Consider the following 57,671-nt stretch of genomic DNA (forward strand, 5'->3'; position numbering starts at 1 on the left):
CTGCCGTAGAAGGAGGGGCATACACAAGGCCATGTAGAGCGGAAAGAGAAGACGTTCTACTTCGTATACCCAAACACCTCTATTTTCGTACCAGATACAGAGAAATGTCCATCATCCTGGCTCATTCATCTGAGATATGTAACTAAAAAATCCTTGAAAAATAAGGAAAAAAGACTTGACTAAATAGGGAGGGATAGATGGAAGTTATCAGCAACCAGCTCTATTGCATGGACTGTATGGAGCTGTTCCCCCAACTTCCTGATGGCTGTGTTTCTCTGATTTTGACCGACCCGCCCTATGGCATCCGTTACCAGAATAATTTCACGAAATGTCAGCACCCGCCGATAGACGGTGACAGCGGCATTGACTATGAACGGTTCGCCAGGGAAAGTTACCGGATTTTACAGGATAATGCTCATGCTTATTTCTTTACCCGCTTTGACTGCTATCCATATCATTATGACTGCTTGATGCAGGCAGGCTTTTCCATAAAGAATTGCCTGGTGGTGGAAAAAGGCACGATTGGCGGGATTGGCGATCTGCAGGGCAGCTATGCCAACAATGCGGAGTGGATCGTGTTCTGTCAGAAAGGAAGGCGGATATTCAACCATACCACGCTGCTACAGAACAAGAAAAAGGAGGGAACCCGGTTTAATGCTGGCCGGGAACTTAGCAAGAAATACAAAACCCGGTTCAATTCCTGCTGGTTTGGGAAGGAATACCCCAAGGCAACTTACAATTCCGTTTGGCAGAAAAAACACCAGATTTACCATCCGACCATTAAAAATGCGGAATTTCTGTCCTGGCTGATCCAGATTTCCAGCCAGCCCGGAGAACTGATATTTGATGGCTTTATGGGAACCGGAAGTACCGCAGTAGCAGCGATTATGTGTAACAGAAACTACTTTGGCGCGGAGATCAACCGCGGATATTTTGAAATAGCCCGGAGACGGATTGATGCAGCCACTCATAGGAAAGGAGGAAATGCCTATGAAAGTGAAAAACCCCCGGCTCCAATTTACTGATGCCGAGCTGGAGGATTCCCGGTTAAAGGAGCATATCCGCCATGCAGAGAAAGCGGCAGATAAAGCGGAGGCGGCACGGGAGAAAATCCCGAAGAAAAAGAAACAGGTACAGCGGCGCACCATCGACCCGGCAACCGGGAAAAAGACGGTGCGCCTGCATTTTGAAGAAGTAGAAAAGAAAGCCCCTGCGTCCCGTTTGCGTCATGGAGCTGCGGCGGTTCCGGGGCTGGCGGTCTCCGGCCAGGTACATAAAAAGATCGGGGAGGCCGAGGGGGACAATGTAGGCGTGGAAAGCGCCCACAAGGTAGAAGAAGCTGCGGAGACAGGCGGACGCATAGCAGAAAGCGCATACCATTCCCACAAGCTGAAACCCTACCGGGCCGCTGCCAGGGCCGAGAAGCGGCTGGAAAAGGCGAATATTAAGGCACTGTACCATAAGAGCCTGGCAGAGAATCCCCAGCTTGCAAGCAATCCCCTCTCCCGGTGGCAGCAAAAACAGGCCATTAAAAAACAGTATGCCGCTGCCAGGGCAGGGAAAAGTGCCGGGCAGACCGCAAAAGCAGCCGAAAACACGGCAAAAGCGGCGAAAAAAGCTGCACAGGAAACCAGGCAGGCCGCAGAATTTGCCTGGCGTCACCGCAAGGGATTTCTGGTGGTCATTGCACTGTTTCTGGTGGTGTGTGTCTTTATGAACGGCCTTTCCTCCTTCTCCATGCTGTTCCAGGGCGGGATGTCCAGTGTGACCGGTTCCACCTATCCCAACCAGGACGCGGATATGCTGGGCGCGGAGGCCGACTATGCCGCATTAGAAGCAGACCTTCAGTACGAGCTTGACCATTACGAAACTCTGCACAGCGGCTATGACGAATATCACTATGAGCTGGACGAGATCGGGCATGACCCTTATGTGCTGATCTCATTCCTTACTGCCTATCATCAGGGTGAATGGACACGTTCCGAAGTACAGGGAACCCTCTCCTTATTCTTTGACCGGCAATATACGCTCACCGAGACGGTGGAGGTGGAAACCCGCTACCGGACGGAAACAAGGACGGGAACCCGTACCCATACCGACCCGGAAACCGGCGAAACCACCACGGAGGAATACGAGTACGAAGTGGAAGTAGCTTATGACTATTACATCTGCTATGTAACACTCACCAACTTTGACCTGTCCCATCTGCCGGTCTATCTCATGAATGAGGATCAGGTCAGTATGTATGCGGTGTATATGGCAACGCTGGGCAACCGGCCAGACCTGTTCCCACAGGGAGAATACCCCAATGCATCGGGCAGGGAGGATTATCTGGACTATGGTGTGCCGCCGGAGGCTTTGGAGGATGAACAGTTTGCCGCCATGCTCCGGGAGGCCGAAAAATACCTGGGTTATCCCTATGTGTGGGGAGGCTCCAATCCCAGCACTTCTTTTGACTGCTCCGGGTTCGTAAGCTGGGTGATCAATCATTCCGGCTGGAACGTGGGACGGCAGACCGCCAACGGGCTGCTTGGCTTATGTACGCCGGTGTCCAGCTCCAATGCAAAACCCGGCGACCTGATCTTTTTTCAGGGAACCTATAACACCAGCGGTGCCTCCCATGTAGGCATCTATGTAGGCAACGGGATGATGATCCACTGCGGTTCTCCGATCTCTTACGCCTCAATCAATACACCGTATTGGCAGCAGCATTTCTACACATTTGCAAGGCTGCCATGAAAGGCGATCTATGGACATAAAAAGAAATCAGATTTATGAAATGGACTGTATGAAAGTATTGCAATCTCTTCCGGCCGGGAGTGTGGATTTGATTATTGCAGATCCGCCTTATTACCACATGAAAGGCTCTTTTGATTTTGCCTTTGATTCTATCCCGCAATATCTGGAATGGTGTTTCGCATGGGTAGCTGAATGTTACAGAATTTTAAAACCTACCGGAGCTTTTTATTGCTGGGGGAGCTGCCAGATGATTGACAAACTTTCTGTCCATATATTCGATGAGTTTGGCTGGATAAAACGCAATCTGATTGTCTGGAATTTTGCAACCGGGCGGCCAGGGAAAGCATTTTACCGGCACGAAACGGAGTTTATGTGGTTTTACAGTAACCCGCTGCATGAAATCCATCATGACAGAATCCGTATTCCCTATCATAGTGGATGGGAAAAGGATAAGAGGAAGAACCCGAAGGGGAAAACCTGTGGAAATGTGTGGGAATTTCCCCGGATCATGCCCAATTACAAAGAATCAACCGGTCATCCTACCCAGAAGCCGGAAAAGCTGGCCGAGCGCATTTTGTTTGCCAGCAGCAATCCTGGGGATTTGGTAGTCATCCCATTTGCGGGATCAGGCAGTGAAATCATTTCATGTATGAAAAACAAACGAGATTTTATTGCGGCAGAAATCAACCCTGATTATGTGAGGGAAATAATCCTGCCGCGATTGGAAAGAGAAAGAAGTGGCCAAGTGTAATGAAGGAGGATGAAGATGGCACAAACACAAGAAATATCAGAAAATCAATTCTCAACTGAGACAATCGGAAGCCTTATGGCGGAATGTGAAAAACTGACACAGCAGATTGACAGTGAAAAGGACAGGCTGGAACGCTTTATGCTGGAAACCGGCGGCGCAAGTGACGCCTCTGACCGCATACAGGAGAATATAGACAGCCTGAACGATTCACTTGCGGCGGCAGAGAACCGCCTGCAGGCACTGTTTGATGCACAGGAGAAGGAGGCTTTTTCGCCGGAGAGACAGGCCGCGGCCAAATCTGAGACTGCCACAGAGCGGGTATCTGTGAAAAAGAATCTCGCGGAAATGAAGGCAAAGGCAGCAACGAGGAACCTTCCTGAAAAGGAGAAAGGGAGGAAGTCCCCAGGCATGAACATGGAAAAATAACAGGAGGGATTTACCACAATGAACGCAAAAATCAAAAAGCTCCGGGCTGATCTGGATAAGAACAAGGCAAAAATATCCGAGCTTGTAAGCCGCAACAAAGAGATTGAGCGGCAGATCACGGAGCTTGAAAACAATGACATTCTGGAACTGGTGCATAGCCACAACTTAAATATCACCCAGCTTGCCGCACTGATCCAGACCATGAAAGCGAACCCCGCCGCTGCCCTGCGGGGAGAAATGGAGGAACCTGAACATGAAGAAAACTAAATTTCATATCTTAACGGTATTTCTGGCGGTGATGCTTAGCTTCACCGCTTTTTCCATGACCGCCTATGCCGGCGGCGGGCCAGAGGAAGAAGAAACGCTCCCGGAAGAAACGGAACCGACCATAGAGCCGGGAGAACCATTATCCGAAGATACGGACATCGTGACCCGCGATCTGCTCTATGACAAAGCCACCAATAAGCAATTCCTGACCATTGAGGACAGGGCGGGCAATGTCTTTTATCTGGTAATCGACTATGATGCGCCGGTGAACGAGGATGAGGAACAGTATAAAACTTATTTCCTGAATCCGGTAGATACGGACGATCTGGCGGCACTGGCGGAGGAAAGTGAGGAAAAGCCGGTAGCCTGTGTCTGCACGGAACGCTGCGCCGCAGGTGCGGTCAACATGAATTGCCCCGTCTGCTCCGCCAACATGACCGAGTGCGCCGGGCGTGAAGTGCAGCCGGAACCGACCGAGGAACCGGAGGAAGAAAAAGAACCGGAGCCGGAACCCAAAAAGTCCGGCAATGCCAAAGGCATCCTGGCAGTTCTGCTCTTACTTGCCCTGGCCGGAGGCGGCGGGGCCTATGCCTATCTCAAATTTGTAAAGAACAAGAAAGCAGCCAAACCCTCTGCCGACCTGGACGATTATGAGTTTGAGGACGAGGATGACGAGGACGAAGCGCCAGACGATAGCGGGGAATCTGATACCGGCTATGAGGATGACGCGGAAAGCGAGGATGAATGACCTATTTCACTGACAATCCCCTGGAACGGCTGATGCAGCAGAAGCCGGTGGGCGGGCGCGATACCCGCCCTAAAACCCTGCCGAAAAACCACCGCTGCTATGGGTGTCCCAGCTATGGCAGGGGCTGTAACGGCATCTGCCGCCGCGACCTGATCATCCGCAAAAAATTGAAAGGAGAAACCGAATGAACCAAATACTTGTGATTGCAGAGAAACCTTCTGTTGCAAAATCTATCGCCACAGTCTTAGGGGCCGGAAACCGGAAAGACGGTTATCTGGAGGGAGGCGGCTATCTCGTTTCCTGGTGCGTGGGGCATCTGGTGGAGCTGGCCGATGCCTCCGCCTATGGAGAACAGTATGCGAAATGGGCAGTCTCCGATCTTCCCATCCTGCCGGAGAAATGGAAATATACCGTATCCCCCGGCACAAAGAAACAGTTTGAAATTTTAAAACAGCTTATGAGCCGGAACGATGTGGAGAAACTGGTCTGTGCCTGTGACGCGGGCCGGGAAGGGGAACTGATCTTCCGGCTGGTCTATACACAGGCCCGGTGCAAAAAGAAAATGGAACGGCTCTGGATTTCCTCTATGGAAGATTCCGCTATCCGGGAAGGTTTCGCACATCTGCGGCCCTCTGCGGACTACGATAATCTCTATCAGGCCGCCTTGTGCCGGGCAAGGGCCGACTGGCTGGTAGGGATCAATGCGACCCGGCTGTTTTCCTGCCTCTATAACCGCACCCTGAACATTGGGCGGGTAATGACCCCGACACTGGCCCTGATCGTAAAGCGCGAGACAGAGATCGCCGCATTTCAGCCGGTTCTGTTTTATACGGTAGCGCTGGCCCTTCCCGGTTTTCATGCCTCTGGGGAACGGCTGGAGGACGAAACCCAGGCAAAAAATGTTATGGAGGCTTGCGCCGCTGCGGAGGCGTCCACCGTGAAAACAGTGGAACGCAAAGAAAAGACAGAAAAGCCTCCTGCACTCTATGACCTGACTACCCTTCAGCGGGAGGCCAACCGGCTGCTGGGATTTACCGCCCAGCAGACCCTTGATTATTTACAGTCCTTATATGAAAAAAAGCTCACCACCTACCCCCGGACAGACAGCCGCTACCTGACTTCCGATATGGCAGACAGCCTTCCGGTTCTGGTGAATGTGGCTGCCACGGCAATGCCCTTTGCCTCCGGCGTACCCATAAGCTGTAATTCCGGCCAGGTTATCAATGACAGCAAGGTAAGCGACCATCATGCGATTATCCCCACCCAGGGAATCAAAGACGCTGATCTGTCCTCCCTGCCTGCCGGGGAGCGTTCCCTTTTGCATCTTATCGCCGCAAGGCTATTATGCGCGGTGGGTCAGCCCTATACTTTCGCAGAAACTGCCGTCCTCATGGAATGTGCCGGGTATCCTTTCAAGGCCAAAGGCCGGGCAGTACTGCACCCCGGCTGGAAGGAGCTGGACGGACGCTACCGGGACACACTGAAAAACAAGCCGGACACTGACCGAGAAAAAGAAGCCAAGGCCCTGCCGCTTTTGGAGGAAAGCCAGGAGCTGGAAGTAATTTCAGCCTCTGTCAAAGAAGGGAAAACAAGCCCTCCGGGACATTTTACGGAGGACACACTGCTTTCTTCCATGGAGACAGCCGGAGCCGGTGAGATGCCGGAGGACGCAGAGCGGAAGGGCCTGGGGACACCGGCTACCCGCGCCGGGATTCTGGAAAAGCTCATTAAGGTGGGCTTTGTCGAACGGAAAAAGGTAAAAAAGGCTGTCCATCTGATGCCGACCCAGGAGGGAATGGCCCTGATCTCCATTCTGCCGGAGCCGATCCAGTCCCCTTCCATGACTGCGGAATGGGAGCATCAATTAAAGGAGATCGAAAAAGGCACCACCACGCCAGAGGCATTTCTGGAACAGATTACTGCCATATTAAAGGAGCTGGCCAGGAATCATGAAGTAGTAAAAGATGCGGCCAGCCTGTTTCCCAGCAGCCGGGAAAGCATAGGCAGATGCCCCCGTTGCGGCGGCTCTGTGGTGGAGATTAAAAAAGGCTTTGTGTGTGATAACAAAAGCTGCGGTTTTGCCCTCTGGAAAGAAAGCCGCTTTTTTACTGCCAAGAAAAAGAAACTGACCCCGGAGCTGGTCTCTGCACTCTTGAAGGACGGACGTGCGAAACTGCCCGGCTGCTATTCAGAAAAGACCGGAAAGACCTATGATGCAGTGGTAGTTCTTGACGATGATGGAGGCCAGTTTGTGAATTTTAAGCTGGAATTTGAAGGAGGGAAACAAAAGTGAGTGAAGCGGAAAAAATGCCATATTTCATTGACAGTGTGATATTTGCCGACACCGGCATGGATTTCCCCAAAATATCGGAAATGAGGCGGCCTTATGGACTATGATGCAAAGCAATCCCCGGCAGATCTGACTGATTCCGTCCGGCAAAAGGAAGAAGCGGTTCAGGCACTGTACAATCTGTTGGATAAAAATATGGCCGACTTCGATGCAGCTCTGGCAGGTGTGGATAAAGCTGAGATCGCTGATATGAAAGAAGTTACCGATATGCGGGAAATATACGACTTCATAAGATACCATTCTGGTGAATTTGAACAGCGTGAAGCAGAACTTTTGCTCCGCATGGAAAATCCCCTGAAATTCATCGTGGACAACTGGCCTTGTTATAATCTTGAAACGCTGGCTATGAACCATCTGGCGAATAAAGAGATTGAGAAATCAGGTAAGGAGGCGCTGCCGCAGACCGGCCATGACACGAAAGATGCTACCACTGATAAAAAGCCCTCTGTTTTGAAACAGATCAAAATCAACCTGGAACAACTCAAAGCCAACAGGCAGAAAACCTGCCAGCAATCTATCAAGGCAGAACGGCCCAAGGGCAGCGAGGCCCGCTGACGCTTTTCGGGAAAGGAAGCAGATCACCATGCAGAATAAAGTACGCGGCACGTTGAGACTGTCCAGGTATGAACAGGAGACAATTATAGGCTATAACCAGGCCGAACAAACTGCCAGCGTCTACACCCATGACCCAAAGCTGTTAAAGAAGCTGGCCCGGCTGAAAGAAAAATATCCGGAGCAGGTACGGCAGGAACGGGAGAATACCTACACCGTGCCAAAAGCCTGTGTCCTGATCCGGGAGCCGTACAGCGAACAGCGCCGCGCTGCTGCCAGGGAACGGGCAAAGACGGCGGGTATCAGGCCCCCGGACAGGGGCGCAAGCTCCAAAAAATAAAATGAGCCGCGCCCCGGTACAGGAATCTTCTTTCTGTGCCGGGGCGTTTTTTCTTTGGAACCCCATACCCCATTTTTGAATCAGGAAAGGAGTTGTAAGTATGGCAGACAAGAAGCAAAGCAACAAGGAACGGCTGCAGGAAATCACTGCCGGCATTGAGCAGGGGATCAAGGAACTGTTTGAAAGCGAAAAATACATGAATTATCTCCGTACCATGTCGCGGTTCCACAACTATTCCACCAACAATATCATGCTGATCCATATGCAGATGCCCCATGCCAGCCATGTGGCTGGATTTAATAAATGGAAAGACCAGTTTGGCCGCCATGTAAAAAAGGGGGAACGGAGCATCAAGATCATAGCCCCGACCCCGTTCAAGAAAAAGATAGAAGAAATCAAGCGAGACCCCGACACGAAAGCTCCGGTGCTGGATAAGGACGGAAAAGCTATCCTGGAGGAAAAAGAGATACAGATTCCCATGTTCAAGGTGGTATCTGTTTTTGACGTATCGCAGACCGAGGGAAAACCGCTCCCCCAGCTTGCCAGCGACTTAAAAGGAAATGTACAGAATTATGAGATTTTCATGGAGGCCCTTAGACGTTCCTCCCCGGTTCCCATGACCATGGCTCCCATCCGGGACAATGCAGACGGTTTTTTTAGTGCCGACACACAGAGCATTACCATCCGGTCAGGCATGAGCGAGGTGCAGACCGTATCTGCCGCTGTCCATGAGATCACCCATGCCAAGCTCCACAATTATGAGAAGGAACGCCTTGCCGCCGCCAAAGAGGATGAAACGAAGGAACCGCCAAAACCGAAAGACCGGCGCACGGAGGAAGTCGAGGCAGAGAGCGTATCGTACTCGGTCTGCCAGTATTACGGCATTGAAACCGGGGATAACAGTTTCGGATATATCGCCTCCTGGAGCAAAGGAAAGGAGCTGCCGGAGTTAAAGGCCAGCCTGGACACCATCAATAAGACTGCCAGCAGCCTGATCCGCGACATTGATACGCATTTTGCGGAAATCTGTAAGGAACGCGGCATTGACCTGTCTGTACAGCCGGAGCATATGGCACAGGACGTAACGGAGCCGGAAAAAGCAACAGAAAAAACCGTATCTGCGCCGGTTCCGGAAAAGCAGACGCAGGAAGAAAAGACGGAGAAAATTCCGGATGCCGCAGAGCCGTCCCAGCCGGAGCCACTGCGCTATTATGTGGCGGAGTGCATGGAGTTTCCCGATCTTGGTGAACACCATGAGAATCTCTCTCTGGCCGACGCAATCCGGCTCTATCACGCTATTCCTGCCGAGCGCATGAACGGAATCAGGGGAATCGGTTTTGAGCTGCCGGAGGATGGAAGTCTCTACGGCGGAACCTCCTTTCCTATTCTGGAAGGGAACACGATTGATGTGGACATCATCAACATGATTGATGACTTCCGCGATAATCCTCTGGTACAGAAAGCCATGGATGACCTGATCGCCGCCATGCCGGAGGTGGAAGTGCTTCGGCAGGAGCCGGTAAAACAGCCGGAACCGGAAATTCCCCAGGCAGAGCCGGTAGAAACACCCTACCGCTACTATATCACCCAGGACGCTTTGGATAACGGTACATATCCGCAGATGGAAGGGGTACATATCCAGGAAGAACCCCGGATCACCGAATATGAAAACGGAGCTGTCCGGGCCTACGGCTTTATCGAATACCCCCAGCCGCTCACCCGCGGGCAGATCGCGGAAAGCGGCCTGCTCCCTTCGGAATCCGTTTTTATGCCGGAAGAAAAGCTCTGTGTCCTGGACGATTCTGTTTATCTCCATATCCAGTCCAGCGAAAACGGCTGGGACTATACGCTCTATGACGTGGAGACATTAAAGGAACTGGACGGAGGACAGCTTGACGCGCCGGACATCATGCTCTCCACGGCTGTTCTCCGTATCAGTGAAATGCACGGCCTCGGTTCTGATTCGATTAAGCTTGCGCCCCTTGCTATGATTGATACATTGCAGGAGGCGGCATTGAACGCTACGCAGGAGGCGGTTCAGGAACGGCAGGAGCATTTTGACCATGAAAATCCTGTAGTTGGGAATACCGTGTTAGATCAATACCCGATGCCGGATTCCGGCTTTACCGTGGAAGAACTGGAAAAGGACTACGGCTATCTGGACGGGGATATGCTGCCCCTCTCCAAAGATCGGGCGGCGGAGCTTCTGGAGCGGGATTTTACCATCTATGCCATTGTGGACGGAGGCAGCGCGGAAATGGTTTTTGACCGGGAAGATTTGGACGAGCGGCCTCTTGACGCTGTGTTCACGATTCCCCGCGAGGAATGGGAACAGAGCAAAGAGTTTGACCACCAGATACAAGACCGGCTGAACCATCAGGAGGAACGGGAGGCGGCTTTCCTGGAACATGGTGGGGACTGTTTTGCAATTTTTCAAATCAAGGATGATGACCCGCAGAGGCTGCGTTTTATGAATCTGGACTGGCTGCAATCGAAAGGGCTGGCCCCTGACCATGCGAATTATGACCTGATCTATACTGGCAATCTTTCCAGAGACAACAGCGGCAGCACAACTCGGCAACTGGAATCTTTGTATGATCTGTTTAATAATTTTCATCCGGCAGACTATCACAGCCCGTCTTTAAGTGTCAGCGACATCGTTGCCGTAAAGCAGAACGGCGTGTTATCCTGCCACTACTGTGACAGTTTCGGTTTTCAGGAGGTGTCCGGATTTCTGGCGCGGGACAATCCGTTAAAAAATGCGGAAATGCAGGTTGAGGACGATTATGGGATGATTGACGGGATCATCAACAACGGCCCCAAAGAGCCTACGGTTGCCGAGCTGGAACAGCAGGCCCGCTCCGGCCAGCCGATTTCCCTGATGGCCCTGGCCGAAGCCTCCCACCGGGAAGAACGGGAAAAGAAAAAATCTGTTGTGAAAAAACTAAAAAGCCAGCCCAAACAGGAGCATAAAAAGACAGCGCCTAAAAAGAGCGCGGAAAGGGAGATCTGATATGGGAAACTTTACATTTGACGAAATGAACCTGATGTGTATTTACAATACCGGGACAAGAGAGGGGCTTATAAACGCACTGAAAGAAATGCGCGGCTATCTGGAACCGGATGAGGCAGAGCTTCTTGCCCTTACGGATTCCACACTGGAAAAACTTTCATTCATGGGCGATATGGAGTTTGAAGCCCTGGAGCTGTACCCGGATTTTGATGATAAGGAGGACGAAGATGGCGAGTAAATTACAAGACTATACGGCGATGGCCGAGTATGAGGCGTCCAGACTGACCAGCAGCTTTCAGCAGTGGACAGCGTTTCTCACTACCGCCTCCCGCCTGTATAAATATCCCTTCCCTGAGCAGCTCATGATCTTTGCCCAGCGGCCCGATGCCACAGCCTGTGCCGATTATGACCTCTGGAACAAGACCATGCGGCGGTATGTGCGGCGCGGCTCCAAGGGGATCGCCCTTATTGATGACAGCGGGGACAGGCCAAGGCTGCGTTATGTATTTGATGTTTCCGATACCGGCGGACGTGAAAACGCCCGCCGCCTCCAGCTCTGGCAGTACCAGCCGGAACATGAAGCGCCGGTCACGGCGGCACTGGAGCAAGCCTACGGGATTTCCGGTGCCTTGGGCCTTGCCGACCAGTTTGAAAAAGTAGCTGCCCATCTTGCAAACGAATACTGGCAGGAACACCGGCGCGACCTGATGGACATCGTTGACGGCAGTTTTTTGGAGGAGTATGATGACCTTAACATTGAAGTGGCTTTTAAGAGCGCGGCAACGGTCAGCATCACCTTTTCCTTAATGTCACGCTGCGGCATGGAGCCGGAAAACTACTTTGAGCATGAGGATTTTTTAAGTATCTTTGATTTCAATACCCCCGCCGTGGTCAATGCGCTTGGCACGGCGGTCAGCCAGTCGAGCGGACAGGTACTTAGGCAGATTGGCGTAACCATCAAGCACTACGAATATGAAAGGAGCATGGCAAATGAGCGAGCTGACTTACACACAGAACGGGGATTATCTGTTTCCGAACCTGGTATTGGAGGAAACGAAAACGGTGCAGCCTCTGGGCAAATACGGCAGGATGCACAAAACTTACCTGAAGGAACACCGCCCGATCCTTTACAACAATCTCCTGCTGTCCGGGAAACTGACGGAGCATCTGGCAGAGATCGACACGGTAGCGAACCGGAGGCTGGAACAGCTTATGCCGGAGCTGATGAAAACGGCGGGCGTGACAGAAAGCCTGAAAGCAGCCGACCCGATGAAGTGGGTGGGGCTGGCCAACAACTGCAAGGCACAGGCCGAGGAAATGATTCTGACGGAACTTATATACAACTGACTTTACCGCTGTTCCCTTCCGAACAGGAACAGATCAGCGCGATTGACGAAGCAGAGAGTGTAAAAACGCCCTCTGCTTTTTCTATGCCTGAAAACAACGGAAAAACACCACCAGAGACAGAAAAACCGGCACAGGAAGCAACAGAGCAAGCACCCGGCCCGGAACCAGAGGAACCGGAACCTGTTTCGGAAACTACAGAGCAGACACCGGCCCCAGCAGCTCCAATCCCGGAAAACTTACCTCCTTCCGACCCGCAGGCGGCCATTGACGCCGCCCTCCAGGAATGGAACGGCAGTCTTGCCAGCAAACAAGCGGTGGCCTACTATATGAGAACCCATGCCCGCGATAAGGACACCGCTGCATGGCTGAGACAGGAATACGGCGATGATCTTCCGACTTTTCCGGTTCCCGGAGCCGGTACGGATATGCCATGGCCCAAGGTACAGCGCAGGATTGCACAACTCATTAAGGAAGAACGCTTTATCACCCCGGAAGAAAAAGCACAGCCCGGACAGGATTGGGAAAACCGTTACTTTGTCACCGAAACCCAGGATTCCTATCTGGAACCGGGCAAAGGCTCTTTTGCCATCTGGGATAACTTAACCCAGGAATATGTCTTTGGGGACAACAACTGGATCAGGACGTTTTATGATGAAGCCTCCGCTGCGGAATTTATGCGGGAGCTGGAACGCCAGGAAACGGCCCCGCCCGATCTGTCCGGCCAGACCATAACCCGCGAAGGAGATACCATTACTGTCGGGAATGACGAAGCCACCCATGAGATCGACATTACCGTGACAGACGAGGAATGGGAACAGATCAAAGAAACAATACCGGAAGGCCAAAAAACTCCGGCCCGCGATCCCCTTGCCCCGGCTTATCAGGCAGGCGATACGGTCTATCTGGATGACACGCCTTTTACGATCACAGAGGTTGGGCTTTTCGATATTCATTTAAGCGACCCTTCCCAGCGTTTCCCTGTCTCCAGAGCAGAAGGAAAAGAACAGTTTGAGCGGCTGCTGCAGCGGGATTCCCGGAACGGCGCAATCACCGAATTTCTGCCTGCCAACCTGAAAGAAACCAATGATGATCTGCGGGAGGTGCTGACTTCCGGCTTGTTTACCAGCATGGACAAAGACTATATTTCCGGCTGGCTGCGTTCCGGGGAAGGCAATACCCGGATTGCAAAGAGGCTTTCCGAAGTCTTTGCGGGGCGTGCCGAGACCATGGAGCTTGTGACCGGCGAAACAGCGGACTACTTTACTTCCACCACCGGCATAGAAATAGAGATACACGATAAGTTTTCTTCCCGCCGTTCTGCCTCCTGGGAGCAGACCGCATCGGTTCTTAGGGCTTTGTATCAGCAGGAGCTTGACGGATTTTTCCATGAGCCGGTGCAGAGGGAGGAAACCCGCCTGGAAGGGGAGCCGTCCTATCAGGTGGGGGATAAAGTGATCCTTCCCTATCCTTTTCGGATAATTTTCGGCACGATAGGCTATATTGGCGAAACGGATGTGCGGATTGACACCGGCCCATATGCATGGAGCCATGAGACGGTCAACCGGGAACAATTTGAGGAATTTCTGCGCCGGGATGAACGCAATGCCCACTTGTTCCAGACAGATATTCGGGAACCATCCTGGACAGACATACCGGAACAGCTTCAGCCAGAGATCACGGCGGAACCTGTGACGGTCTATCCGGGGGATAAAAACAACCTTCCCTATGATGTTGTAGTGGAACGGCTTCACATCGAAGAACCGGAGCATACACCACCAGAGCCTGCAATGCCGGTTCCGACTTCTGAAAATTTCCATATCACGGATGATGCCCTGGGGGAAGGAAACCTAAGAACGAAATTCCGCATGAATATGGAGGCAATCCATACATTACAGACGATTGAAGCGGAAAGCCGCAGTGCTACCGCCGCCGAGCAGGAAATCTTATCCCGCTATGTGGGCTGGGGAAGTATGCCGGATGCCTTTGACGAAAAGAAAACCGCCTGGGCAAAAGAATATAATGAGCTGAAAAGCACACTGTCTCCGGAAGAATACGCATTAGCCCGGTCATCTACTTTAAATGCCCATTATACAACCCCGACTGTGATTAAGGCCATCTATGAAGCCGTGGAAAGCATGGGCTTTACTACCGGGAATATTCTGGAACCTTCCTGCGGCATCGGCAACTTCTTCGGGCTTGTGCCGGAAAGTATGGCAGCCTCCCGCCTTTATGGTGTAGAACTGGATTCTATCAGCGGGCGGATTGCCAGGCAGCTTTATCCAAAAGCAAACATTGAAGTAGGCGGCTTTGAAAAGACAAAATTTCCGGACGGCTTTTTTGATCTGGCCGTGGGAAATGTACCCTTTGGAAATTATAAGCTGTCTGACCGACAGTATGAGCGTGAAAACTTCCTGATCCACGATTATTTCTTTGCAAAAACCATTGATAAAGTCCGCACTGGCGGCGTGATTGCCTTTATCACGTCTAACGGCATCAGCGGCGGCACACTGGATAAGAAAGATTCGCGGGCGCGGCGTTATATGGCACAGAGATGTGACCTTTTAGGGGCTGTCCGATTGCCAAACACAACCTTCCGCGCTAATGCCGGAACAGATATTGCAGTAGATATTGTTTTTCTTCAAAAAAGGGAAGTTCCCAGGATGCCCGGCGAGCCTCTGCCTGAATGGGTGGAAACCGACACGCTGCTGGAAAATGAATTTGTAGGCAGCGATGGCCGGGCGCGTCACGACCATGTTACCCTGAACCGCTATTATCAGGAACACCCGGAAATGGTGCTGGGGAACATGGATATTGTGACCGGCCCTTTCGGGCCTCAATTAGTATGCAATCCCATAGAAGGAGCCGTTTTGTCGGAACAGCTCCATGAAGCGCTTTCCCATATCAGGGGCCAATACCAGGAGACTGAACTGCAGGAGCTTCGTGAAGGGGAAGAAATTGACACTTCCATCCCAGCCGACCCCAGCGTAAAGAATTTCTCCTATGCCATTGTGGACGGGGAGATTTATTTCCGGGAAAACAGCCGCATGGTAAAGCCTGACTTGAACGCTACCGCCACGGAACGTGTAAAGGGCCTGGTGGAGCTGCGGGACTGTGTGCAAAGGCTGATTTCTTACCAGATGGACAATTACACGGACGATGCCATCCTCCGCCAGCAGGCAGAATTAAACCGGCTTTATGACGCTTTTTCAGAGAAATACGGCCTGATCAACAGCAGGGGAAACGCATTGGCTTTTGCCGATGACAGCTCTTACTATCTGCTCTGCTCCCTGGAAGTGCTGGACGAGGAAGGACATTTTGAACGCAAGGCGGATATGTTCACCAAGCGCACCATCAAGCAGCATACCGCCGTTACCAGTGTGGACACCGCCAGCGAAGCATTATCTGTTTCGATTTCAGAGAAAGCCCGTGTAGATATGGAATATATGTCTGCACTTACCGGAAAGGACGAGCAGACGCTGGCCTCCGAGCTGCAGGGCGTGGTATTCCTGGATTTTTCCCTTGGGCCGGGCGGATTCCATACTTACCGTACTGCCGATGATTTCCTTTCCGGAAATGTGCGGGAGAAGCTCCATAAATACCAGCGGATCATGGAAGGGCTTGCCCCGGACGATCCTCTTTATACCGCCGCTAAAACAAATGCGGAGGCACTGCAGGCGGCCCAGCCCAAAGACCTGGATGCTTCGGAGATTGACGTGCGGCTGGGTGCGACCTGGGTAGATAAGGAATATGTTCAGGAATTTATGTATGAGCTTTTGGACACACCCTATAACTTAAAAGGTATCATTGAGGTCAATTATTCCTCTTTTACTGCCGAGTGGAACATCACCGGAAAAAATGCGGTCTCTTATAACAACATTGCTGCCTACACCACTTACGGGACGGAGCGGGCCAATGCCTACCGTATCTTAGAGGACAGCTTAAACCTCCGGGACGTGCGGATTTATGATACCGAGCATGACCCGGACGGAAAAGAACGCCGCGTCCTCAACCAGAAAGAAACCACCCTGGCCCAGCAGAAACAGCAGGCCATCAAGGAGGCATTCCGGGACTGGATATGGCGCGACCCATACCGCAGGCAGACGCTGGTGCAGAAATACAATGAGCTGTTCAATGCCAACCGGCTCCGGGAATATGATGGGAGCCATATCACTTTCGGCGGCATCAACCCGGAGATCAGTCTGCGGCCCCACCAGCTAAACGCTATCGCCCATGTGCTGTACGGCGGCAATACGCTCTTAGCCCATGAAGTGGGTGCGGGCAAGACCTTTGAAATGGTGGCGGCCGCCATGGAAAGCAAGCGGCTGGGGCTGTGCCAGAAATCCCTCTTTGTGGTGCCGAACCACTTAACGGAACAATGGGCCTCTGAATTTCTGCGGCTCTACCCAAGTGCCAATATCCTTGTGGCAACGAAAAAGGATTTTGAAACCCGCAACCGAAAAAAGTTCTGCTCCCGTATCTCCACCGGCGATTATGATGCAGTGATTATCGGCCACAGCCAGTTTGAGCGCATCCCGGTATCGGCAGAACGGCAGGAACGGCTTTTGCAGGAACAGATCTGGGAGATCGAGGACGGGCTTGCAGAGCTGAAAAACAGCCGTGCAGAGAATTTTACTATCAAGCAGCTTGAAAAGACCAAGAAATCTTTAGAGGCCAGACTGGATAAGCTGCACAAGAATGAAAGGAAGGATGATGTCGTTACCTTTGAACAGTTGGGCGTTGACCGTCTTTTTGTGGACGAGGCGCACGGCTATAAGAACCTTTTTTTATACACAAAAATGCGGAATGTGGCAGGCATTTCCACTACGGAGGCACAGAAATCTTCGGATATGCTCTTAAAGTGCCGCTATCTGGATGAGCTGACTGGAGGAAAGGGCGTGGTATTTGCCACCGGGACGCCGGTGAGCAATTCCATGACCGAGCTTTACACCATGATGCGCTATCTCCAGCATGATATGCTGCAGAGGAACAATCTGACCCACTTTGACAACTGGGCCAGCATTTTCGGGGAAACGACCACCGCTATCGAGCTGGCCCCGGAGGGAACCGGCTACCGTGCAAGGACGCGCTTTGCCAAATTTTTCAATCTGCCGGAGCTTATGACCATCTGGAAGGAGGCCGCTGACATTAAGACCGCCGACCAGTTAAATCTCCCTACACCGGAGGTAGAATACCACAACGAAGTGGCCCACCCTACGGAACACCAGCAGGCCATGGTGCAGGAGCTTTCCGAACGGGCCGCAGAAGTCCATTCCGGTAAAGTGGAACCCTGGAAGGACAATATGCTCAAGATCACCAGTGACGGGCGCAAGCTGGGGCTTGACCAGCGTATCTTAAACCCGCTTCTGCCGGATGACCCAAGCAGCAAAGTCAACCAGTGCGTGGAGAACATCACGCAGATCTGGCAGGACGGGAAGGCGGATAAACTGACCCAGCTTGTGTTTTGCGATATTTCCACACCGAAGGGAACAACAGGCCGGAAAGCGGCAAAGTCTCCCGGAACGCTGGACAGCCCGGAGCTTCACGCATTGGAAGCTTTGACCGAACCGGCAGACGAGGAACGGCCTTTTTCTATTTACTACGATATCCGCGACAAACTGATCGCCAGGGGAATACCGGAAACGGAGATCGCTTTTATTCATGACGCAAATACGGAAGCCCGCAAGAAGGAACTGTTTGCCAAAGTGCGAAGCGGCCAGGTGCGTGTGCTTATGGGCAGCACGTTTAAGATGGGCGCAGGGATGAACGTCCAGGATCGGCTCATCGCTTTACATGATCTGGACTGCCCCTGGCGGCCCGGAGATGTAGGACGGATTTTGCGGACATTCAAAATAAAAAAGAATGTGGAGGTAACAGACAATGGCAAAGACGATTTTTGGGGAACTGGGCGGCAAATACGAACGGCAAGGAGATTATTTAATACCGTGCTTAACTGTACCCGCCGAAGAAGAACAGCCGATAGGCACATGGGGACAGCGGCATCTGGACTATTTGAAGCAGTACCGCAAAGTTACATACACTAATCTTCTCACAAGCGGCAGGCTCAACACTTACCTTGCCGACATCGACAGGCAGGCGCAGGAACGCTTTGAAAGGCTCATAGAGGGCATGAAACAGGCACAGGGCATAACGGAACAGATAAAGGCAGAAAACGCCTTAGAATGGACAGGACATCTCAATAACATAAGGGCTTGTGCGAGGGAGATTGTGAACGAGGAATTTATTTATAGTTAGACGTTGATGGCGGTAGAGAGAAATCTTTGCCGCTTTTTATTGACTTCCAGACACATGTGTCGTATAATAATTTCAGACACATATGTCGGAAAGTAGGGTTGCTTATGAATAAAAGAGGAAAGGAAACAAGGAAACATATAAAGAAATGTGCATGTTCTTTATTTGCAGAAAAAGGCTTTAAGCAAGTTACAATGAAGGATATCTGCGATGCGGCGAAATTAAGCAGAGGCGGGCTATATTGCCATTACGAAAGCACACGTCAAATCTTTCAAGAGATTATTGATGATATGACAAGTGAGCAGGATAATGAGATTGATTTAAGGATTGAACAAAATTGTTCGGCAGTGACTATTTTGGATGAAATTTTAAACAAGTATGAGAATGAAATGCTTGACAGCCAAGCTTCATTAAGCATAGCAATATATGAGTATTTTAGCATTCGTGATATTGCAAATCAGAGCAATACGCTATATGAACAATATTTAATTTCAGCAAATACATGGAAGAAGTTAATACAATACGGGATGGACAGGCATGAATTTAATGAAGTGGATATTTCTGCGGTATTTGATTTAATTGTGTTCTCGTATCAAGGGGTAAGGATGTACAGTAAACTTATGCCTATGGATAAAGAAACACCTTCCAGAATAATAAAAGAAATAAGAAAAATATTAGTGAAAAGCGGCAGTAATAGCGATATTGCTTAAATATTTAATGAATAAAAACGCATTATGATTACTTGCGATTCATGCGAAAGGCGGTGTGAAAGATTTGAAATTGAAAATTATTGGCAGCGGCGGCATGTCAATTATTCCGAGTTCATTTTGTAAATGTAAAATTTGTGAAGAAGCCAGACGAAAAGGCGGCAGGTATGAACGGTTAGGACCAAGCCTGTATATTGACGATATAAAAATGTTGATAGACACACCCGAAGATATTGCGGTAGCCTGCAACAGACAAAGAATATCGGAAGTGAAGTACCTTTCCATTTCCCATAGTGACCCAGACCATGTCAGGGGTATTCGGATTGTTGAAAAGATAGGTTGCGACTTTATTAAAGGAACGAGTATGCCTATTGGCTTTTATGCTCTTCCAGAGGTCATTAGAGATATAAACCAAATGAACCGTGACTGCTTTAAATATTATGGTGACGTTCTTCATTGTATTTCTGTTAATGAAACACCGCATATAAAAATAGATAATATTGATATAGACTTAATCAACAATAACCCAAGCCGAAACATCACTTTTTATGTTCTGAAAGAGCATGAAAAAAAGGTTATCTATGCCTGTTGCAATCCGAAACCTTTTGCTCATAATGACTTATATTTTGATGCAGATATTTTGATTATAAGCATGGTTTCTGATGATGGAATATTAAATGATGGAACGAAGCTTATGGATACGCCTTTGAAAGATGAAATATTCACTTTGGATGAGGTTATAGAACTGAAAAACTATTATAGAATCAAGAAGATTATAGTTACACATATTGATGAAATATGGGGAAAATCATATGGTTATTACAAGGAACTTGAAAAAGAACTTGATAATATTTTATTCGCTTATGATGGTATGGAAATCATGGTTTGAAAAATTAAAATTTATAAAGTGGAGGAATGAATGATGGCATATGAAGAAATACGGCTTGTAAAGCCAAGTTTAGGATTGAAAGATAAAGCGCTTGAATATCGGCAGGAGCATTTTGATTTTGGAGAACAGATAATCAATGGGAGTGAATTATTTGATAAGATTGCTTCTTATGAGGAATGGTTTAAGAAAGTCATTGCCAATGCAAGTACGGAGACTGTTGACCCTAATTGGGTTTTAACAGATACATTTTTTGCAGTTAGGGTGTCAGATAATAAAATTGTTGGCATTGTTGATTTGAGGTATCAATTAAATGATTTCCTAAAAGATTTTGGTAATTGTGGATATAGCGTAAGACCGTCAGAAAGAAGAAAAGGGTACGCTACTGAAATATTAAGACAAATATGTTTGGTTGCGAGAAAATACGGTTTGAAACAGTTGCAGTTATCAGTTGAAAAGGATAATGCTGCTTCAATAAAAACAATCGAGAAAAATGGTGGAAATTATTGTAGGAGTTTTACTTTTGATAACGAGGAAGCATATGTATATTTGATAAATCTTTGAGGAGGATATATGTCGTGTTACATAAAATAGAATGGGTATATTGTCCTATATGCGGAAACAAAACCCGTAACAAAATCAGAGAGGACACTATTTTAAAAAACTATCCTCTCTATTGTCCGAAGTGCAGACAGGAAACATTGATTGAAGTAACAAATTTGAGGATGACAGTCATCGCAGAGCCAGACGCAAAGACGCAGAGCCGATGAACTTGTGAAATAAAATCACAGTTCATTGGCTCTATTTTATTTCATAAGGTTTTAAGGCAAACGCCCACCATATAAAAAAACGGTGTTATGGTGGGCGGTATTGCTATGCCCGAAAAGACTTAACAGACACTCTCCAGACCTGTTTTCGAGTTTGGAGGGATTTTTTTATGTTCTTTTTTCGGGCAGTAATCTATCTGCTCATGCAACGCAGAATTTATCCATACATAGCATATCGGGGAATGGCAGGAAGCCAGTTAAAAAAATCCCTGCCCATGCAACGCTACTTCTCACCATGAAACCAGAAGTAGAATCTCCACTTAACAGAATTAGAATCACTCATAACCGTAGAGGTCACAGAGCCTTTGCGGTTTTTCTTTTGTCGTTTTTTATCGGAATATGCCGCAGGGCTGTTTCCGCTGTTGGCTGCCGTTCGCCGCCTTTCCCATCTAGATTTTAGCATTTTAAAAATTCAGATGGGAGGTACTTACGGTGAGATACGCACCAAGAAAAGTATATATCAAAGAAAGCGGCGGTTATGTGGAATTATCCTATACAGACTTCTGCCGCCGCAGGCAAGCCGACCAGAGTTACATGGACAAGCTGTTTATCCCCGTGCAGGGCTGTCTGCTTGAAGTTGTGCGGGAACAGTACACGGATTTCTATCGGGATAAAGAACGGTGGCGTTATCTGAAAAAACTGGACACGAACCACAAGCTGCTCTCATTGGAGGGATTTACAGACAGTGAGGGAAATGTGATTGACTTCGTTGTTGATGAAACGGTGGATGTTGCGGAAACCGTTGTCCATGCGGTGATGGTGGACAGGCTGAAAGCCGCCCTGCCTTTGTTGTCGGACAGTGAACAGACGTTGATACAAGCAATCTTCTTTGAAGAACTTTCCGAGCGGGAAGTCGGGTTGCGGTTAGGCGTGACACAGAGCGTTGTGAACAAGCGCAAAGCCAAAATCCTTGCGAAGCTGAGAAAGATAATGGAAAACAAAATTTAAGGCGTTCAGCCCCCTTGTTTTTTCCTTTGGGAAAATGAGGGGGCTTTTTCCTGCCCTCTCAATCAATTCGATTGGAGGAAATAAGGATGGCATACAACCACGGACGGGAGGACAGGAAATGGCGTATCTGGAAAGAAGCCGAGGAAAAAATTCTGCGTGAGTGCGGCGTTGATGAAGCAACCATTGAGCAAATCCGCACGGATGACAGGGCAGATTTTAATTCCAACAGGCGGTTTTACCGATGGGCGAGCGACTTCGGCGAATACCTTGAGGGCATGGCGGACAGGGAGAAGCAGGCGGAGGTAAGGTCTGTTTCTGATTTACTGGACGAGATTGAGAGCGAAAATCTGTACCTTGCCTTAATCACGGTGGACAGACGCACATTACAAATCGTCCTGCTGAAAATGCAGGGATATTCCACAAAGGAGATTGCCCCGCTTGTGCATTTAACGGCAGGGGCTATTTATGCGAGGTTAAACCATCTGCGGAAGAAGCTGCGGAAAATTTTATAAGCGTCTCATATATCCTGCTTTCCTATGGGCTATCGGGTGAGGGGCAATCCCCTCATTCAATTCTTTTCGGGAGGAAAGCAGGATGGCATATAGGGATAAGACATACACGCTTCGGGAGGAATCCACGGAAAGCGGCAAAAGGTATTTTATCAGCTTTAAGGACGGGCAGGGGGAACACCACGAACTGGAAGTGTCAGAACCGCTATTCTTTGAATTTAGGCAGATGGAAAGGAAGAACAGAAACCTTCAGCAATGGAACCAGCGGCACAGGGAGTTTAACGAGGTATGGGATGAAACGCTTTACAGACGGGCGTTGCGAGTGCCTAAGACGCTTGATGAAAGCATGATTGAAAAAGAACGGAATGAACTGTTTTACAAAGCGGTTGCACGACTGCCAGAGATACAAAGGCGGCGTTTCCTGCTCTATTACGAGTATGATTTTAATTTTTACCAAATCGGCGAAATGGAGCATTGCACAGCTTCCGCTGTCCAGAAGTCCGTTTCGGTTGCAAGGGAGAAAATTAAGGCAGAAATGAAAAAGTATCTCCAACCTTGACTGTTACCGCCCGAAAAAGGAATCCGCTTATTATCGGCATGGGGATGGCGGCATTACATACTCTCACTTTTTCCGTGGGAGTAAATCAATTTTAAGGAGGTCATGCCTATGCGCAACAAAACCAAAGACACCGCCCGAAAGGAGGAAAGCCATGCAGAAGCTTCAGACGGTCAACGCCGACACGCTCCTCTATGAGCCGCTTGAAAAACCGTCCTTTGTGGTGGACGGTCTGATACCCACGGGATTAACCCTGTTCTGCGGCTCACAGAAAATCGGCAAGAGCTGGCTCATGCTAAAGCTCTGCCTATGCGTGTCGCAGGGAATCCCCTTGTGGGATATGCCGACACAGGAGGGCGATGTGCTTTACCTCTGCCTTGAGGACACGTTCTGCCGCATCCAAGACAGGCTGTTCCGCTTGACGGATGAAGCAAGCGGGCGGCTCCATTTTGCAGTGGCGAGCGATAAGCTGTCAGACGGTCTTATCGTGCAGTTGGAGGATTATCTGAAAGAATACCCCGACAGCAGGCTCATTGTGATTGACACCTTGCAGAAAGTCCGCACCGCATCCAAAGACAACGCCTACGCAAGCGATTACGGGGACATCTCTCTTATCAAAGACTTTGCCGACAGGCACTCATTGGCGGTCATTGTTGTACACCACATCCGAAAGCAGAACGACAGCGACGTGTTCAACAAAGTGTCTGGCACGACGGGATTGACGGGGAGTGCAGATGCTACCTTTGTCCTTCAGCAGGAAAGCCGTGCGTCCAATGCCGCAAAGCTGTATGTGACGGGCAGGGACACGCCCTATCAGGAGTTCACGCTCCGCTTCCGTGATTGCAGTTGGGAACTGGTGGAGCGTAAGGAGCAGGAACAGCTTGCCAAAGAAGCGATACCAGACGTCCTTTTTCGGCTGGTGGATTTCATGCAGGACAAAGAGGAATGGACGGGAACGGCAACGGAGCTGTTAGCCGCTATGGGGGAAACGGAAACCGTCCCCACGGTGATTACGAAATGGCTCAATGAATACCGCACCACATTTTTAAGTGAGAATTGTATCGGCTACCAGTACAGCCGCAAAAAAGATGGCAGACAGATAGCCCTTGCAAGGCAGACGGGTGACAGCGGTGACAGTGATGACAGCGATATTGGGATACCCCGCCGCTGTCATTGACACCTAAAGTCATGTAAAGCTGGCGGCTCTGCCCTGCGGGTGACAGCGGTGACGGTGATGACGGCAATATTGGGATACCCCGCCGCTGTCATCCCTACGGGAGAACACCCCGTAAACGCAAAGTGCAGGCGTGGGCATTACCCGCCCTTTTCGGCTCGTAAAGCCACCCCTGCGGTCAGAAAAATCTCCCGATTTTTCCGACTGCGTTTACAGGGTGTAACACACTACACTTTGCTCCGCAAAGAGCCGTGTGCCAGACGTTCCCTCTGGACTCCCTTAAAGCAGGGCTTACGCCCTGCCCATCCTGCGCCTTGCGGCTTCGGATGGAAGAATGAGCGGTGACAGTTGGCGGCTCCCGTGGGGGTATCCCAAAATCACCGTCATCACCGTCACCGCTGTCACCCAAAGGACAGTTACCCGCCGAAGAAAGGAGGAATCCTGCCATGCCCTATGCAATCCTGCGTTTCCAGAAACGCAAGGCAGGCGGCGTTGCTGCTTGTGAACGCCACAACGAGCGGAAGAAAGAAGCCTACAAAAGCAACCCAGACATTGACGTGGGACGCTCCAAAGATAACTACCATCTTGTGAAACCGCCCCGCTACACCTACAAGAAAGAGATAAACCAAATGGTAAAAGAAGCGGGCTGTAAGGTAAGGAAAGACAGCGTGATGATGGTGGAAATGCTCATCACCGCTTCGCCTGAATTTATGAACAGCTTACCGCCCGAAGAACAAAAAGCCTATTTCCAGACGGCTCTTGACTTCATTTCAGAACGTGTAGGAAAGAAAAATATCCTCTCCGCAGTCGTCCACATGGACGAGAAAACGCCCCATATGCACCTGTGCTTTGTGCCGCTTACGCCAGACAACAAGCTGTCAGCAAAGTCTATTTTAGGCAACCAAAAGAGCCTGTCCGAATGGCAGACCGCCTACCATGAGCGGATGTCCGCACGGTGGAATCAGCTTGAGCGGGGGCAGTCCTCAATGGAAACCAAGCGCAAGCATATCCCCACATGGCTCTATAAGTTGGGCGGCAGGCTGGATAAACAGTATGAAGAAATCGTGTCTGCCCTCTCCGACATCAACGCCTTTAATGCGGGCAAGAAAAGGGATAAGGCGTTAGAATTACTCTCCGCATGGCTCCCAGACGTGGAGAAATTTTCAAAAGAAATCGGCAAACAGCAGGCGTATATTGACAGCTTAAAAGAGAGAATCGGGCAGGAATCCGATTATGCAGGGCGTATGCGTGATGAAAAGTACGAACAGGAACTAAAGGTACAGAAAGCCAACCAGAGGATATTTGAGTTGCAGAAAACCAATCAGCAGATGGAAAGGTTATTGAAAAGAATCCCACCAGAAGTATTAGAAGAATTGCAGAAAAGCAATCGGAATAGAGCGAAAGAAAGGTAGGAATGTGAATGAAGAAACAGGATTTTAAGGTATTAAAGACCGCAGATTTATATCCGTTTCCCGATAACCCGTTTCATGTAGTGGAGGACGAAATGTTATCAGAATTAGCAGAGAGTATCAAAGAGTTTGGAATCGTAACGCCGATTATCACACGCCCGAAAGAGGACGGGGACGGCTATGAAATCATTGCAGGACAGCGGCGTGTGCGTGCTTCGGAGCTTGCAGGGTTAAACACAATCCCTGCTTTTGTCCTGCCCTTAGACCGTGACCGAGCCATCATCACCCTTGTGGACAGCAATCTCCAAAGAGAAAATATCCTGCCGTCGGAGCGGGCATTTGCCTACAAGATGAAATCCGAAGCCATGAAGCGGCAGGGTTTCCGCACAGACTTAACCTCGTCACAAGTTGGGACGAAGTTGCGGACGGACGATAAAGTGGCGCAGGGCTTCGCCGTGGGCAGGATGACCGTGCAGAGATTTATCCGATTGACAGAACTGATACCGCCGATTTTGCAGATGGTGGACGAGGGGAGAATCGCCCTCACGCCTGCGGTGGAGCTGTCTTTTCTGAAGAAAGACGAGCAGGAAAACCTATTCGCCACGATGGAGAGCGAGGAAGCAACGCCCTCACTCTCACAGGCACAGCGGATGAAAAGCCTAAGCCAGAGCGGGTGGCTTGACATGGATACCATCTTTGCGATTATGACGGAGGAAAAGGGAAACCAGAAAGAAACCATGAAAATCGGTATGGAGCGGTTGAAGAAATACTTCCCGAAAGGAACAACGCCGAAGCAGATGGAGGACACCATCATCAAACTTTTGGAGCGTGAATTGCAGAGGAAACGGGGCAGGGAAAGCCGCTAATCTTCTCTTTTCGGGAGGTAAATAGAAACTCTGGATAGATAAAAAAGCAGAAAGGTGAGACAGGAAATGAAAGATATTCAATATGAGATTGTAAAGGAAATCGCCGTGTTGTCTACGAGTGATAGCGGCTACACAAAGGAAATCAATTTAATCTCATGGAACGGGAAAGAGCCGAAATACGACATCCGCAGCTTTTCCCCCAACCGTGAGAAGTGCGGAAAGGGAATCACGTTGACCGCCGATGAAGCGGCGGCTCTCCTTAAAGCATTACAGAAAGAATTGAACAGCGGGGATTAATTGTGTGTGATAGGCAGGGTGGGAGCATTTTTATATACTCCACTGCCCTGTCTGGAAAGGAAGATTTGAGTATGGGCGAGGATAAGAAAGCAAGCAGAAAGAGAAAGCGCATTGTGGCAAGACAGCCAGTGCAGATGATTGTCAGCCGTGAATATGTCGGCACACAGACTGTTGCCGAAGCGTTTATCCCTATTATCTCTGAGGACATCCGAAAGAGCATTGCGGGAAATGACACCTTCGACAATGAGGGTATATCCGCTTAGAATGTACGCAATGGAACATGAAATTGAGTAGAGCAAAGACGGAGGTTTAACAGTATGGCAGGGATAAAAATGGGGAATCAGATTTATGAAGTCGGCATTTACTGCCGCTTGTCAAAGGACGATGGAACGGAAAATGAAAGTGCGAGCATTGCCACGCAGAAATCCATCCTCACGGATTATGTGAAAAAGCAGGGCTGGCACTTAGCAAAAACGTATGTGGACGACGGTTATTCTGGTACGAATTTTCAAAGACCGAGCTTCCAGAACATGATTAAGGACATTGAAAACGGGCTGATAAACTGCGTGATTACGAAAGATTTATCCCGTCTGGGGAGGAATTATCTTGACTGCGGATTATATCTGGAAGTCTTTTTCCCAGAGCATAATGTGAGGTATATTGCAGTCAATGACGGCGTGGACACGCTCAATAAATCGGCGATGGACATCACCCCATTCCGCAATATCCTCAATGAAATGTATTCTGCTGATGTGTCGGTCAAAATAAAATCGGCGTACCGTGCGAGGTTTCAGCAGGGGAAATTCATGGGAACGTATGCGCCCTATGGATATATTAAAGACCCTGCCGACCACAACCATCTGCTGATTGACGATAAGGTGGCGCACGTTGTAAGGGAGATATTCGACCTTGCGCTTGCGGGAAATGGAATCGCCAAAATCCGCAAGCACATCAATAAACAGCACGTCTTGCGCCCTGCCGCTTATGCGGCGGAGCAGGGGGCGGCAGGCTATGAGCGGTACTTTGAGGGTAACGAGGAAAACCGCTATATCTGGAGCGAGAACAGCGTGAGGGGCATTTTAAGAAGCCCTATCTATGCGGGAAACCTTGCAGGCTACAAGCGGATTGCCGCCAACATGAAAAGCAAGAAACGCCCCTCTAAGCTGCCCGAAGAATGGGAAGTGATACCCGATACCCATGAGGGGATAGTCACGCAGGAGGAATTTGACACCGTACAGCAGCTTATGACGAGCCGCAGGAGGGAACAGAACGCAGGGGGATTTGAGAATATCTTTGCAGGCGTTATCAAGTGTGCGGACTGCGGCTATGCCCTGCGGGCTATGAGCGCAAACAGGAGGAAACGCCCCGACATTATCGACTGCGTACAATACACCTGTAATAATTATGGCAGGTACGGCAACGTCATGTGTACCGCACACGCCATCGAAGCGAGGGATTTATTCAACGCCGTCCTTGCCGACATCAACCGCTTTGCGGATATGGCGGTGAATGACGAGCGGGCGGTGAGGGCGATTGAGAAGCGGCTCACGGAAACAGACCAGAGCAAGGCAAAGGTAATGGAGAAAGAACAAAAGAAGCTGAACAAACGCCTTGCGGAGCTTGACAGGCTGTTTTCCTCTCTCTATGAGGATAAGGTCATGGAGCGTATTACCGAGCGGAATTTTGAGATGATGTCGGGGAAATACCAGAAAGAACAGCTTGAAATCGAAGCGAGATTAAAAGAGGTAACGGAAACGCTCAACGAAAGTTACGAGAAATCGCAGGGAATCCGTGATTTCCTTTCCCTTATCCGCAACTATCAAGGCTTAAAGGAACTGGACGCAACAGTAGTAAATGCGCTGATAGACAAGATATTTGTTTCGGAGCGTGAGAAAATGGCAGACGGAACGGTTAGGCAGGAAATCAAGATTTACTATAAATTCATCGGCTTTGTCGGTGAATTACATATCACACCCACGAAGCGGTGGACAGCGTTACCCGCTAAATACTGTACGGTGTGCGGCATTGAATACGTCCCCGGCTCTGGCATATCGAAGTATTGTCCCGTTTGTGCCAAGAAGATACAGAGGGAGAAGTCAAACGAGTGTAAACGCAGGAGCAGGGAGCAGAAAAGGATGGTATGTATTGAACTGTCCGCAAAAAATGACCGACTGACTTGGAACAGCGAAAGGGGCGTATTGTCCGGCAGGGAAATAAAAATAAGATTGTCCATATCTACCGGTATGTAACGGAAGGAACCTTCGACAGCTATCTCTGGCAGACCGTGGAGAACAAGCAGAAGTTTATCTCCCAGATCATGACCTCAAAATCGCCGGTACGCTCCTGTGAGGATATAGACGAGACTGCCTTATCCTATGCGGAGATCAAGGCTCTGTGCGCGGGAGACCCAAGAATCAAGGAAAAGATGGATTTGGATATTGAAGTATCACGGCTGAAATTGTTAAAAGCCAACCACCAGAGCCAGCAATACCGGCTGGAAGATAGTTTATTAAAATACTTCCCGGAACAGATCGAACAGAACAAAGGATTTATTGCCGGGTTAAAACAGGATATGGAGACACTGGCCGCCAACCAGCCACCGGAGGGTGGATTTGCCGGGATGGTGATCCGGGGCGATACCCTGACAGACAAGGACAACGCCGGGGCCGCCATCTTAGAAGCCTGCAAGGAGCTGAAAAGCGGGGACACGGTGGAGATCGGCAGCTACCGGGGCTTAAACATGAGCCTCTCCTTTAACGGGTTTCATGTGGATTTGATCTTAAAAGGAGCTATGACCCACCAGACAGAATTGGGAACCGATGCCCGCGGCAACCTGGCCCGCATCGACCATGCGCTGGAGGCCGTTCCTGACCGCCTCCAATCCGTACAAACCCAGCTTGACAACCTCTACCAGCAGCAGGCCGCGGCAAAGGCGGAGCTGGGGAAACCCTTCCTTCAGGAGACAGAGCTTCAGGAAAAAAGCGACCGCCTTGCACAGCTCAATGCCCTCCTGGATATAGATACCAAGTGTCCCATCCCCCAGGCTTCCAAGCGGCTGCCAAAAGCAGAACGGCCCTCTGTCCTGGATAAATTAAAAACAACACCGCCTGTCCGCAGTATGCCGGACAAGGCCCATAAAAAAGAAACGGAGGTAAGATAACATGACGAACGCAGAACGTAATACTGCTCTCTATGAAAAAATGTTTGCGGAACAGGAAACTTACCGGAGCTGGCTTTTGCAGCAGCCGCCGGAGGAAATCTTAAAACACACTTATGAGTATACCGTGCGGGAAGATGTGCTGCTGTCTCTGGAATACCATGATCTGACAGATGCCCAGGCCGACGCCCTGTTAAAGTCTCCCAGCCCGCTGGGAGATATATTTAAAGAATTTGAACAGCGGGAAACCGACTATATGGATAACGTCTTTGATTCCATGGTCTGCCGGGCGGATGCCGTGATAGAAGCCGAGGCCGAAAAGCGGCGCGTCCTTCTGGGAATGCCCGTCTATCCCTATCCGGCAGACCATGCCCTGGAACATGGAGAACTCGAACAATACCGCGCCTCCCACGAGGCCAATGTTGCCTGCAAGGAAGCCATTGAAACGGCCATCCGGGAGAATTATCATGATAACCGGCTGGGGAAAGAATCGGCACGGGAAGTCCTTGACGCTTTCGGCATGGAACGCACCATGTATGTCCTTGCCAATACTGTCCGGCATAAAGATTGGGACGGGCGTATCTCCCACAGCAACAAAGAATGGGCCAGGACAATCCCGGTTTATGAAAACAAGGATGCCTGGGGCAATGACCACAACGCTTCCTTTGTGGTGGATGCCTGCAACCCCGGCCTGACAGATATTTTTCTGAACCAGGTACGGCGGGAACAGCATCTTCGGACACCGCTGGCGGAGGAAGAAATCCAGACAGAGGCGGCGCGGCTGCTTACCGAGCTGCAGGCGCAAAAGGAGCCGAACAGCCCCCACGGGACACACTTCATGGCGCAGATCTCGCCGGACTTCCTGGCAAGAAGTTCTTCCAAAGACACCGACCGGCTCATGGCGATGCTGCCCTTCCAGTCCATGACCTTCTCCGGCCTGGATGACCGCAAAGGGCATTTTGTACTGATCTCCAAAGATGAGGACAGAAACCAGCCGTTAAAAAAGCCCCGGCGTTCCGTGCGGAAGAACCTACAGAAAACAACTGCAAAACGGGCTCCCGGCACAGCGAAAAAGAAGAAAACCGAACGGGAGACACGCTGATGGCCCACCGGAAACGGACGGTGCAGCTTCATTTCATGGTGACGGAACATGAGCGCGAACTGATCCGCCAGAAGATGGCCCAGCTTGGCACAAACAACTTAGGGGTGTACCTCCGTAAAATGGCGATTGACGGTTATATCGTCAAACTGGAGCTGCCGGAGCTTTCCGAGCTTTTATCGCTCCTGCGGCGAACCAGCAACAACGTCAACCAGATCGCCCGCCGGGTTCATGAAACCGGGAATATTTATGACACGGATTTGGGGGATATTCTCCAAAAACAGCAGGAGCTTTGGGCCGGGGTGAACGAGATATTGTCCTGCCTTGGCGGGATTCCATAAATGGGGCTTAAACCCCAAAACACGGAGGGAGAACAGCCGAAGTGCAGGCCGCTCTCCCTCCGCTTTTTCTTTTCCTGTACATCGGCAACCTTGCCGGAGGGGGAAAAGGCCGCTAAAATGTAGACAGCAATCAGGAAGGAGTGGAAAAAGAATCATGACCTTTGAACAGGTTTTTACAATCTTTAAGGACTATATGGAACAGGACAAGGAGCTGGAAGTGGTAAAGACAAAGAAGGGGTATCTGCGGATCATATGGTCTGGCGGCCTCCCCTACTGTGAGGACGGGTATCTCTGCCGGACACCGGAGGAACTGTTTGACCGGCTCCTTAGCGACTGCCAGAGTTTTCATGAAAACCGGCTGACAAAAGGATGCCGGGAGCTGACCCCGGAAGATACCGAGCGGGCAATGGAACTGTGCAGGCCCTACCTGGAAATGAGGAAGGAGGCGGAGGGACAATGAGACTGATCTTCAAGATACTGGCCATCCCGGTAGTGCTGGTGCTGACCCTGACGGTCTGGCTGTGCGCCGCGCTGCTTGACCTGTCTGCTTTTCTTTTGGGACTGGCCGGAACGGTGGTGGGCCTTATGGGGCTGGCCGTACTGATTACTTATTCCGTGAAAAACGGGATCATCCTTCTGGTGATCGCATTTCTTATCAGCCCTCTGGGACTTCCCATGCCGGCAGTCCGTATGCTGGGGCTGCTGCAAGACTTGAATTACAGGTTGAGGGATTTTATTACCGGATAACATTTGGGGCCAGCCGAAACAGGCTGGCTTTTCCTGTGAACGAAACGAAGGGAAGGAGGTTTTCACTATGGCAACGACACGCCTTATCCCCATGCACAAAATCAAGAACCAGTCCGTTGCTTACACTGTAAAAGAGCGGATTGATTATGCCGTCAATCCGGACAAGACACTTGGAACGGAATTAGTAACGGCTTATGGCTGTGATCCGGCCACCGCCGCCAACGAAATGCTGCTGACCAAACGGGCCTATGCCGATTACACCGGCAGGGAGATTCCGGGGAATGATGTACTGCTCTATCAGATCCGCCAATCTTTCAAACCGGGAGAGATCACACCAGAGCTGGCGCAAAAGATCGGATATGAGCTGGCTATGACCTGGACAAAGGGAAAGCACCAGTTTGTTGTTGCTACCCATATCGACCATGCCCATATCCACACCCACATCATTTATAATTCTACCTGCATGGACGGAAAGCATAAGTACCGGAATTTCTTCGGCTCCAGCTTTGCCCTGCGCCGGGCCAGTGACAAGCTGTGCCTGGAAAATAACCTTTCGATTGTGGAGAATCCGAAAACCGGCAAGACCCATTACGGCAAATGGCTGGGGGATAAAAAAGCTCCGTCCTTCCAGGATAAGCTCCGGCTGGCGATTGACGCAGCTCTGGCAGAAAAGCCAAAGGACTATCAAGCCTTCTTAAAACTGATGGAGGATGCCGGGTATGAATACAAGGCCGGGAAACAGCCGGGATTTAAGGGGCCGGGACAGAAAAAATTTACAAGGCTGCGTTCCCTGAAAGAAGGGTATTCAGAGGAAGACATTCTCGCTGTCATTGCAGGTAAAAAGCAGCTCTCTCCGGAACGGAAAAAAGCAAAGAAGATTCAGACCCAGGGCATCAATCTTCTGGTGGACATCCAGGCCAAACTTGCAGAGGGCAAAGGAGCCGGATATGCACGGTGGGCGCAGAGATTTAATCTAAAACAGATGGCGCAGACACTGAATTTCCTGACGGAGCATAAGCTGCTGGACTATGGGACGCTCTGCAAAAAGACAGACGAAGTTACGGCCCGGTTCCATGAGTTATCCGGCCAGATCAAGGCGGCAGAGGAACGGATGACGGAGCTGACCGCCCTGCGGAAACATATCATCAACTATGCCAAGACCCGCGAGGTTTATGTGGCCTACCGGAAAGCCGGTTATTCCAAGAAATTCCTTGCGGAGCATGAGGGGGATATTCTGCTACACAAGGCGGCGAAAAAAGCCTTTGACGAGATGGGAATCAAGAAGCTGCCAACGGTGAAAAGCATCCAGGCAGAATATGCCGGGCTGCTGGCAGAAAAGAAAACACTGTACCCTGAATACTCCGCGATCAGGCAGGAAATGAAAGACCTGCAGATGGCGAAGGCTAATGTTGCGCGGCTGCTGGGGTATGAGGAAAAAACACAAAAGAGTGAAAAGAGCAAAGAGACAGAACAGCTTTCAAATAATTCTCGCTAAAAATGAACAAGAGCATGGCCTACTATTTTTTCAGGGTCATGCTCTATTTTTGTTTGTTAGATGGGCATATAATCTAATTCATACTTGGAAGAATAATCTTTAACATACATCTGATACCTCGGAATACCTTTTTCATCCGCGATGTGCATTAGCATTTTGCGATAAAAATCAGGAATTTGGCTACCAAAATAAATTGCTATAGGCTTTTTCTTGATTGGATAACGATCTTTTTGTTCCACAGTCAGATTGGGAGTAGAACATATAATTCTCCATTCGTTTTCATAAGACCAGTCATTTGATTTATGTAAAGCAGCTTTCGTAAGCAAAAAACTATCATCGTAAAATTCTTCTGTAGGAAATCCTATTATGCGATTTATTTGTTGCTGTACAATCCATTGACCATATCTTGTTGCATCATAACGTTTATCAGAATATATCATTGGATAAATCGTTCCAAGCTTAATATTAGTACATGAACGATTCGGACAATTAGAACATTGTGTTATCTCATTATTTCTAAAATCATATCCTATGGCGAATCCTTTATGATTATCTGCATAATGTGCCCACATTAAAGGAGATTTGATACTCTCTGATAAACATACCATTTTTGTTCGTTCTCGTATCCCATCTTTTGCAAACGCAAAGCACTGATCCAACCATTGACTAAAGCCAGGCACTGATTGCCAAACGATCTCTGTAAGCTGTTTGGTATCTAATGCAGAGAACATTTCCGTTGCTTGTTTCTGTAAATCAGCATTGGGAAACTGCATTTGTTTTATTGCGTCAATCATGGGCGAAACTGCGCCGGAGGAAAACATTTTTTCTATGGAATCAAGTATAGCATTTTTATCAAAAAAGAGAAGGCTATCGTGGAGATCATTGAAAAAGGCAGCTTTAGAAAGCCAAAGCTCGTCTTTTTCAAATGCGTCTATACTATATTCAGCACATCCTCTGAATTTATAAAGTTGTTCTGGAACATTTTTTCTTATAAACTGTATCACTGGAAGAAATTGACGGTCAACTTCCTCTTTAGGGGTATTGGGGCCTATCTTGATGCTCTCGATTATGTTTTCAAATTCATCCCTGTAACTCATTCTTCATTCCTTTCTAAGCGATTCACGCTATCTATTAAATCATATACTTTAATCCTGACTTCATTTATTTCACAAACACTTTCATTGAGCATTATAATGTATGAAATGATAGAAAATAATTGTCCGCTTGTGTAATTACCCATACGAACTGTAATAATCATTGCAAAAATCAAAAATATGGATTGTAATATGTCAGTACACAAATATGCTTTAGCATCCAGATCAGAGTTTGATATTCTTAAATTCAAGATTACTTTTGAAAATACTCTAAACTGTTGCCTATTTCTACTTGAAATCACTTCTTCCCTTGTTTCATCATGATTTTGATAATTGATGTTGTTATCTGCAATCTTCCTGTGATAGCTCTTTGTAAAAATATAGACCAGAATAGAAACTATAATGGCTAAAGAAAACAACAGCATACCAGAGGCAGTAAATATATATGCAAGCGAAAACACTATTCCACCAAACATATCTATTATCTGGACTAAATCAAATTCAAAGAAGCTAATTATTTCTTCAACTAAATTTAATCTGGAACTTATTTGTGATTCAGTAAGGTTGGTTTGTATTTTTTCCTCATAAAAATTGTTGCTTTCAGCTTCGATAATTCGTTCATATACTCTGGTGTCAAGAATTTTATTAGCTGCGCGAACAGCAATAAACAAAAATTGTAAGACGATCAATATATAAAACCAAAAGTAGTTATGCTCAAAGAAACCATCAATACATGATCCAATCACAAAAGGATTTAATGACCAAAAAACAATCCCAGCTATATCCATAGCTAAAACCGATACAATTCCTAGAGGGTCTTTTTTTAAAATATCCCAAAGTTTTGATACTAGCTCTTTCATCAAACCATTCTTTCGTTTTTTATCATTATAGCACTGCGTATGTATTCTAACAATCAGAATTAAACGTCTATTTGATTTTTATAGACAGGAAGGAGATGGATTCAGCCGTCACCCGGCACAGTGGGAATGTGTATAACCGGCCATCTTATGGAGCTGTGGGAAACGCTGTTTGCAGGCTGTGGGAAAGTTCTCTTTACTTTTCCACGGGCTGTGAATGGCGTTTTCCATGGCGGAATGGCCGGTTATGCACATTTCCACTGTGCAATTATTTGAGTATGGCTAATATTTTCCCATCTATATTTTTCAGTTTAGTATTTTTATGTATATATTAAATGGACAGTTGTCCATAATGGATAACTGTCCGATAAATTGAAACTGGTATATTTATTTTATGTAGACAATAATAGGCTCTCTAATTTTATATAGATTCCCCAATTTTATTTAAAGAAAAATCATCACTTTCTTTGCATATAATAAATAACTGATAAGGAAGTTTGATTTTATGAGTACTTAATTTATACGAAGCAATTATGATGTCTAATAATTTCTGTTGTGAAAGTGATTCATCTCCCATATAAGTAACACCTGACCCTAAAATAGATATACATACGTTTTTTTGCCCGTAATGTGTATCAATCTCTTTCCACAGCAGAGACAGACAATCAAGGAAGTCATCATGGGTCATTTCACCTCTTCCGTTTTCGTTTAATTTTGCAAATGACATCAATAAAAAATCATTGTATGGCACTAACTTACCAGATTCATACCTTGTCTTACTTTGAAATTTTGACTTACTTCTCATCGGTTTCAAATGTACTTTATCAATCAAAAGTTGCATCTCTTGCGTAGAAATAGGATGGCTTTGCAGAAACTGTCCACAAATAGAATCTGCATTTACATCAGATGGAGCAGGGCCTACACTTGTTGTAAAACATTCGTCAAATGAAATTACCTTTTTGTAGTCATGTTTTTGTAATAAATCTCCATATTCAATTTGAATACGGTAATTCTTACCTTTTATAGTAACTTCCTTTCTGGTTTGTAAGTACCATTGGTATAATACTGCTGATATTACAAATACAATAATATACGTCAAGATACGATTGAGTATAATATGCACTTCTTCGGAAACATTTATTGGCAGTTTATATTGGCTGAAACATTTTTCTGGAATAAAAGTGAAGATTATAGTTATTGCACTCAATGCCCATGCACTGCATATCTTTAAATATTTACACATATCCAAGTGCCTTCTTTATGTAATCATAGTTTCCAACCTTCTGGCCAAAATCATTTATTATCCAAAATGGTTGTGCATTCAATTCATAACCATTCATATAGGATGGAAGCCAGCTTGATTCCTTTCGCAACGAATTGTAAACAACAATGATGGGCTTTCCGCTTTTTTTTGCTTGTTCAAACTCATGCCTGATGTAAGAATAACTATTTATACTTCCAACATTCGATTCTCCAGCAGAAACAGTCGAAGACACCCTGCATGGCTTAGAACCGTTGGCATTTTGCTTATATGGGGTACATCTACACTCTGCCTGACTTTTAGTTTGTCGCGAGCAAGCACTACCAGCTTCACGGAACTTAGTTCTATCGCCAATAACAATAATTACAGCAGATGACGCATTTATCTGCTGGTTAAACTCAAGCTTTAAATCGCAAATACGACAATCAGGGTCTTTAGAAACACTACCTGAAACCACCTTAGCCATATCAACAAAATCTACTTTATGAAGATTATCAGTACCCCATTTATTAAGCAAATTAACAACATTACGATCACCGCTATTTTCTGAATAATCTGCACTAATATAAACTCGTTTGCTCATAACTCCTTATCTCCTGCACGATTTTTACTTTAATTTTACTATTATATCATGTTTATTGCAAATGTACAATTATTTTCGTAAAATCGACATAGGAATCGACAAAGGAAATTACCAAAGCTACAGAAATAAAAACACTTTTCTTAAAAGGGATTATCTAATAGAACAGTAACCTATAATAAGCGTTCCAAGGGAACGCGCAGCCAGCTCCGGCACGGAGCTGTTCTGGGTGATTGGGGGCCTCCCCAACAAGCGGTTTTGCGGAGCAAAACGGCAGAGTGTGTACCACTCTGCCTTGCTTGCCAATTTTGTTGCTATCCTTGTTTTGTTCGAGTGGAAGAACTATAATAAAGCCATCTGACAAACGGTGAAAAAAATAGCTTTGCTGTGAGGTTTCTGTGACATTTGAATGTTACTCTAAAAAGAAAAGGATGTGATACGGTGCGAATTTTGGTAGTTGAAGATGACCGCCTTTTGAATCATACGTTGTGCTATAACCTAAATACAATGGGATATACCGTGGATGCCGCCTTATCAAAGCAAGCGGCAACAAATGATATTGAGAAGCAGGATTATGACTTAATCGTGCTGGATGTGAACCTGCCGGATGGAAACGGCTTTGACTTTTGCCGGAAGGCCAAAGAACGATATCCTGATACCGCAATCATCTTCCTGACTGCAAATGATATGGAAAGCGATATGCTCAAAGGCTATGAGCTTGGGGCAGACGATTATGTAACAAAGCCATTTCACATGAGTGTTTTTCAAAAAAAGCTGGCGGCGCTGCTGGGCCGCATAGCAAAGCAATCAGGCGGGGACTGTTATGATGATGGTATCTTATCCATAAACTTTTCGGAAATGACTGCGACCATTTCCGAGGAGGCGATCACCTTTACCCCGCTGGAATACCGGCTGCTAAAGGTGCTGACGAAAAATCCAAAGGTTGTCTTGACGAGGCAGGCACTTCTTGAAAAGCTGTGGGATATTGATGGAAACTTTGTGGATGAACACGCCCTGACAGCCGCAGTCAGCCGGGTACGAAACAAAATCGAGGCAGGCGGTCAGCAGTATATCAAAACAGTTTACGGCATGGGGTATATGTGGATAGGGGGTTTTCAAAAATGAGTGCAAAGAAGCTTTCTATCAACAAAGCCTGTTTGTTCTTAGGGCTGGTACTTTTGCTGGCCGTTTCAGCCACTACAATTATCCTGTACAACTTGGCGCATAGTATATCGGCAGTATTATGCTGCCTGTTCTTCTGTGCATTTGTTTTGTTCTGTGTGGCTTGTTTTGTTGCGCTGGTTCGGCGCAGGCTGACTTTATTTTCCGATCTCTTTTGCAGGACGCTTGACGATATGCTGTCCGGGAATATAGAGCCTCTGCAAATGGCCGAAGAAGAAAGCCTGTTCTATAAAATCAATTACCGGCTGGAGCGGCTCTATGAAGTAATGAATGAGAATCGCCGCAATGTTGCTAAGGAACGGGCCGACCTGCAAGAGCTGATTTCAGATATTTCCCATCAGGTGAAAACGCCGATTGCTAATCTAAAAATGATGAACAGCACGCTCATGGATCAGGAAGTTCCGCCACACAAGCAGAAAGAATTTTTATCAGCTTCCGCCAGTCAGCTTGATAAGCTGGATTTTCTCATGCAGGCTATGATTAAAACTTCCCGGCTGGAAACCGGCGTCATTTCTCTGGATAAGAAAAAGCAGACAATCTATGACACCCTCGCGTCAGCATTGGGCGGCATTTTGCTGAACGCAGAAAAGAAGCAAATTGATGTTTCGGTAAACTGCCCGGAGCATCTGGCAGTTCCTCATGATAGAAAATGGACGAGTGAAGCGTTGTTCAATATTTTGGATAATGCGGTAAAATACACACCGGAGAATGGAAAAATCACTGTGACGGTGGAATGCTGGGAATTATATCTGAAAATCAGCGTTGCCGACACTGGAAAGGGTATCCCGGAAAAACATCAAGGCGCGATCTTCAAACGGTTTTATCGGGAGGACGATGTTCATGATGTAGATGGTATCGGCATTGGGCTGTATCTGGCCCGTGAAATCATTACCATGCAGGGGGGATATATCAAACTGACTTCCAGTCCGGACATCGGTTCCTGCTTTATGGTATTTTTACCCCGTGATTGATGAGACTTTGAAATGTCACAGGATTGTGAGATTTTAATGCGTAAAAAACCTCTTGCGGTGACATTTCTGTGAGGATTGGTCTTTAAGATAGAGCCATCACAAAGAAAGGATGGTGTTCTATATGAGCATATTACAAACAACTGATTTAAAAAAATATTATGGCACAGAGCCGAACATCACAAAAGCGTTGGATGGCGTGACCCTCTCGATTGAGGATGGAGAATTTGTTGCCATCGTTGGTACTTCCGGCAGCGGCAAGTCCACTCTGCTGAATATGATGGGCGGCCTGGACACGCCGACTTCCGGCAGTATCAAAGTGAAAGGAAAAGAATTATCCAAATTCAAGGACGAACAGCTTACGATCTTCCGCAGGCGCAGCATTGGTTTTATCTTCCAGAATTACAATCTTGTTCCCGTCCTGAATGTCTACGAAAATATTGTCCTGCCGGTGGCGCTGGACGGCGACACCGTGGACAAGCGATTTATGAAAGAAGTTGTAAAACTGCTGGCTCTTGATGAAAAGCTTAACAGTATGCCCAACAATCTTTCCGGCGGCCAGCAGCAGCGTGTTGCGATTGCCCGCGCTCTTGTTTCCAAACCTGCCATTGTTCTTGCGGACGAACCCACCGGCAATCTTGACAGCCGAACAAGCAGTGATGTGTTGGGCCTTTTGAAAGTTACCAGCCAAAAATTCCATCAGACCATTGTAATGATAACCCATAACAATGAAATCGCACAGCTTGCCGACCGCATTATCCGCATTGAGGACGGCAGAATTTCCGAGTAAAGGGGGCGAAAATATGACTGATATTTTATTTGGAAACAACAATGGGCCTGTCCTGAAACTTCTGGCAAAGCGTTCACTAAAAGCGCAGAAAAATACGATTGCTGTCTTAGCAATCATGCTTGCAACGCTTTTGTTTACCAGTCTGTCCACGATTGCGATTAGTTTGCAGACTGCCATGCAGGAAAGCAACATGAGGACAATCGGTACTTCCGCTCATGTAGGTATTAAGCGGGTATCGTGGGATGAATACGAACTTCTGTCAGCCGACACAAGAGTGAAAGACATCGGCTATTCTGTCATTATCGGTAATGCTGTGGGGGATCGTTTTCATAAAACACCTACGGAACTGCGCTATGGTGATGCTGCCTATGCAGATATGACATTCAATGTTCCCGATACCGGGCGGCTGCCGGAGCAGAAAAATGAGATCGCCACAAGCCGTATTGTCCTGGCAGCAATGGGGCTGACGGACGAAATCGGCACACAAATGGAACTTACCTTTGTGACCGATACAGACACGTTTACCGATACCTTTACCTTGTGCGGTATTTGGGATGGTGACGCTGTGGCCTACCGTCAAACAATGTTGCTGTCCAAAGAATACACGGAGCAGGTAGCTCCTGTTATTCGAGGGGAAACAGACGGAGCCACACCCCCAGTAGGAACGGGCTATATTGATACTGTTATGATGATGCCTACGGAATGGGATATTGAGAAACAGGCACTGGAAGTGACTTCGCAATATGGTCTGGATGAACGGGTGAGTATCAATGACGCCTATGGGACAGCGACAGTCAGCCCGTCTACTATACTGCCCCTTGCGGCCGGTATCCTGGTTATTTTTATTGCAGGCTATCTCCTGATTTACAATGTATTTTACATTTCAATCGCACAGGACATTCGGTTTTATGGGATGCTGAAAACACTGGGAACAACCGCAAGGCAGATCAGGAAAATCGTTTATAAAAAAGCAATGAAGCTGTCCCTCGTGGGGATTCCCCTGGGCTTGCTGCTGGGATGGCCCATCGGTCGTTTGCTGCTTCCCTTTATCGTGAATATGCTGACGGACGATATGCGAGTGGTTACTACTGTAAACCCGGTCATCTTTTTGATTGCAATCCTCTTTTCGCTGATTACTGTCTTCATTAGCTGCAAAAAGCCGGCTGCTCTGGCGGCCAAAGTTTCCCCAATGGAGGCACTTCACTATGTAGAGCAGGCTCCAGCGAAAAAGAAACAGCGGCGTAGCAGACAGATCAGCACGACTATGATGGCAAAAAACAATCTCGGACGAAATAAGAAAAAGGTAATCATCGTCACTTTGTCGTTTGCGTTGAGTATCGTTCTTTTGAACAGCGTTTACACTTATGTGACCTCGTTTGACTTTGACAAATTTGTTGCCGATTTCAGTTTGACAGATTTTACTGTCGCTGATACTACGGTTATCAACAGTTATGCCCCGTTTAATACAGCGAATGTAAATCGGGATTTCATCAGTCAGGCTGAAAGTCTGAATGGCCTTGAAGATATAGGAAGTGTCTACCTGTGGACTTCCAAACAGTCTCTTTCCGAAAACGACCTTGCCCGTTTACAGGAACTTGCTGTTTCTTCCGATGCCGTTGCAAAAGAACTGGGCAATTATATGGTGCGGCAGGAACACGGTGTCAATGTGTACGGCCTGGACAATTTTCCATCAGAATATATACAGGTTTTGGACGGTGAACTGAACACGGAAAAATGGAAATCAGGAGCAGGTGTATATGTTACACCTATGCAGATGATGGGTGACGGTTCCCTCTATCTATATCAGCCGGGAGATCAGATCAATGTTCCACAATTTGACGGAACAAGCAAGGCTTATGAAGTGCTTGCTGTGGTGAATATCCCAAAGGCCCTGGAAACTCCTTTAAAAGTGGATATGGGATTGGATTACATTTTCCCAACAAGTGAATTGCTGGGGAATATGGTAGCTGCCGATCAACCAGCCATGAAAACGATATTCAATGTGGATGATGAAAACCTGCTTGCCGCTGAAAACTGGCTGAAAAACTATACCGCAAACACCGACACTGCACTGGACTATCTTTCTAAAGTTGTCCTGCGGCAGTCTTTTGACGGCATGATAAATATGTACCGTCTTGTGGGCGGTGTACTTTGTGCAATACTGGCACTTATCGGCATACTGAACTTCATTAACTCCATGACGACTTCCATCCTGTCCCGGCATAAAGAAATTGCCATGCTGCAATCAGTAGGCATGACAGGCCGGCAGGTCAAACAAATGTTGATCTGTGAGGGAATCGGCTATTCTGCTTTGGGGCTTTTGTGTTCTCTTATCCTCTCCATTGCCGGGAGCCTGACTGTGGTTCGGATGATGGGGGCAGAATTAAGCTATTTCACATGGCATTTTACCCTGCTCCCCGTTATCCTTTGCATTATCCCGCTGATTCTCATTACGGCTTTTGTGCCGATTGTTTGCTACAACAAAATGGCACAGAAAACAGTGGTGGAACGGTTACGCGTCGCTGAATAAGATATACAGACACAAACGGTCATCCGAAAGGGTGGCCGTTTTCAAATGTCACAGAATTGTGAGGTTTCTGCCAGTAAAAAGTGTCCTGTGGTGACATTTCTGTGAGGTTTCTTTTTTATGATGATCTTGTTAGAAGAAAGCACTCCGTAAACAGCGGATGCTATAAAAAGGAGGTAATATTTTGGACTATGTTCTCAAAGCAGAGGCTTTGACAAAGATGTATGGCCACCATAAGGCATTAGACAATTTTTCCATGCATATCCCCAAAGGTGCGATCTATGGGCTGGTAGGAAAAAACGGTGCTGGCAAAACGACCCTGCTTCGGCTGATCTGCGGCCTGCAGGAAGCAACTTCCGGGGACTACACTCTATACGGTGTCAGCAGCCGGAAACATGAAATCCTCAATGCCAGAAAAGAAATGGGTGCGGTCATTGAAACACCAGCGATCTATCTTGACATGTCGGCAACTGACAACCTAAAGGGGCAGTACCGCATTTTGGGAATACGCTCTTTTGACACTATCCCGGAGCTTTTGAAGATGGTCGGCTTGGAAAATACCGGCAGGAAAAAAGCAAGGAATTTTAGCCTTGGAATGAGGCAGCGGTTGGGAATTGCGATTGCACTTGTGGGTAATCCTCGGTTTTTGGTGCTGGATGAACCAATCAACGGGCTTGACCCACAGGGCATTATTGAAATGCGACAGCTTCTTCTGAACCTTAATCAGCAATATGGTATAACAATTTTGGTATCCAGCCATATCCTTGATGAATTATCCCGGCTTGCTACCCACTACGGTTTCATCGATAATGGGAAAATGATAAAAGAAATCAGTGCAAGCGATTTAGAAAATTCGTTTCGCAAATCTGTCCGCATTGAAGTGACGGACGGAAAAGCTCTGGCTGCCGTTCTGGAACAGACAGGCCAGCCCTACAAAATTCTTGCTCCCAATGTGATAGAGGTCTATAACAGAGTGAATATCTCTCATCTGACCGCTGATCTTGAAAAGTACCAATGCGATGTACTTTCCATACAGGATCGGGAAGAAAACCTGGAAAACTACTATGTTAATTTAATCGGAGGTATTAGCCATGAATAGACTGTTTGCATCGACATTTTTTCGTATGCTGAAAAAAATCGTGTTTTGGATTCTGTTGATCTGTATGTTTTCCTACGGTGTATATAGCGCATCAAATGTCGCTTCGGAAGCCAGTGCGGGCTTTGCGATTGATGGCTGCGTGTTTGAGTTTGCTCCGTTCATGGGCCTTGTAGCAGCAGTTTTTATAAGCCTGTTTGTCGGTTCCGAATACAGCGATGGAACGATTCGGAATAAGTTGGTGGTTGGACATTCCCGGATGCGGATTTACTTGGCAAATCTTATTGTGTGTTCGATAGCCTGTGTATTGATTTCTCTGGCTTATGCTGCCGGTATTATCATGGTGGGCAGCTCCAAAAGCGGTGAACTGCTGACAGAAACGAGTATAGTTTCCATGTGCCTGATATGCAGTGTTTTGGTTTCCATAGCCTTTGCAAGCATTATGACAATGTTGGCTATGCTGAACACTAACAAGGCGGGAAATGTGGTTGTGAGCATGATATTGGCCTTGGTATTACTTGTGTCCAGCTCTTATATCTATCAAAGACTTGGTGAGCCGGAAATGTACGACAACTATGTAAGTGTCAATGAGGTAGGTATCCCCACACAAGTTGAACAGAGTCCGAATCCCCTATATATTGACGGAACGCCGAGGGTTGTTCTTGAAGTCGTCAATGATCTGCTTCCCTCTGGACAGGCCATGCAGCTTGCAGATGCTTTTGATTCAGAGGGAATAACGAACAAAGACATCGAAAATGTCCCTTATCGGTGGTTGGGCTATTCGTTGCTGGTAATCCTCCTAACATCCGGGACGGGGATTGTCCTGTTTGGGAAAAAAGAAATTCGATAATGGTAATGCAATAATTTAATATTGCCTGCTGAACAGAGATAGCGTGAAGAAAAGTATATCTTTCCGGGTGGAGTTATGCCAAGCCTGCGTGAAATGATTATTTGTACCTGTCATCCTGTGCGGCAACTTTCCATAATGGATTTATAGACTTACATCAAATTTTATTTGCGAATGGAATCAATAATGATCTCCCAGCAGTCAGATGGTACTAAGAAAAGCAAACCGGCAGAGGCAAGTTTTTCTTGTCTGCCGGTTTATTTAGAATCCTGTGTTTCAGAGGTTTTGTATCGTCTGCTGATAAACTGTTCAGCCAGACAGTCCAGCGTCTTTAAGAGGATTTTCCGTTCATCCTCTGTACAGGCCAGAAATTTGCCCATGAAATGCTGCACTTCCTTTTCCGCTGCCGGAACATCCGAATAGAACAGTTCATTAGGCGCAACACCTAACCGGCCAATATAGGATGCCAGCACATCGAAAGAAGGATTTTTCCGGCCCTTCTCTATATCCTGGAGATGCCGAAGCCCCCTTCCGGTCTGTTCCGCAAGCTCCTGTTGGGTCAAGCCACATTCTTCCCTCGCTTCCTTAATGCGGTTGCCCATGTGTAAAAATATATCTTCCTGCATGATCGCTCACCTCTACTACATTCTATCGTGCGGGATAAGACGTTACTACTACCCATTTGCGCGTGATAATATGCGCTTATCATGCGCTGTATGAAAATTGAATATGCAGAACAGCCCTGATAAAAGGCCACCAAAAAAAACGGCTTTTTATGGCAGGGCCTATTCGCGTTACCGCCTGTGATAGCTGTTGAAGGAGTTATTCGTGGGCGGTTATTTATTTCATGGTTACTATGGGTTTAAGGTTGGTGATTACTTAAAAAAATCACCGGTTTGCCTGTAGGCTACTGCACAAAAGAAAACGCGCTATTAAACATATATAAAACGCACAATAAGGCGGAACTGCTGGATAGACACGCCAGATGGTCATTACGACTGTCTGGCGTTTTTCTTTGTCGAATTTTGCGGGATTTCCCCGATTGCCCCAGGTGCCGTGGCCCGCCGCCTCCATTTTGGTTCCCTGTTCACCTTTCAACCAAAATGGAGGAAAATATGACTAAGATCAACCTGCGGGAGCATTATCCCAATTTTTATAAAAATGACTGTATTATCGAGGTTCCTGATGAAGTGGCAGCTATCATGCTGGAATATGACCGCAAGGAGGCCGCATACCGCCGCCGTACATACTATCACAATGCACACTATTCGCTGGATCGCGGAGACGGCATTGAGTACGATGCCTTATTTGTGGCTATGACCCCTTGTGAGATTTATGAGCGCAAGGTGACAATGGAGCAGCTCCACGCTGCCATTGCCTCCCTGCCGGACAAGCAGGCCAAGCGGATCAATGCCTATTACTTTATGGGGCTTAACATGGCTGCCATTGCCAAAAGTGAAGGTGTCAGCATCCGGGCTGTCAGCGATTCTATCCAGCACGGCCTTCGGAACATGGAGAAATATTTGAAAAAAGTCCTGTAACAGACTTCAAAAAATGCCCTTTTTTCTCACGGTTATTAGAAGGACACGCTTTTCCCGTGACCTCATGGCCTTTGAAAATTGAATATACGGTATTACAGGCACGAAACCCGCGTGAACAGCGGCATAAGGCCCGGCGCGATGATGGCAACTTGCAGGAGGTGATGAAACCAGGCTGCCGGAGCGATAAACGGAGCTTTAGACCCGGACTGGCAATCCGGGCGCGATGACAGCGCGGGGGTTAAAGATACTTTCTCACGACCTCCCACAGACTTGAGGGGGAACCCTGCGGCATACGAGTAAAACGGTGCTGCGGAGTTATGACAGCCCTGCCAGGGGCGGCCTGTAATATCCCTATCGCCAGGGATGCGTGGCAAAAGTGGCGAACAGATAAGAGGAAAACAAATTTAAAACGGTCACACCGAGTATTTACCGCCATATGTTATGCGGCTCCAATCAAACCGGTGTGGCCGTTTTCCATAAGTACAAAAATATAATATCGTACAACCCTATTTGCATACATTCCTTTAGGGAGGTGTTGCCTATGAAAGACAAGAAATATGTTCTTGAAACTACAGAACAGCCGGGTATTGACAAACTGGATTGTAAAGATTTTAAGATCAATTTTCAACGGGCAATCTTACTTTCTCTTTTGGAAAATCATAAATTGACACAAGCCCAATATGAGGCTTGTATGGATAAAGTAGTGCAGAAATATTCAGCCCGTGTCTCTTGAAATCCGTATCATTGCCAGGTCTAAGCATTACAAATAAAATAAGATCAACACCCGATAAACATGATATTTTTGGAAGGAGTTGATTTTATGTTGAGAGTAGCTGCCTACTGCCGTGTATCTACAGATAAGGACGATCAGGCAAACTCATTTGAAAGCCAGCAGAGATATTTCCGTGAATATATTGAACGAAACCCTGAATGGGAACTGGTACAGATTTTCGCGGATGAAGGCATATCTGGAACCAATACAAAAAAACGAAAAGAATTTAATCGTATGATTCGGTTCGCCAAAGCTGGAGAAGTGGATTTGATTATCACAAAAGAGGTGAGCCGGTTCGCCCGTAATACGGTAGACACTCTGCAATACACCCGCGATTTAAAAAAGATTGGTGTCTATGTCCTTTTTATGAATGACAATATCAATACAAAAGACCCCGATGCAGAATTGCGTTTGACAATCATGGCTTCTATCGCGCAGGAGGAAAGCCGTAAGACTTCCGAACGTGTGAAATGGGGACAGAAGCGCCGGATGGAGCAGGGAGTTGTATTTGGCCGTGATATGCTGGGATATGATGTTCGCGGAGGAAAGCTCTATATCAACGAGGACGGTGCCAGGACGGTACGGTTGATCTACCACAAATTCTTAGAGGAAGGAAAAGGTACATATACAATCGCCCGTGAGCTGCGGGAGGCTGGTATCGAGACTTCTACTCATATGAAAGAATGGTCGAATACAGTGATCCTTCGCGTTTTGAGAAATGAGAAGTATTGTGGTGATCTGATCCAGAAAAAGACGTATACTCCTGATTACCTGAGCCATGAAAAGAAGTATAATCGTGGGCAGGAGGAATATGTTGTTCTGCGAGACCACCATGAACCCATCATCAGCAGAGAAATCTTTGAGAAAGCACAGAAAGAGCTGGAACGCCGTTCTCCCTCTAAAGAGCAAAAGGCAAAGCATAGTAATCGGTATTGTCTCTCCGGTAAGATTCAGTGTGGATGCTGCGGTTCCCGGTTCGTTTCAAGAACGAAAAAGAGGAAAGACGGAAGCCAGTATAAAGCATGGCGCTGTTTTGAAGCGGCCCAGCATGGACTTCCAAAAACGGATCAGGCGGGCAATCAAATCGGCTGTGCAGTCAACCAACAAATTCGTGACGAGGATTTTATGCTGATGCTTCAAATGGTTATCAAGCATTTACAGCACAACAAGAAACATCTTATTTCTGATCTGGTTGAAATCGTCAAGTTGGTTCTGTCTGCTTCTGAAGGTGAGGAAATGGATATTGGCAAACTGGAACAAAAACTTGAAACGACTGCGGAGAAAAAAGAGAGGCTCCTTGATTTGTACTTGGGACAGGATATTTCCAAAGATGACTATCGCCGGATGTCCGAGCGTTATGACACAGATATGGAGAACCTGAAACAGCGAATCAAAGAAGCTAAAAAACAGAAAGAGATTACTGCCAACCAGGAGGAAATGATGGCAGACATCGCCGCTACGATCCGTGCCCTGGCCCTGGGAGAAAAACAGGATGATACATTTTACCGGAACATTGTGGAAAAGATTGTTGTCCACAGCAGGGAGCATATCGAGATTTACCTGAATCTGCTCCCATACAAGTGGTCTTATATGTTAGCAGAACTGCCGGGAAACCCCAGTAAAAAAAACGGCGGTAGCGAGGAGCATTTTGCTACCTCACTACCAATATCATTCAACAGTCCCATTGCCTTCCGATTCGGCATTGTAAATCTCTGAGAGAGATAACGAAGGGAGGCGTTAATTTCACCGTCTGGACCACCATACTGACTCATAATAAATTGTGCCAGTTTTGCATTGGGTGTTGTGATGTTTACCGGATATTGAAGTCTTTTTTCATAATTCCACATAGTTTAGCAATTCCCTCCTTCCCAAGGCCAGGGCTGTGATATCCATTCCCAGGAATTGCTTTGGGCATCATCAGCCGTATCAATTGTCAGCGGACCATAATGTTTTGCATATTCGCGAAGTGCTTTGTTGCGTTTTTTGACATTTTCTTTGTAGAATTCCATTGCTTTGTTGTCGCAGGGATGGGAGTCTAGATAGAGGGTGACATCGTTGACTGCGAAACTTACTTCATTGATATGCTGCAAAAGCTGTGAACGGGAAGGGCGTGGATGGTTTTCTTCACAGCAGGAAGGCCGCCTTGGAGGTTCTGACTCGCATTTGCAAGGGGCGGGTTTCGGAGGCTCCGATTCGCGTCTGCAGGGTGCAGGTCTTGAAGGTTCTGGTTCGCGTCTGCAAGGCATCGGTTGCGGTTGCTGTGCGCCGCAGCCTGAATTGTTCTGCGGTGGGCGGCACATTGGGCGGTTCTGAGAGTTTGCCATTTGGTTCTGGCAGTTTGAATGATACATACAGCGGTTCATTAGCAGCCCCTCCTTCCACAGAATGGTTTACACAGTTCGGGAAATATGGTTCCGACCTGCAGCGCTTTGCTCAGTTCAAAGGTTTTATGAAAGTTTTTCTGCCTTGGAACATATCCCATTGCGAGCGGTGCATTTTCACAATAGTTTTCCATACAGGAATCCGGGCAGTTGTCATTCCTACATTCTTGCATAAGAAATCCTTTCTATTAAATAGAGTAGTTTTCCATATCATTTTATGAAAAAAAGAATATTTGGTGCAGAAAGGTTATGATATAAGTGTAGGTTTGCCGAACATTTGTCACGCGTATTCTGGATTATGGTATCCTATATCGTCTTGGTTTGGGGAATAGAGACGAGCATATCTGGGAGGAATATGGGAAAAATATTTGGAATCATGACATACAGATGTCATGGTTGTTTTGGTAGAATAGAATCATCAAAAAAAGAAAGGATGGTTTTATTTATGGAATACGAAATTGTAACACTGGAAGAAAAAATTGCTGTAGGCGTGTCGGCAAGGACGAATAATGCTTCTCCCGATATGGGAGCTGTGATTGGCGGGCTGTGGAACTGCTTTTATAATGAAGGCGTTTACGCTTCCGTACCCGACAAGGCAAATGCAAAGGCGTTGGGGATTTATACAGAGTATGAGGGAGACGAAAAAGCGGATTACACGGCGATGGCTGCCTGTGAAACATCAGCGGAGCCAAAGGGGGAAAACTATGCGGTTTGCCGGATTCCCGCCGGAAAGTATGCGAAATTCGTTATTCACGGAGATATGGTGCAGGCAGTTGGAACGGCGTGGCAGGAAATCTGGAAAATGAACCTGCCCAGGGCCTTTCAATGTGATTTTGAGGAATACCAGGATGATTGTATGGAAAATGCGGAAATCCATATTTATGTGGGGCTGAAAGAGGAGAAAAGCGCAGTTGAATCGAGATGCGGGCTCCTGTGCAGTGCATGCGGGTATCGTGAACAAATGAATTGTGCAGGCTGTGTACATATTGAAAAGCCATTTTGGGGCGACAGCTGCCCGGTGAAAGCTTGTTGTGAAGCAAAACAGCATGAGCATTGCGGGCAATGTAAGGAATTTCCCTGTGATCTGCTGAATGGTTTTGCTTATGATGAAAAACAGGGAGATAACGGGGAACGGATTGAACAATGTAAACGCTGGAGGAATAAGTAATTTATGGCGTCAAAGATTGAATTTGTAGAATTTATGGCAGATCAGCTAAGGGAAGCCGGAACCATTACATATAAGAAAATGTTTGGTGAATATGGGCTTTATTGCAATGGCAAAATTTTTGCGGTAATCTGTGACGATCAGTTTTATATCAAGATTACAGAGACAGGCCAGAAGCTTTGCCCTCATCTGCCGGAAGCGCCGCCGTACAAAGGGGCGAAAAATTATTTTCTCGTTGAAGATGTAGAGAACAGGGAGATGCTGACGAAGCTAGTGGCGGCAACATATGCGGAGCTTCCGGAGCCCAGGCCGAAAAAGCGAAAGAAGGAGTAAAGACATGGCGTTTGATTATAAAAAAGAATATAAAGAATTCTATCTGCCGAAAAGTAAGCCCGTGCTGGTAACGGTTCCGCCTATGAATTTTATTGCTGTCCGTGGAAAAGGAAATCCGAACGAGGAAGGCGGCGCATATAAACAGTCTATCAGTCTGCTTTACGGAATTGCTTTTACCATAAAAATGAGCAAAAAGGGAGACCATCGAATCGAAGGGTATTTTGATTTTGTCGTGCCGCCCTTAGAGGGGCTTTGGTGGCAGGAGAACGCGAAAGGAATTGATTATTCGCGCAAAGAGGATTTTCAGTGGATTTCTATGATTCGCCTGCCAGAGTTTGTGACAGAGGAGGAACTTCATTGGGCAGCGACGGAAGCAGCTGTAAAGAAGAAAGTCGATTTCTCGAAAGTGGAATTTCTGTCTTATGATGAGGGCTTGTGTGTGCAGTGTATGCATATGGGTCCGTATGACGATGAACCATCAACAATAGAAGCTATGGATGCGTTTACAAAAGAACAGGGATATCTTTCGGATATAGGAAATTCCCGCTATCATCATGAGATTTATCTGAGCGATGCGCGCAAATGCAGACCGGAGAATCTGAAAACAGTAATCCGGCATCCAGTGAAAGCCGGATAGACAGGTTATTGCGGAGGGAGCAAACCATTGTCTGCCGTATTGACAAACATACCATCGGTATGATAATATCAATGCATACGAATCGTATATTTGGGAGGGAAAATAGTGGCGAGAAATAAGCATCCGGAAGAAACTGTCAATTTAATATTAGATGTTGCCTTTCGCCTGTTTATGGAGAAAGGATATGAGAATACTTCCATTCAGGATATCATTCATGGCTTAGGCGGGCTTAGCAAAGGCGCGATTTATCATCACTTTAAGTCAAAAGAAGATATTTTAGTTGCTGTTACGAGTAGAATGACGGAAGAGTCAAACCGAATGCTTGCAGCTATCCGTGACTGCTCCGGACTTAGCGGAAAAGAAAAGTTGAAAACTATTTTTAAAGCATCCATTGACAGACCAGTGCAGGATGACATATTTACAGTAGCTCCTAATTTTGGCAATAATCCGAAGCTTCTTGTCAGTCTTTTGCAGGATACGATAGAAGAAGTAGCGCCAAATTATATTTTGCCGATTATCAAACAGGGTATTTCAGACGGTTCTATTAAGACCGATTACCCGGAACAATTGGCGGAATTGATTATCCTTGCGGCAAATGTTTGGATGAATCCTATGATATTTGGTGACTCTGAGGAAGAGTCTTATCGTAAGTTTATGGTGTTTAGCCAGATGCTGCAAGGATTTGGATTAGATATTGTGGATCATGAAATGCTGGAAAGGCTGCGGGAGCTGACAGCTATATATCAGAAGAACAGGTAAAATTCTGCCCTGCAAAATGGGCAGAAAATTTTTAAAGAAATACATACCAACATGCGGTATTAAAAAAGGAGTAAAGAATGAATAAAAAATTATTTTCAAAAAATTTTATGATGGTTGTTATTGGACAGATTATCTCATTGTTTGGGAACGCGGCATTAAGGTTTGCGCTGCCGCTGTATTTATTAAATCTGACAGGTTCATCGGCGCTTTACGGAACCGTTACGGCGTGCGCTTTTCTTCCGGCCATCCTGCTGTCGCCGGTAGGCGGTATTGTGGCGGACAGGGTAAATAAGAGAAATGTTATGGTAGTATTGGATTTCTTTACAGCCGCAGTTATCCTGTTATTTTTGCTGTTTATGAATAGCGCAAACCTTATTATCCTTTTGACGGTTACGTTGATGCTCCTATATGGGATTGCAGGGGCATATCAGCCGTCTGTGCAGGCGAGCATACCTGCGCTGGTAAACCAGGAACATTTCATGGCGGCAAATTCTGTTATCAACACGATAAGTTCTTTTGCCTCCTTCATGGGACCGGTTCTTGGAGGGGTTTTGTATAGTGCATACGGGTTGAAAACGGTATTATGGGTATGCACGGTATGTTTTGTGGTATCTGCAGTTATGGAGATTTTTATTAAAATACCATTTCATAAACGGGATTCAGACGGAAGCATATGGAGAGTGGTGAAAGCTGATTTTAAAGAAAGTATCCGGTTTATTTGGAAAGATAAGCCTGTGATTGGAAAATCGCTTCTGGTAATCTGCAGAATCAATCTATTTTTGTCTGCAATGATTCTTGTAGCGCTGCCATACCTTATAACAGAGGTGTTAAATTTAGGGGCGGCAGAAGCAAACAGGCTTTATGGTTTTGCGAATGGTGCGTTGGCGGCAGGCGGATTGGCAGGGGGCATTTGCGCAGGCATTTTTGCAAACAAATTATCGATTCAGAAATCCGGCAATTTGATCATAGCCAGCGCTGTTTGCGTATTTCCTATGGGCGCTGCGCTGATCTTATGCTCATCCGGAATGATAAACTATTTTGTGATTACGATATGCTGTTTTCTTATTATGGCATTTTCAACAATTTTTACCGTACAGATGATGTCTTTTATTCAGGCGGAAACTCCGCAAAGTTTCATTGGGAAGGTGATTGCCGTCATCCTTACCATTGCCATGTGTGCGCAGCCGTTAGGCAATGCACTCTATGGCATCCTGTTTGAAATCTGCAAAGGATTTGAATATGTGGTTGTCCTGTTTTCAGGTGTAGCGTCACTACTGACTGCTGTCAGCGCCAGAAATATTTACAAAGATTTTTAAAATGGACTTTGAAACATGACATGTATCTGTCGCCGTTTTATGGTATACTAATTCTATAAATGGTGAGGAGGGATTTCTTATGAAGCTTGACCGAATGATTGGAATCCTGTCGATTCTGCTGCAGAAGGAGAAGGTGACTGCTCCTTATCTTGCAAAGAAGTTTGAGGTTTCCCGCCGTACGATTAACCGGGATATTGAAGCGCTTTGCATGGCAGGAATTCCGCTGGTGACAGAACCGGGAAAAAACGGCGGTGTTTCGATTATGGAAGGGTATAAAATAGACCGTACCTTACTCAGTACATCGGATATGCAGGCTATTTTAGCGGGGCTCCGCAGCCTGGACAGTGTGAGCGGAACCAACCGCTATGCACAGTTGATGGAGAAGCTGTCGGCAGGAGCTTCTAACTTGCTTGCAGGGGACATGCACATTTTCATCGATCTTTCTTCCTGGTACAGAGATTCGTTATCTCCCAAAATTGAATTGCTGCATGACGCAATCCTTTCAGGACATAAAGTTTCCTTTGCTTATTTTGCGCCAAGGGGGGAGTCGCGGCGGATTGTCGAACCGTATCATTTGATTTTCCAGTGGTCGAGCTGGTATCTGTGGGGATGGTGCGGATGCAGAGAAGATTTCCGGCTCTTTAAGCTAGTGCGGATGACAGAGCTGCAAGTAGGCGAAGCCTTTGAAAAGCGGGCAGTTCCGCTTCCGGATCTTTCATCTGAACGGGTGTTTCCGCATCTGTATCAGGTGAAAGCGAAAATCCAGCCGGAATATAAATGGAGGCTCATCGAAGAATATGGTCCAGAAAGCTTTGCTGTTCAGCCGGATGGAACGCTGCTTTTTTCTTTTGGGTTTACGGATAAGGACACCGTTGTGAGATGGATTGCCTCTTTTGGGGATGGCGCGGAGCTTTTGGAGCCGGAAGAACTCCGAAAAGATGTAGCAGCATTCGCGGAAGGAATCAAGGGGAAATATGCGGGTAACAGTTCAGCCCAGGACTTTGCACTTGCTGCAAAGTACGTGAAATAGCATTGCGGTTGAGGGGCATCAAGCTACCACGAAGTGGTTTTGCATGGCTTGATGCCAGTAACAGGAAGCCGAAGGCTGAACTGTTACATATGCGGAAGTAAAAAAATAGCCGGTTACTTGACAATATGTCAAAATGGACATATTCTGAAAAGCAGGGGGATGAAGTTTATGAATAAAAATAGGATTTACCAGGGGAATAATGTGATAGTAGAAAAACCTCGAATTATGATTCATGGACACTATAAAGATTCTGGATATGGTTTTTACTGTACAAAATTGGAAAAGCAGGCAAAACGGTGGGCATTAACGAAGCGGTGGGAATCTATTGTAAACAGCTATCTTTATATACAGGATGATAAATTTGAAGATGCGCAGTTTTGAGCACATGACGGAAGATTGGCTGCAGTTTGTTATTGATTGCAGAAGAGGCATAGAGCATCAATATGATATTGTGGAAGGCCGAAGGCCGATGACCAAATATGGGAATTTGCTTTTTATATGCCATATGATTGAGCGGATTGCAAGGAAATTACATCAGAAAAATCAATATGTGGTGAATACCATTGGGAAAGATGCGATGTATCATTTGATTAGTGTTGCGAACGTGCTTCATGCGGAAAATCCGTTGGATGTTGAAGATAAATGGGTAAAGTCTATCAAAGATTGATCCGGGATACGGCATTGCAGGGTGAGGATTATGTAGAAGGGATTTTCAGGTTTTACAATCACGAAATATGCAATGTCATAGATAACTATAATTGTAGTGCATATTTCGAGCCGTCTTATGTAATTGCACGGGCGTATCAGATGGGGGGATTTTAGTGAAGTAACGCCATGAATATATTTTTATGAAAAGGTGTCTGAGAATTTTGAACTCAGGCATTTTTTAGTGTTTCATATGAGAATACAAGGTGGAGTTAGAAATTCGCAAAAAGAGTTTTGTTGTCAGAAAACGCATTTAATAAATAGTACTTAATAGGATTGATTTTACATATAAGTATAATTTTTCTTGATAGATTTAGATAAACGAAGTATACTAAATAAAAGAAATAAATAAAGATAATGGGATGATTTCGGAGAGCGGGAGAGTAAAATGGTGAAAATTTATTTGCTTCCGGCAGATGAAGGGAACTTTATCTGGCTTAGGTATGGAAAAGGTGAAAAATATGCCAATATTATTGTAGATGGCGGTACAAAAAGCAGTGGGAAAGAATATGCAGAAGTTATTGAAAATATTGCGGAGCGTGGCGAAAAAGTGGAAGCGCTTGTTTTGACCCATATTGATTATGATCTCAAACTTCGCACTTTAATAAGTGCCTATGCACCTTGAAAATTCAATAAAAACTGGCAATAAAATAGCATGAAACCGTCTGGTTTGGTATAATTGACAGGCATTTCGAATGCTGCTTCAAATGTTCCGAACCATACTTAACAACAATACAGAGCTGTCCAACGATAAAATCGACGAACTGGTTAATACATTTATGAATACATTACCTGCTTTGCTGAAAGCGCAGCTTCAAGCAGCATAACAGCAGACTTTTGACAACTGAATAACTGCCAGGTATTGAATTTTCAAGGTGCATAGGCAAAATCTATGTGCGAAGTTTGAGTTATTAATATGAATGACTATCTGGTTACCAATCAGTTGGCAGATATTATACTCATAGGATTCTTGTATATATGGTTTTAATTCCTCAAAGGTCTGTTCAGAGGGGTTCAATGCACATATCCATGCCATCCATGCGTAGACGGGATGGGGGACTATCTACCGTTTACTCTTTATCTGCTAAATCAACGCATCATTCCGCAATGTTTCATTCAAGTCACACTGCAAAAGACGCCTTCCGCCAATATAATAAGCAAGCGCAACAAACAATACAATCGCAGCCGCAAATATCAAAATAGGCAGAATCGGGGCTTCTGACCAGAATACCATCGGCTCTAAATAGCTTGCTGTTACGGCAAATTGCACAAACAATACGGTAAGCGGTAATGTAATCAAAAGTGGTTTCCCTGCTATCACAAACGCTTCAATACAGAACATTTTCCTCATTTCCTGCGGTGTCAAGCCAATGGACATATATTGGGCAAATTCCCGTTTCCTTTGACGGAGAAACCCTAACGTATTTGAAAAGACATTCGCAATTCCAATCACAGCAAGCAATACACAAAAAGCTCCCAAAATCATTACCATGCCTTGGATTAAACTGTCATTAGACAATCTTTCCTGTACTCGGTTTTCACTTTCAATTTCATACTGCTCCGATACAAGCCGCACGACTTCCTGTTCCAGAGCGTTTAAGTCCGTAAGATTTACAGTTCCGTTTGAAAGAATACGGATATAACTGTCGGATTCAGCTTCACATACCTCTCCCAAAGTTTTATTCCACATGGTAAGCGGGATAAAATGTACAAGGGCATAATTATCATATTCTTCCCTCAACGTGGGGGATTTCTGTGTATAAGATAAAACAGGGATTTTTACGGTTTTGTCATTTTTATAAAGTATTGTATTCTGGTTATCATCCCTTACAAATGGAACATATTCTTTATAGCGGAAATTGCTGTTTCTGCTATCCCAAATCTGATTTAATACGATTGCGCCATCAAGACTTGGCGTAATCCCAATCTGTGAACAGAAGTTTAAAAAGCTTGTGTCATCCAAAACAACAATCGGAGCAGATACTTGAAACTGCCCATTTTCATTCGGTGTTCCCGCAACTGATTCAAGC

At 46.9% G+C, this 57,671-nt stretch carries 60 protein-coding genes and 3 pseudogenes (1 of these 63 running past the window's edge); 53 read left to right on the top strand and 10 right to left on the bottom strand.

Annotation, left to right across the window (positions count from 1 at the left end; genetic code table 11):
- Positions 1-197: 197 nt before the first annotated feature.
- From NFR99_RS02510 to NFR99_RS02625, 22 genes are all read left to right on the top strand, one after another.
- Entirely contained in the window at positions 198-1,025 is an 828-nt protein-coding gene (locus tag NFR99_RS02510; protein WP_251352544.1) for a DNA-methyltransferase, read from the top strand.
- A complete protein-coding gene (locus NFR99_RS02515) occupies positions 991-2,739 on the top strand; it encodes a C40 family peptidase (protein WP_251352546.1) in 1,749 nt (582 codons plus the stop codon). The genes NFR99_RS02510 and NFR99_RS02515 overlap by 35 nt, the downstream gene beginning before the upstream one ends.
- 10 nt (positions 2,740-2,749) lie before the next feature.
- On the top strand, positions 2,750-3,490 hold the full coding sequence (locus NFR99_RS02520; RefSeq protein ID WP_251352547.1) for a DNA-methyltransferase: 741 nt from the start codon (positions 2,750-2,752) through the stop codon (positions 3,488-3,490).
- 15 nt (positions 3,491-3,505) lie between these two features.
- Positions 3,506-3,916, top strand: coding sequence for a hypothetical protein (locus NFR99_RS02525; RefSeq protein WP_251352549.1), 411 nt, complete (start codon positions 3,506-3,508; stop codon positions 3,914-3,916).
- An 18-nt stretch (positions 3,917-3,934) separates the two neighbouring features.
- Entirely contained in the window at positions 3,935-4,183 is a 249-nt protein-coding gene (locus tag NFR99_RS02530; protein WP_251352550.1) for a DUF4315 family protein, read from the top strand.
- Positions 4,170-4,931, top strand: a complete 762-nt coding sequence (locus tag NFR99_RS02535) for a DUF4366 domain-containing protein (protein ID WP_251352552.1) — start codon at positions 4,170-4,172, stop codon at positions 4,929-4,931. Before NFR99_RS02530 ends, NFR99_RS02535 begins: the two co-directional genes overlap by 14 nt.
- Positions 4,928-5,119 (top strand): hypothetical protein, encoded by a 192-nt coding sequence (locus NFR99_RS02540; RefSeq protein ID WP_251352553.1) that lies wholly within the window; start codon positions 4,928-4,930, stop codon positions 5,117-5,119. The genes NFR99_RS02535 and NFR99_RS02540 overlap by 4 nt, the downstream gene beginning before the upstream one ends.
- Entirely contained in the window at positions 5,116-7,224 is a 2,109-nt protein-coding gene (locus tag NFR99_RS02545) for a type IA DNA topoisomerase (protein WP_251352555.1), read from the top strand. Before NFR99_RS02540 ends, NFR99_RS02545 begins: the two co-directional genes overlap by 4 nt.
- Before the next feature lie 93 nt (positions 7,225-7,317).
- Positions 7,318-7,836, top strand: a complete 519-nt coding sequence (locus tag NFR99_RS02550; RefSeq protein WP_251352557.1) for a hypothetical protein — start codon at positions 7,318-7,320, stop codon at positions 7,834-7,836.
- 52 nt (positions 7,837-7,888) lie between these two features.
- Positions 7,889-8,173: an immunoglobulin gene (locus tag NFR99_RS02555; protein WP_251352696.1), complete on the top strand. Its 285-nt coding sequence runs from the start codon at positions 7,889-7,891 to the stop codon at positions 8,171-8,173.
- A 100-nt stretch (positions 8,174-8,273) separates the two neighbouring features.
- Positions 8,274-11,186, top strand: coding sequence for a YodL domain-containing protein (locus NFR99_RS02560; protein ID WP_251352559.1), 2,913 nt, complete (start codon positions 8,274-8,276; stop codon positions 11,184-11,186).
- A 1-nt stretch (position 11,187) separates the two neighbouring features.
- Complete coding sequence (locus NFR99_RS02565; protein ID WP_251352561.1) at positions 11,188-11,424, top strand: transposon-transfer assisting family protein; 237 nt, start codon at positions 11,188-11,190, stop codon at positions 11,422-11,424.
- Positions 11,414-18,574, top strand: coding sequence for an SNF2-related protein (locus tag NFR99_RS15525; RefSeq protein WP_465221054.1), 7,161 nt, complete (start codon positions 11,414-11,416; stop codon positions 18,572-18,574). The genes NFR99_RS02565 and NFR99_RS15525 overlap by 11 nt, the downstream gene beginning before the upstream one ends.
- On the top strand, positions 18,471-18,785 hold the full coding sequence (locus NFR99_RS02585) for a TnpV protein (protein WP_251352700.1): 315 nt from the start codon (positions 18,471-18,473) through the stop codon (positions 18,783-18,785). The genes NFR99_RS15525 and NFR99_RS02585 overlap by 104 nt, the downstream gene beginning before the upstream one ends.
- Positions 18,786-18,889: 104 nt before the next feature.
- Complete coding sequence (locus NFR99_RS02590; RefSeq protein ID WP_251352566.1) at positions 18,890-19,492, top strand: TetR/AcrR family transcriptional regulator; 603 nt, start codon at positions 18,890-18,892, stop codon at positions 19,490-19,492.
- A 64-nt stretch (positions 19,493-19,556) separates the two neighbouring features.
- Entirely contained in the window at positions 19,557-20,378 is an 822-nt protein-coding gene (locus NFR99_RS02595; RefSeq protein ID WP_251352568.1) for an MBL fold metallo-hydrolase, read from the top strand.
- Between the two features lie 30 nt (positions 20,379-20,408).
- The gene (locus NFR99_RS02600; protein ID WP_251352576.1) at positions 20,409-20,939 is read left to right on the top strand and encodes a GNAT family N-acetyltransferase; all 531 of its coding nucleotides are present in this window, start codon (positions 20,409-20,411) and stop codon (positions 20,937-20,939) included.
- 14 nt (positions 20,940-20,953) lie between these two features.
- Positions 20,954-21,145 (top strand): cysteine-rich KTR domain-containing protein, encoded by a 192-nt coding sequence (locus tag NFR99_RS02605; protein ID WP_120439289.1) that lies wholly within the window; start codon positions 20,954-20,956, stop codon positions 21,143-21,145.
- Between the two features lie 489 nt (positions 21,146-21,634).
- Positions 21,635-22,150, top strand: coding sequence for a sigma-70 family RNA polymerase sigma factor (locus NFR99_RS02610; protein ID WP_251352578.1), 516 nt, complete (start codon positions 21,635-21,637; stop codon positions 22,148-22,150).
- 86 nt (positions 22,151-22,236) lie between these two features.
- Positions 22,237-22,662, top strand: coding sequence for an RNA polymerase sigma factor (locus NFR99_RS02615; protein ID WP_120486318.1), 426 nt, complete (start codon positions 22,237-22,239; stop codon positions 22,660-22,662).
- An 82-nt stretch (positions 22,663-22,744) separates the two neighbouring features.
- Entirely contained in the window at positions 22,745-23,218 is a 474-nt protein-coding gene (locus tag NFR99_RS02620) for an RNA polymerase sigma factor (protein ID WP_251352580.1), read from the top strand.
- A 151-nt stretch (positions 23,219-23,369) separates the two neighbouring features.
- A complete protein-coding gene (locus NFR99_RS02625) occupies positions 23,370-24,392 on the top strand; it encodes an AAA family ATPase (RefSeq protein WP_251352581.1) in 1,023 nt (340 codons plus the stop codon).
- A 175-nt stretch (positions 24,393-24,567) separates the two neighbouring features.
- Here the strand turns inward: NFR99_RS02625 and NFR99_RS02630 are convergent, their stop codons facing one another.
- Positions 24,568-24,837, bottom strand: a complete 270-nt coding sequence (locus tag NFR99_RS02630) for a hypothetical protein (RefSeq protein ID WP_251352584.1) — start codon at positions 24,835-24,837, stop codon at positions 24,568-24,570.
- Here NFR99_RS02630 and mobV point away from each other — a divergent pair.
- From mobV to NFR99_RS02685, 11 genes and pseudogenes are all read left to right on the top strand, one after another.
- A complete protein-coding gene (gene mobV / locus NFR99_RS02635) occupies positions 24,836-25,801 on the top strand; it encodes a MobV family relaxase (protein ID WP_251352586.1) in 966 nt (321 codons plus the stop codon). The genes NFR99_RS02630 and mobV overlap by 2 nt on opposite strands.
- Before the next feature lie 8 nt (positions 25,802-25,809).
- On the top strand, positions 25,810-26,664 hold the full coding sequence (locus NFR99_RS02640; RefSeq protein ID WP_251352588.1) for a ParB/RepB/Spo0J family partition protein: 855 nt from the start codon (positions 25,810-25,812) through the stop codon (positions 26,662-26,664).
- 66 nt (positions 26,665-26,730) lie between these two features.
- Positions 26,731-26,961: a YdbC family protein gene (locus tag NFR99_RS02645; protein WP_251352596.1), complete on the top strand. Its 231-nt coding sequence runs from the start codon at positions 26,731-26,733 to the stop codon at positions 26,959-26,961.
- Between the two features lie 71 nt (positions 26,962-27,032).
- Positions 27,033-27,224, top strand: a complete 192-nt coding sequence (locus NFR99_RS02650) for a stage II sporulation protein R (protein ID WP_334301687.1) — start codon at positions 27,033-27,035, stop codon at positions 27,222-27,224.
- Between the two features lie 54 nt (positions 27,225-27,278).
- Positions 27,279-29,210: a recombinase family protein gene (locus tag NFR99_RS02655; RefSeq protein WP_251352598.1), complete on the top strand. Its 1,932-nt coding sequence runs from the start codon at positions 27,279-27,281 to the stop codon at positions 29,208-29,210.
- Positions 29,129-30,121: pseudogene (locus NFR99_RS02660) on the top strand (SNF2-related protein); the annotation flags it as partial. The gene NFR99_RS02655 and the pseudogene NFR99_RS02660, both read left to right, overlap by 82 nt.
- Position 30,122: 1 nt before the next feature.
- Positions 30,123-31,220, top strand: a complete 1,098-nt coding sequence (locus NFR99_RS02665; protein WP_251352602.1) for a DUF3849 domain-containing protein — start codon at positions 30,123-30,125, stop codon at positions 31,218-31,220.
- Positions 31,220-31,558, top strand: a complete 339-nt coding sequence (locus tag NFR99_RS02670) for a plasmid mobilization protein (protein ID WP_251352604.1) — start codon at positions 31,220-31,222, stop codon at positions 31,556-31,558. The genes NFR99_RS02665 and NFR99_RS02670 overlap by 1 nt, the downstream gene beginning before the upstream one ends.
- 154 nt (positions 31,559-31,712) lie before the next feature.
- Entirely contained in the window at positions 31,713-32,018 is a 306-nt protein-coding gene (locus NFR99_RS02675) for a hypothetical protein (protein WP_251352606.1), read from the top strand.
- Positions 32,015-32,305 carry a CD1845 family protein gene (locus NFR99_RS02680; RefSeq protein ID WP_251352608.1) on the top strand — a complete coding sequence of 97 codons (291 nt, stop codon included), beginning with the start codon at positions 32,015-32,017 and terminating at the stop codon, positions 32,303-32,305. Before NFR99_RS02675 ends, NFR99_RS02680 begins: the two co-directional genes overlap by 4 nt.
- A gap of 67 nt (positions 32,306-32,372) precedes the next feature.
- Positions 32,373-33,800, top strand: a complete 1,428-nt coding sequence (locus NFR99_RS02685) for a relaxase/mobilization nuclease domain-containing protein (protein ID WP_251352610.1) — start codon at positions 32,373-32,375, stop codon at positions 33,798-33,800.
- A gap of 56 nt (positions 33,801-33,856) precedes the next feature.
- Here NFR99_RS02685 and NFR99_RS02690 read toward each other — a convergent pair whose 3' ends face one another.
- The 4 genes from NFR99_RS02690 to NFR99_RS02705 form a co-directional block, all read right to left on the bottom strand.
- The gene (locus tag NFR99_RS02690; RefSeq protein ID WP_251352612.1) at positions 33,857-34,897 is read right to left on the bottom strand and encodes a DUF2971 domain-containing protein; all 1,041 of its coding nucleotides are present in this window, start codon (positions 34,895-34,897) and stop codon (positions 33,857-33,859) included.
- Positions 34,894-35,754, bottom strand: a complete 861-nt coding sequence (locus NFR99_RS02695) for an ABC transporter six-transmembrane domain-containing protein (protein ID WP_251352614.1) — start codon at positions 35,752-35,754, stop codon at positions 34,894-34,896. The genes NFR99_RS02690 and NFR99_RS02695 overlap by 4 nt, the downstream gene beginning before the upstream one ends.
- Positions 35,755-36,172: 418 nt before the next feature.
- Positions 36,173-36,994, bottom strand: a complete 822-nt coding sequence (locus NFR99_RS02700) for a macro domain-containing protein (protein ID WP_251352616.1) — start codon at positions 36,992-36,994, stop codon at positions 36,173-36,175.
- Positions 36,987-37,595, bottom strand: coding sequence for a hypothetical protein (locus NFR99_RS02705; protein WP_251352618.1), 609 nt, complete (start codon positions 37,593-37,595; stop codon positions 36,987-36,989). Before NFR99_RS02705 ends, NFR99_RS02700 begins: the two co-directional genes overlap by 8 nt.
- A gap of 438 nt (positions 37,596-38,033) precedes the next feature.
- Between NFR99_RS02705 and NFR99_RS02710 the strand changes: the two genes are divergently transcribed.
- The 6 genes from NFR99_RS02710 (at position 38,034) to NFR99_RS02735 (ending at position 45,005) form a co-directional block, all read left to right on the top strand.
- Entirely contained in the window at positions 38,034-38,717 is a 684-nt protein-coding gene (locus NFR99_RS02710; protein ID WP_251352620.1) for a response regulator transcription factor, read from the top strand.
- Positions 38,714-39,745, top strand: coding sequence for a sensor histidine kinase (locus tag NFR99_RS02715; RefSeq protein WP_251352623.1), 1,032 nt, complete (start codon positions 38,714-38,716; stop codon positions 39,743-39,745). The genes NFR99_RS02710 and NFR99_RS02715 overlap by 4 nt, the downstream gene beginning before the upstream one ends.
- Before the next feature lie 121 nt (positions 39,746-39,866).
- A complete protein-coding gene (locus tag NFR99_RS02720) occupies positions 39,867-40,532 on the top strand; it encodes an ABC transporter ATP-binding protein (RefSeq protein ID WP_251352624.1) in 666 nt (221 codons plus the stop codon).
- 13 nt (positions 40,533-40,545) lie between these two features.
- The gene (locus NFR99_RS02725) at positions 40,546-43,062 is read left to right on the top strand and encodes an ABC transporter permease (RefSeq protein ID WP_251352626.1); all 2,517 of its coding nucleotides are present in this window, start codon (positions 40,546-40,548) and stop codon (positions 43,060-43,062) included.
- Between the two features lie 181 nt (positions 43,063-43,243).
- Positions 43,244-44,158, top strand: a complete 915-nt coding sequence (locus tag NFR99_RS02730) for an ATP-binding cassette domain-containing protein (RefSeq protein ID WP_251352628.1) — start codon at positions 43,244-43,246, stop codon at positions 44,156-44,158.
- Positions 44,151-45,005 carry an ABC transporter permease gene (locus NFR99_RS02735; protein WP_251352630.1) on the top strand — a complete coding sequence of 285 codons (855 nt, stop codon included), beginning with the start codon at positions 44,151-44,153 and terminating at the stop codon, positions 45,003-45,005. Before NFR99_RS02730 ends, NFR99_RS02735 begins: the two co-directional genes overlap by 8 nt.
- A 254-nt stretch (positions 45,006-45,259) precedes the next feature.
- Here NFR99_RS02735 and NFR99_RS02745 read toward each other — a convergent pair whose 3' ends face one another.
- Positions 45,260-45,628, bottom strand: coding sequence for a helix-turn-helix domain-containing protein (locus NFR99_RS02745; protein WP_251352632.1), 369 nt, complete (start codon positions 45,626-45,628; stop codon positions 45,260-45,262).
- Between the two features lie 489 nt (positions 45,629-46,117).
- On the opposite strand from NFR99_RS02745, the gene NFR99_RS02750 reads away from it, so the two are divergent.
- The 3 genes from NFR99_RS02750 (at position 46,118) to NFR99_RS02760 (ending at position 49,031) form a co-directional block, all read left to right on the top strand.
- The gene (locus tag NFR99_RS02750) at positions 46,118-46,543 is read left to right on the top strand and encodes a sigma factor-like helix-turn-helix DNA-binding protein (protein WP_251352634.1); all 426 of its coding nucleotides are present in this window, start codon (positions 46,118-46,120) and stop codon (positions 46,541-46,543) included.
- Between the two features lie 541 nt (positions 46,544-47,084).
- Positions 47,085-47,276: a hypothetical protein gene (locus NFR99_RS02755; RefSeq protein ID WP_251352637.1), complete on the top strand. Its 192-nt coding sequence runs from the start codon at positions 47,085-47,087 to the stop codon at positions 47,274-47,276.
- Between the two features lie 87 nt (positions 47,277-47,363).
- A complete protein-coding gene (locus NFR99_RS02760) occupies positions 47,364-49,031 on the top strand; it encodes a recombinase family protein (RefSeq protein WP_251352639.1) in 1,668 nt (555 codons plus the stop codon).
- Here the strand turns inward: NFR99_RS02760 and NFR99_RS15435 are convergent.
- A pseudogene (locus NFR99_RS15435) lies at positions 48,971-49,162 on the bottom strand (manganese catalase family protein); the annotation flags it as partial. The gene NFR99_RS02760 and the pseudogene NFR99_RS15435 overlap by 61 nt on opposite strands.
- Before the next feature lie 3 nt (positions 49,163-49,165).
- On the bottom strand, positions 49,166-49,405 hold the full coding sequence (locus NFR99_RS15440; protein WP_243126910.1) for a spore coat protein CotJB: 240 nt from the start codon (positions 49,403-49,405) through the stop codon (positions 49,166-49,168).
- Between the two features lie 53 nt (positions 49,406-49,458).
- On the opposite strand from NFR99_RS15440, the gene NFR99_RS15640 reads away from it, so the two are divergent.
- The 11 genes and pseudogenes from NFR99_RS15640 to NFR99_RS15650 form a co-directional block, all read left to right on the top strand.
- Positions 49,459-49,917 (top strand): hypothetical protein, encoded by a 459-nt coding sequence (locus tag NFR99_RS15640; RefSeq protein WP_330642087.1) that lies wholly within the window; start codon positions 49,459-49,461, stop codon positions 49,915-49,917.
- A 224-nt stretch (positions 49,918-50,141) separates the two neighbouring features.
- Positions 50,142-50,864 carry an effector binding domain-containing protein gene (locus tag NFR99_RS15645; protein WP_330642088.1) on the top strand — a complete coding sequence of 241 codons (723 nt, stop codon included), beginning with the start codon at positions 50,142-50,144 and terminating at the stop codon, positions 50,862-50,864.
- Positions 50,865-50,867: 3 nt separating this feature from the next.
- Positions 50,868-51,194 carry a TfoX/Sxy family protein gene (locus NFR99_RS02790; protein WP_135974622.1) on the top strand — a complete coding sequence of 109 codons (327 nt, stop codon included), beginning with the start codon at positions 50,868-50,870 and terminating at the stop codon, positions 51,192-51,194.
- A 4-nt stretch (positions 51,195-51,198) separates the two neighbouring features.
- Positions 51,199-51,831 carry a GyrI-like domain-containing protein gene (locus tag NFR99_RS02795; protein ID WP_135974620.1) on the top strand — a complete coding sequence of 211 codons (633 nt, stop codon included), beginning with the start codon at positions 51,199-51,201 and terminating at the stop codon, positions 51,829-51,831.
- Between the two features lie 105 nt (positions 51,832-51,936).
- Positions 51,937-52,590 carry a TetR/AcrR family transcriptional regulator gene (locus NFR99_RS02800; RefSeq protein WP_120486759.1) on the top strand — a complete coding sequence of 218 codons (654 nt, stop codon included), beginning with the start codon at positions 51,937-51,939 and terminating at the stop codon, positions 52,588-52,590.
- Positions 52,591-52,667: 77 nt separating this feature from the next.
- Positions 52,668-53,906: an MFS transporter gene (locus NFR99_RS02805; protein WP_120486758.1), complete on the top strand. Its 1,239-nt coding sequence runs from the start codon at positions 52,668-52,670 to the stop codon at positions 53,904-53,906.
- 79 nt (positions 53,907-53,985) lie between these two features.
- A complete protein-coding gene (locus NFR99_RS02810) occupies positions 53,986-54,936 on the top strand; it encodes a helix-turn-helix transcriptional regulator (RefSeq protein WP_135974616.1) in 951 nt (316 codons plus the stop codon).
- Between the two features lie 168 nt (positions 54,937-55,104).
- Complete coding sequence (locus NFR99_RS02815; protein WP_251352641.1) at positions 55,105-55,317, top strand: DUF3990 domain-containing protein; 213 nt, start codon at positions 55,105-55,107, stop codon at positions 55,315-55,317.
- Positions 55,304-55,603 (top strand): hypothetical protein, encoded by a 300-nt coding sequence (locus NFR99_RS15350; RefSeq protein ID WP_330642091.1) that lies wholly within the window; start codon positions 55,304-55,306, stop codon positions 55,601-55,603. Before NFR99_RS02815 ends, NFR99_RS15350 begins: the two co-directional genes overlap by 14 nt.
- A 426-nt stretch (positions 55,604-56,029) precedes the next feature.
- Positions 56,030-56,266 carry a ComEC/Rec2 family competence protein gene (locus NFR99_RS02825; protein WP_251352643.1) on the top strand — a complete coding sequence of 79 codons (237 nt, stop codon included), beginning with the start codon at positions 56,030-56,032 and terminating at the stop codon, positions 56,264-56,266.
- Positions 56,267-56,324: 58 nt separating this feature from the next.
- Positions 56,325-56,468 (top strand): annotated as a pseudogene (locus tag NFR99_RS15650) (IS4 family transposase); the annotation flags it as partial.
- Here NFR99_RS15650 and NFR99_RS15355 read toward each other — a convergent pair.
- Positions 56,456-56,704, bottom strand: coding sequence for a DUF6194 family protein (locus NFR99_RS15355; RefSeq protein ID WP_330642092.1), 249 nt, complete (start codon positions 56,702-56,704; stop codon positions 56,456-56,458). The pseudogene NFR99_RS15650 and the gene NFR99_RS15355 sit on opposite strands and share 13 nt — an antisense overlap.
- 21 nt (positions 56,705-56,725) lie before the next feature.
- Positions 56,726-57,671, bottom strand: the final stretch of a protein-coding gene (locus tag NFR99_RS02830; protein ID WP_251352644.1) for an ABC transporter permease. 1,244 nt of this gene lie beyond the right edge of the window; the window shows 946 of its 2,190 coding nt (coding positions 1,245-2,190); its start codon lies off the right edge, out of view — the gene reads right to left on this strand; the stop codon is at positions 56,726-56,728.

Source organism: Hominisplanchenecus murintestinalis (assembly GCF_943193015.1).
In the GTDB taxonomy this organism is placed as follows: domain Bacteria; phylum Bacillota; class Clostridia; order Lachnospirales; family Lachnospiraceae; genus Hominisplanchenecus_A; species Hominisplanchenecus_A murintestinalis.

Bases quoted from the DNA above. Each gene is read 5' to 3' on its own strand.
- NFR99_RS02565 (WP_251352561.1), top strand. From the start codon at position 11,188: ATGGGAAACTTTACATTTGACGAAATGAACCTGATGTGTATTTACAAT.
- NFR99_RS02725 (WP_251352626.1), top strand. From the start codon at position 40,546: ATGACTGATATTTTATTTGGAAACAACAATGGGCCTGTCCTGAAACTT.
- NFR99_RS02790 (WP_135974622.1), top strand. From the start codon at position 50,868: ATGGCGTCAAAGATTGAATTTGTAGAATTTATGGCAGATCAGCTAAGG.
- NFR99_RS02675 (WP_251352606.1), top strand. From the start codon at position 31,713: ATGACCTTTGAACAGGTTTTTACAATCTTTAAGGACTATATGGAACAG.
- NFR99_RS02685 (WP_251352610.1), top strand. From the start codon at position 32,373: ATGGCAACGACACGCCTTATCCCCATGCACAAAATCAAGAACCAGTCC.
- NFR99_RS02530 (WP_251352550.1), top strand. From the start codon at position 3,935: ATGAACGCAAAAATCAAAAAGCTCCGGGCTGATCTGGATAAGAACAAG.
- NFR99_RS02805 (WP_120486758.1), top strand. From the start codon at position 52,668: ATGAATAAAAAATTATTTTCAAAAAATTTTATGATGGTTGTTATTGGA.
- NFR99_RS02510 (WP_251352544.1), top strand. From the start codon at position 198: ATGGAAGTTATCAGCAACCAGCTCTATTGCATGGACTGTATGGAGCTG.
- NFR99_RS02650 (WP_334301687.1), top strand. From the start codon at position 27,033: ATGGGCGAGGATAAGAAAGCAAGCAGAAAGAGAAAGCGCATTGTGGCA.
- NFR99_RS02550 (WP_251352557.1), top strand. From the start codon at position 7,318: ATGGACTATGATGCAAAGCAATCCCCGGCAGATCTGACTGATTCCGTC.
- NFR99_RS02745 (WP_251352632.1), bottom strand. From the start codon at position 45,628: ATGCAGGAAGATATATTTTTACACATGGGCAACCGCATTAAGGAAGCG.
- NFR99_RS02750 (WP_251352634.1), top strand. From the start codon at position 46,118: ATGACTAAGATCAACCTGCGGGAGCATTATCCCAATTTTTATAAAAAT.
- NFR99_RS02525 (WP_251352549.1), top strand. From the start codon at position 3,506: ATGGCACAAACACAAGAAATATCAGAAAATCAATTCTCAACTGAGACA.
- NFR99_RS02760 (WP_251352639.1), top strand. From the start codon at position 47,364: ATGTTGAGAGTAGCTGCCTACTGCCGTGTATCTACAGATAAGGACGAT.
- NFR99_RS02655 (WP_251352598.1), top strand. From the start codon at position 27,279: ATGGCAGGGATAAAAATGGGGAATCAGATTTATGAAGTCGGCATTTAC.
- NFR99_RS02670 (WP_251352604.1), top strand. From the start codon at position 31,220: ATGGCCCACCGGAAACGGACGGTGCAGCTTCATTTCATGGTGACGGAA.
- NFR99_RS02615 (WP_120486318.1), top strand. From the start codon at position 22,237: ATGGCATACAACCACGGACGGGAGGACAGGAAATGGCGTATCTGGAAA.
- NFR99_RS02755 (WP_251352637.1), top strand. From the start codon at position 47,085: ATGAAAGACAAGAAATATGTTCTTGAAACTACAGAACAGCCGGGTATT.
- NFR99_RS02680 (WP_251352608.1), top strand. From the start codon at position 32,015: ATGAGACTGATCTTCAAGATACTGGCCATCCCGGTAGTGCTGGTGCTG.
- NFR99_RS02520 (WP_251352547.1), top strand. From the start codon at position 2,750: ATGGACATAAAAAGAAATCAGATTTATGAAATGGACTGTATGAAAGTA.
- NFR99_RS15645 (WP_330642088.1), top strand. From the start codon at position 50,142: ATGGAATACGAAATTGTAACACTGGAAGAAAAAATTGCTGTAGGCGTG.
- NFR99_RS02825 (WP_251352643.1), top strand. From the start codon at position 56,030: ATGGTGAAAATTTATTTGCTTCCGGCAGATGAAGGGAACTTTATCTGG.
- NFR99_RS02625 (WP_251352581.1), top strand. From the start codon at position 23,370: ATGCAGAAGCTTCAGACGGTCAACGCCGACACGCTCCTCTATGAGCCG.
- NFR99_RS02810 (WP_135974616.1), top strand. From the start codon at position 53,986: ATGAAGCTTGACCGAATGATTGGAATCCTGTCGATTCTGCTGCAGAAG.
- NFR99_RS15525 (WP_465221054.1), top strand. From the start codon at position 11,414: ATGGCGAGTAAATTACAAGACTATACGGCGATGGCCGAGTATGAGGCG.
- NFR99_RS02535 (WP_251352552.1), top strand. From the start codon at position 4,170: ATGAAGAAAACTAAATTTCATATCTTAACGGTATTTCTGGCGGTGATG.
- NFR99_RS02640 (WP_251352588.1), top strand. From the start codon at position 25,810: ATGAAGAAACAGGATTTTAAGGTATTAAAGACCGCAGATTTATATCCG.
- NFR99_RS02690 (WP_251352612.1), bottom strand. From the start codon at position 34,897: ATGAGTTACAGGGATGAATTTGAAAACATAATCGAGAGCATCAAGATA.
- NFR99_RS15350 (WP_330642091.1), top strand. From the start codon at position 55,304: ATGCGCAGTTTTGAGCACATGACGGAAGATTGGCTGCAGTTTGTTATT.
- NFR99_RS02515 (WP_251352546.1), top strand. From the start codon at position 991: ATGAAAGTGAAAAACCCCCGGCTCCAATTTACTGATGCCGAGCTGGAG.
- NFR99_RS02795 (WP_135974620.1), top strand. From the start codon at position 51,199: ATGGCGTTTGATTATAAAAAAGAATATAAAGAATTCTATCTGCCGAAA.
- NFR99_RS02735 (WP_251352630.1), top strand. From the start codon at position 44,151: ATGAATAGACTGTTTGCATCGACATTTTTTCGTATGCTGAAAAAAATC.
- NFR99_RS02600 (WP_251352576.1), top strand. From the start codon at position 20,409: ATGATGGCATATGAAGAAATACGGCTTGTAAAGCCAAGTTTAGGATTG.
- NFR99_RS02545 (WP_251352555.1), top strand. From the start codon at position 5,116: ATGAACCAAATACTTGTGATTGCAGAGAAACCTTCTGTTGCAAAATCT.
- NFR99_RS02720 (WP_251352624.1), top strand. From the start codon at position 39,867: ATGAGCATATTACAAACAACTGATTTAAAAAAATATTATGGCACAGAG.
- NFR99_RS02630 (WP_251352584.1), bottom strand. From the start codon at position 24,837: ATGGCAGGATTCCTCCTTTCTTCGGCGGGTAACTGTCCTTTGGGTGAC.
- mobV (WP_251352586.1), top strand. From the start codon at position 24,836: ATGCCCTATGCAATCCTGCGTTTCCAGAAACGCAAGGCAGGCGGCGTT.
- NFR99_RS02590 (WP_251352566.1), top strand. From the start codon at position 18,890: ATGAATAAAAGAGGAAAGGAAACAAGGAAACATATAAAGAAATGTGCA.
- NFR99_RS02665 (WP_251352602.1), top strand. From the start codon at position 30,123: ATGACGAACGCAGAACGTAATACTGCTCTCTATGAAAAAATGTTTGCG.
- NFR99_RS02695 (WP_251352614.1), bottom strand. From the start codon at position 35,754: ATGAAAGAGCTAGTATCAAAACTTTGGGATATTTTAAAAAAAGACCCT.
- NFR99_RS02620 (WP_251352580.1), top strand. From the start codon at position 22,745: ATGGCATATAGGGATAAGACATACACGCTTCGGGAGGAATCCACGGAA.
- NFR99_RS02700 (WP_251352616.1), bottom strand. From the start codon at position 36,994: ATGTGTAAATATTTAAAGATATGCAGTGCATGGGCATTGAGTGCAATA.
- NFR99_RS02645 (WP_251352596.1), top strand. From the start codon at position 26,731: ATGAAAGATATTCAATATGAGATTGTAAAGGAAATCGCCGTGTTGTCT.
- NFR99_RS02540 (WP_251352553.1), top strand. From the start codon at position 4,928: ATGACCTATTTCACTGACAATCCCCTGGAACGGCTGATGCAGCAGAAG.
- NFR99_RS02560 (WP_251352559.1), top strand. From the start codon at position 8,274: ATGGCAGACAAGAAGCAAAGCAACAAGGAACGGCTGCAGGAAATCACT.
- NFR99_RS02705 (WP_251352618.1), bottom strand. From the start codon at position 37,595: ATGAGCAAACGAGTTTATATTAGTGCAGATTATTCAGAAAATAGCGGT.
- NFR99_RS02815 (WP_251352641.1), top strand. From the start codon at position 55,105: ATGAATAAAAATAGGATTTACCAGGGGAATAATGTGATAGTAGAAAAA.
- NFR99_RS02715 (WP_251352623.1), top strand. From the start codon at position 38,714: ATGAGTGCAAAGAAGCTTTCTATCAACAAAGCCTGTTTGTTCTTAGGG.